Consider the following 54,314-nt stretch of genomic DNA (forward strand, 5'->3'; position numbering starts at 1 on the left):
CCCGATCGAATTATCGTGAAACGCGCGAAGTGGGTGGAGGGCACGAAGATGCTCGAACGGTATGACCACCCGACTGAGGACGAAGAACTCGAAGACATGGCCGTCGCCATGGGATTGATTGAACGCGGGAATCTCGACGGCACCGATATTGGTGAACCGGGTGATGACTCTCGGGAGTGTCCGGCGTGCTTCGCCGTCGTCCGCCGTGGGGCCCGGTACTGCCCGGGGTGCGGGAACCCGCTGACAGCCGACGCTGCGCACGATCTTCCGCCGGAAGATATTCAAGATCCCGAAGAAACCGCTGAAGATCTTGCCGACATAGAGGGTGTTATTGATGAGATGGGCACCGGCGTGGTCTTAGAACAAATCCTCCAGCAAAACCCGGATCTGCTGAACAAACTCGACTTCGATTGACATTACTCTGACTCCGTTTCTTGGGCAGCTTCCAATTCACGTTTTGCCAGTTCAACCTCGGCATCCCCAGCAGCAATGAGTGCGCTAATTGCCACAGTACGAGCCCACCTGTCGCCCTCTTGTAGAGCGTAGTAAATGTCTTCGCGGTGTTGTGCAACATACTCACGGAGTTCGTCATCAGTCATAGTCCCGGAATATCGTCTACTTGGTATGGGCCCTGGTATTTGTTGTTTTCATTTCAACACTGAATCAAAATCTGACTCCAGTTGACGGATCAGGTCTCTTTTCGGCCGTTGCGATCACATCATTGACGCCAAGTCATTTCATCAATTGGCGATTGGATCACTACCGGGAACTGAATATCTTGCTCTGTTGAATATCTTACTATCGAACGTACCTTGGTAGAAGTTCACGATTATATCGGCTGAGTTTTACTTGTTCCTCAGTGAACAGGTCCCCAAGTGTCAGTTCTAGAGTCTCCGGGTTGAATCGTCCAACCTTGAGTGGAGCAATCCGCTGGATATACTGTTCAACTCGATCAACATCATGACGTCCGCCGGTATGGAAAATCAGATACGTACGATATCCATTGGAGAACATTCTTCTAAGACGGCGATACAGGGCAAGCTTTGATGCCTTGTGATAAATTTCAGCAGCAATCTGTACAGGATTTGTAATCTTCACATCCGCGATTACGAAGTTTGGCTGAGTCCCAATCCACTTTTCGACGTTGATCTCTACTGGTTCACCAGTGAGTTCATTGATACGGTTGTGGAGGGCTTTTACAGTTATTTCAGCGACAATCTGATGTCCCCCGGATATTGATTCGGCCGCAAAGCAGTCGGGCGTTCCATCCTTATGAACAAAGAAATCGAGCAGATACTTTGTTGACAATCCATTATATTCGACCTCCCTATTACAAATAGGGCAACTGAAATTGTATTCTAAGGTTGGATAATGACTTTGACTAATTAGTGTCTGTATTTCTTTACCAGTATAGATGTGGTTGATATCGTTACGTTTTGCTATGAACATTGGCTATTGCATATGAATGATTGTTTGGTTATTTCTGGTCCTAGACTGGACCAGTATTACGCCGGTACCCTTCTGCAGCCGAGAATAATCTTTTCAGATTCTCATGTTACTGTGTACGTTGAAAGTCAGGTACTTACTCAATCGCCAGTTGATACCGAACGTAAAATACCACCTTCAATTATGTCTTTTAGCTTCAAATCTATAATCAATTGGAAATCTCAACAAGACCCCTAATTTGTATCCGTGTATTCCTGGCTCAGTAACGTCTGGAGCGCAATCTCATTGAGATTGCTCAAAAGAAGGGCAAGCGTATGATTAGATCCAGCAGTAACAACCTGTCTCTTGGAGTCATAGATGATGATATTGGCGTCTGAAAGGGTCGATAGATGCGTCTGAGAAAGTGCATTGTACACGTTCCGGTACGGCTCACCAGTCGCGCAATCCACCGAGACGTCTTGTTCTTGGGCGGTGATTTCCTTGGCGAGAGTTCGGACCGAGAGTTCATCATCGCTCTCAGCCACCAGCTTGATCACGTATCGACGACGTGATGCTCTAAGTGAGTGGTAGACCTGTGAGAGAAAGTCGTCAATGGAGCTGTTGTAATCCATAGCGAATCCGTAAAATCAGCCTATGAATCACCAACAACTGTGCTCCTAAGGCATATCCGCGAGCGATCATTCGCATGTTCTCGTGCAAATTCGGCACGGAATTAGTTCTTTTGAAAGAACTAATGACGGTTAGTTCTCTCAAGAGAATAAATGGCTAACTACCGTCTGACCAGCGCTTTTCATGATGGACGACGGACCTGGCCGGAAACCGACGATCACTGACGACGACATCCTCGACGTATTTCGCTCAGCCTCTGATCCCGTCCTGACTACGTCTGAGGTCGCATCTCACTTCGATATCACGCATCGAGGTGTTCGGGATCGGTTGGCGAAATTAGAACAAGAAGGTGTGCTTGAATGCAAGAAGGTCGGTGCGCGTGGGATGGTTTGGTGGTATCCCGGCCACACATCAACTTCTGAAACACCGTGAATTTTGCACTGCAGAGTGTGTCATAGAACAGTTCCCAACACCCATCTCAAACCAGTCTTGAGTGAATAATCCAAAATAAAAACCTGCGAACGTAACAATGGATTGATGCAGATTATAGATCCAACATGAATCAATGGAAGACATCCCGCAACCGTCACGTGATTCGTATTCGGCCGGTGATCGAGTTCAAATCTACATTGGTTCTGACGACCCCGATTCCCGGTATCACGGTGTAGTCTGCGAGGTTGTCGAAGTTCTCACGGATGATCTTGATTCGGAAACTGATCTCGGAGTTCTTCCTCCGCAGACGGTTTAAGATCGTGTCCGAACTGGAAATTACCTGTATCATCCTCAGAGCTCGATGAATCTTCGTTATCTGATGTCGGCATCTTATCTAGTTACCTTCTATTTTACAGTGGGGAGATATCGTCTCTTGTGATAACAGCTGTTGGCAATGTGATTGACTTTATTCAGTCTGACCGGCGCGGACACTGCGGAATCGTAGCCGGTCATTGATTGTTACTCAGTGCTCCTGCTTCGTTTCTTCTATCTTATTTTTATTACAAATCCTATCTGGAGTGACTAGCTTCACTCGAAGCTCTCCGAAACCGTACTTTGAGTGAGTGATGAATAAGGACGGGTTCAGAGAGACGGTTGCCAATCGTGTTGCCTACAGAGGACAACTGGGCAAAGTGAGTAAGATGATTCGAGAAACTTTTTCCTGAGTCAGATGGTTTGAGTGAATCGGTCACCAGAGCTGTTCAGACTTATAATAGTGGTAGAATGATTAGAGAAACTTCTCAATAGCCCGAATCTCCTGTGTTAACCATCGGCGTACGGTAGGGTTCGAAGAAGCCCTACGCAATTGCTTCAGTTCGTCTCGGCGACTGCGAAACAGATCGTTCCCAAACATCCCACCTCGTTCTATGGCACTCAATTCTTCAAAAACATCATCTGTGTCCCCGTGGCGAATCAGCAATTCCCGAGTTAGATTCCACCAACCAGAGTGGCTCATTGAGGGCAAGCAGCGTGCTAACTGCGGTGCACGTTCTTCGGGATCGTCATCCACCCAACTCCATAACGTGGATTCAGGAACGGACAAGATGGCAGATTCACCTGAATTTACTCTGGTTCCCGCTAACCAGGCCTCAAGCCTAGCCCGACTGGAATTATCATCGAATCCCTCAGCGACTAATTCCCATGCTTTCTGGGGTTCTTGTTCGAATAAGGGCCGGAGAACGACATCAAGATTATCCCGACTTCGGACAACACCACCTGTCTGGCCCAATGAATCAATGATTTGCTCAGCGATATCAAACCCATTTGATATATCCTGGGAAATAGTGATTTCAGCTAATTGTTCCCACTCATACCAATGGCCGCCAATGGCTACTTCTGATTCCCCCTCTACAAGATCAGGATGGGTGAGCGCCGGTACGATCATGTTGTTCTCGACTCGTGGAGCATCATCACGCCGGTAAAAGTCGCACGCTAGATTCACCAATATGCTAGATGCCTTTGCCGTATTTTCATCCAATAAATAGGACCCAATTTCCAAAAATGTGTCCTCAGATAGATCACCGCCACGTGCGATAGGTTCAATCTGGTTAATTTTCCGGATTGGAATATCGCCATTCCTTATAGAATCTAAAATCATCTCAGCCGCTTCATCTGAAGGGTCAGCTCGCCGAACTAGGAAGGGGAAGAAATGGATCAGGTGTCGATCGTCTTTTAAACGATCAAAAACATTCTTTGGAGCATCCTCACAGGTGTCAGTAATACTATTAAGATAACTGCCAAACATACAACAAGCTGCATTAGTTTCGACCTCTTGTAAACCAGTTAAGAAAACATCAATTAGTTCCCTATCATGGTCCCGCTTAGCGAGTTCTCGTCCGAAATCAACTGCGTTCTGTGAAGAAGCTTCATGCAGCCAATCCAACTCATCGGAAATTCTATCTGGATTTTCAACAACTTCCTCTGCCAGGGAAGCAATTCGCCTCTCTGTGACCTCTTCACGTTCTTCCGAACGATCAACCAAGTTATGACCAGCGATATATCGTTTCAGTTTTGTGTGGAAATCCCGGTTCGTTAGCTCATCTTCAAACTCTTGCCATGACTTTTGAAGTTCTTCTGGGAAACCATCTGCATCATAGTGGACAATCGCACTAGTTGCTGAAATTATTTTATTAGCATCTATATCCTGATGATCTAACAATTCTCGGAGAGTGCTTTGAATGGTCGGGGTCAGATCCTCACTTTCTGCCAATCTCCGGCTATTACTAGTCAGGATGTTTACTGCATTCTCAAAGTTCCCCTCACGGAATTTATCTAAATTCCTTTTGATAAGTTTCCAGACTTCCTCGAAGTATTCTATTCTTTCTTCGTTGGTATCGGGAGACCAAAGATCTGGTGCTGGCTTGGCACCTTGGCGATGTGGGATTCCGCCACCCCTACTTCCTCGGATTGATAGAACTTGTTCGGCCGCTTCTAACCCAACTCGATGTTTGTCAGGGTCATGGGAAGAAAGGAGATCCTCCAGAATCGGATATCGATCCATCGGAGCAACTTCAGTCGGGGCATATGGACCAGGATGCGGCGAAAATAAGTCCGCGAACAACCCTGTAGAATTGTTCACGTACTGATCATCATTCTCTGCCTCTGCTAACTTCTGTAGGAGCCTAGCTGCACCGAAAAAGTGCTCCTCCCAGACTGCGATCCGTCGCAAACTCTCAAGAATAGTCCTCCGACTCTCGATTTTCTCTAGTTCCTCTCGCTCTTTCGTTCCTATGAACATTTCAAGAGTATCTAAGGCTTCATCAGGAGAGACCTCAGCAAGCCCCCTGAAAATTGGTCCAATATCCGCTTGGAATCCATATCTTCCGAACCATTCTGTTGTGTAGAGTCTATCAACAGACCAATTTTGGACTATGTCTAGGGTATTAGCATACGGTATTCTCTCAGCAAATGTCCATTTCAATCTTGAAGGACAGCTTTCATGAAATATTGAATCTAGGATTGAGGAGTTCCTTTCAAGTGCAGATTTCATCAAATAGGTTGCCAATGGAATTGTTCCGAGTGACAACAATTCTTCACCCTTCAATACATCTCTATCTTTCTCGTATTGGACTATTTCTGAAATAGTGTTCTCTGAATAATCAGAGTCCAAGTCGAACGCCTTGATGACCCACTCTTTCTCATTTGAGTTGTTTTCCCAATTAATACGGTCGAAAAATGCAAAAGGTGTCAATATTCTCTTGACATCACGCAAGTCTGGTGCATCTTGTTCGTTGCCAACCAACAGGCGGTCAAAGATAGTGGAATCAGAGACTTCCACCACACTCTCTTCTGTGTCATCAGTAGTGTATCGCTCTGCCAATAACAATGCCATTTCGGGGTATCCGTCCGCAATTGTAGCGAATCGGTCTACCGTGTGGCCTGGCAACTCTGAATACGCAGCATTTAGAATATCCTTTAATTCATCCTTTGATAAACGATCAATTGTCAAAGGCAAATCTGCAGATACTCTACTTCGATCAGTTGAGATCGAGATCAACGCCAATCGATTGTAGGACCCGTACCTGTTAATGAAGGCTCGATGCTGCTCCCTGGAGCAGTTATCCAAGATGATGATTGCTTCTCGACTATCATCCATTTCTAGCGTTGTGGCTAATTCACTGCCCTCAAATTCATCTGCGGCCCCGTATATAACGCGCTTCGAAAATTGTTCGTGATTGACTGCCTCGTACACTAAGCGGGTTTTACCTAACCCGGAGGTTCCTCGAACTCTGCAAACCGGACAATCGTCGATATCCTCAAACTCTCCTGTTTTTGTAAGCAGGCTACGTATCTTCTCTACCATAGCACGTCGCTCATCCGTCTCGACATACGTCTCTGGGACTCGAATAGGCCTCCTTTCTGACCAGGTCTCAATATCGATCCCTCCACCTTCTATAGAAGTATACTTGAAAACTAGTCCCGGGAATTGGTTGGCAAATTTTACTAATTGGCTTGTAGCAAAAAGATATACATCACAGTCGTCATAACCTTCCTCACTCAGTTGGTTTTCAATCGCTGACATACGCTCTTCCCTTTCTTCAGAAGTGAGTTGAGAGAACGTTACATAGACGTAGTTCCCACCAGAAGACACGACATCTTTGACATATGATTTAATCTCATCGTCACTGTTCATCAATTCGTTTTCACAATCAGACTTCGAGGGCTTGCTACCTGTTTTGATTTGATATCCAGTCCTTCCCTTTGGAATTAGATCTGTTTCGTCTGCCTCGGTGACTTCCACTTCAAACTCATCCTCGACCTCGGCATCGATCCCACCATCTGGCGTATAAATATTCAGATTCACATGAGTGTCTGTTTGTATCCCCGCATTCGAGGCAGAAGCCCAGATTAGATCACGAAAGAATTTCACAGCTCGTTTGGGCTCAAATGATGAAATGTCCTCATCCACCAGTTCAATACCCTGTCTCATTGCTAAGTGGAAAGTGTACTTTGAGGTATAATAGTTCCGCTGCTCCCTCTTGCTCCAGAGTTATACCCCTATATCTATCAAATGTGATTTGTCCGTCTTGTGGGGGAGAGATGCGCCCTCGTCAGGCGGTTAGTGACGGCCGTGCACGCCACTTTTCTATCTCAACGAATGTCTGAACGCGGCTCAACTGCTAATTGATTAAATGGTCCCAGCCCATCGGTTATCAGAGAAGGTGCGACGACAGCGACCCGCGTCTAGCAGTTGGATGAACCCCGAACACGGCTCGGAGGTCGATCGCCATCGGAATCTCGAAAATAAGGTGTACAAGCGTTGTATCCTGCAATCCCGTTGGCTCAGAACCGTGCAGTTTCTGGATGGGCCCTGCCGGATTCGAACCAACGACCACTCGGTTATGAGCCGAGCGCTCTTACCAGACTGAGCTAAGGGCCCTCCACTCGGCACAAACCGTGCACGCTAATTAACGTTTGCTGTCCGGTTCGCTCGCTGTCTCTCGAGCCGTGAGCTGCTGGCTACTCCTGATACTCCGTCAGCGTCGGCTCGTCCGTCCCGGCGCGGTGGCGCGTCGCCAGTCCCGCGAGGTGGGGCGCTTCGGGGACGATCAACTCCTCACAGGCGGTTTCGCAGGCGCTTTTGCTGCCGGGCAGACAGAACACCGGCGTATCGACGGCGATCCCCGCCGTTGCACGGGAGGCCATCGCGCGGGTGCCGACTTCCTCCCACGACAGCGAGCGGAACAACTCGCCAAAGCCCGGTAGCTCGCGCTCGAACAGCGACGCGGTCGCCTCGGGGGAGACGTCGTCGACGGTGACGCCCGTGCCCCCGGTGGTACAGACCACGTCGATATCCTGGCGGGCGACCAGCCCCCGGACGGTGGTCCGGATCGCGGCGTAGTCGTCCCGAACCAGGCGTCGCTCGCGGACCTCGTGGCCCTCGGCTTCGAAACAGTCCTGAATGGTGTCGCCGCCCGGATCGTCGGGATCGGTGTCGGTCGCTCGTGAACTCGAGACGGTCACGATGCCTACGTAAAGCGGGTCGATGATGTCGTGGCCGTGGTGGTCTGTTCCCCGTCGGTCGTCGCTATCGCTGGGCATGTGTCCATGTCACTGCCAAACAACGTTAATCCTGCCCCAACCAAGTCTGTGGCCAGTCGCCGATCGCTGACAGAGACCGTCGACTAGTCAAGCGTGAAATCGAGAGAAGCGCCGAAGCCAGGACTCGAACCTGGGACAACCTCGTTAACAGCGAGGTGCTCTACCATCTGAGCTACTTCGGCTTACTCCCTTGTTGCCGGGTGCATTTAATAGGACTTTCGTTTTCCCGGCAGCGGGTTCGATACCCTTTCACGCACCGCTCGAGTGTATCCAGCCATGAGCGATGAGGACGCTGACTGCAACGCCGAGCGGGTCGTCGCCGCGGTACGCGACCGCGTCGATCCGGCTGCCGAGGAACGGGCACGGCTTCGCGAGGTCGCCGACCGGCTGATCGAACGCGCCGAGACGGCGGCCACGGAGCTGTGTGCCGACGCCGACGTTCTGCAGGTCGGCTCGACGGCAAGGAACACCTGGATCAGCGGCGACCGCGATATCGATATTTTCGTCCGCTTCCCGCCGGAGCTCGACCGCGACACCTTAGAAGAGTACGGCCTCGAGGTCGGCCACGCGACGGTGCCCGACGGCCACGAGGAGTACGCCGAACATCCCTACGTGAAAGGCGAAGTCGAGGGGTTCGATATCGACGTCGTCCCCTGTTTTCGTCTCGAGTCGGCGACGGAGATCCGATCGGCGGTCGACCGGACGCCCTTTCACACGCGGTATCTCGAGCAGCGACTCGACGACGATCTCGCCGGCGACGTCCGGGTCACGAAGCAGTTCCTCAAGGGGATCGGTGTCTACGGCAGCGATCTCCGAACCCAGGGCTTCAGCGGCTATCTCACCGAACTGCTCGTCTGCGAGTACGGTGGCTTTCGGTCGCTGCTCGAGGCGGCCGCCGACTGGCACCCGCCGGTCGAACTCGATCCCGAAGCCCACGGTCGCGCGAGCTTCGACGATCCGCTGGTCGTCATCGATCCCACCGATCCCGAGCGAAACGTCGCCGCCGTCTGTGCGGCCGAGAACGTCGCGCGATTCCAACACTATGCCCGCGCGTTCCTCGCGACCCCACGAACTGACTACTTCGACGCCGCCGACCCGGAACCACTGACTGAAGCAGCGCTCCGTGAGCACCTCGAGCAACGAGCCACCACGCCCGTCGCCATCCGGTTCGACGCCCCGGATCTCGTCGAAGATCAGCTCTACCCACAACTCTACAAGTCACTCGACGGGATCACGAACGGACTCGACGACCGTGGATTCGACGTGTTCCGGGCGACGACGTTCGCCGACGACACCGCCGTCGTCTTCGCCGAACTCGCCGTCAGCGAACGGCCAGCCGTCGAGTGCCACGAAGGGCCGCCGGTTCAGGTTCGTGACCACGCCGCCGGCTTCTACGACGCCTACGCGGATGACCCCGACGCCTACGGTCCCTTCATCGAGGACGGCCGGTACGTCACCGAGCGCCCGCGATCGTTTACCACGGCTTGTGCGTTCCTCGAAAGCGACCGGCTTTTCGATGTTGGCCTCGGGGCACACGTCGAGACGGCACTCGAGGACGACTACGAGGTCCTCGTCGACGATGAGATCGTGGCGTTGCTCGACGAGTTCGGACAAGAGTTGGCAGCGTATTTCGACCCGCAGCCCTGAGACAGCCCTGATAGCTTCTCAGAGGCTGTCGACATCCACGTCGAGGTCGTGTTCCGCGAGCACGTCGTCGAGGGTGTCGATCGCCTTGTCGCTGGGGTCGTCGTCGGGTTCGATCGGTTCGCGGCCGTCAAAGGTCTCGTGGACGAGTGCGACGCTGTCGGCGAGGACGTCCAGCCCGTAGCCGCCCTCGAGAATGAAGGCCAATGCAGCGTCTATGTCGTCGGCGAGTGACCGCATACGGTCGCTCATCAGTGCATAGGCTTCCGTCGAGAGCCGAATCCGCGAGATCGGGTCGTGTTGATGGGCGTCAAAGCCCGCACTGATGAGGACGAGATCCGGATCGAACGCGGTAAACGCGGCAGCGATCGGCCCGTCGATGGCGGCCAGATAGCCGTTCTCGTCGGTGCCAGCCGGCATCGGGATGTTCATCGTCGTCCCCGCACCGTCGCCCTCGCCGGTTTCGTCGATGTCGCCGGAGCCGGGATAGAGTCCCTGCTCGTGGATCGAGACAAAGAACACGTCGTCTCTGTCGTAGAAGATGTCGTGTGTCCCGTTGCCGTGGTGGACGTCCCAGTCGAGGATCGCCACGCGGTCGACATCGTAGTCGTCGTGATCGAGCGCACACTGGGCGGCAACGGCGGCGTTGTTGACGAAACAAAACCCCATCGCGTCGTCGTAGATCGCGTGGTGGCCCGGCGGCCGGCCGATCGAAAACGGCGTCTTGCGACCTGTCGCTCCCTCGAGCGCTGCTTCGGCAGCCCAACAGGCGAGCCCGGCACTCCGGCGAGCCGCATCCCAGGTGGCCTCGACGGCGGTGGTATCAGGATCCCAGTTGCCGCCGCCGTTCTCACAGAACTCCCGGACCTCTTCGAGATACTCCCGATCGTGGACGGCCGCCATCGTCTCGAGGTCGCAGGGCTCGGCCTCGACGTATTCGACGCCGTGTTTGCGCTTCAGTCGTTCCCGGATCGCTCGTAGCCGGTCCGGCGACTCCGGGTGTCGCGAACCGGGATCGTGTGCGAGACAGTCCTCGCTGTAGCCGAACTGCATTTGCTCACTCGAATAACGAAAAGTACGTCTCGATGTCGTCGTTGGTGATCGTCCGCCGGTCGGCGTGGCGCGCGAGGATCGCCGCCGCCCGGGCGACGTTGTCGGCGTAATCCTCGAGGATGTCGGCCAGCGCGACGCGGGCGTCCATCGAGACGCGATAGCGGTCGTCAATCTCCAACCGAGCGATGCGATCAACCGGTGCGACCGGTAACTCGAGGTCGTCCTTGTCGATGACCGCTTCGACCCCGAAATCCTGAGCCATCAGTGTCTTGCGGCCGTCCGCCGTCGCCTCCTCGGCGGCGTCGATCGCGAGCTCGCTCCCGTGTTCCTGAATCCGCGTTGCGAGTTCCTTGGACGCGTCGGCGCTCACCCGAAGCTCGCCCGCGTTCCGCCGGATGATCGTATCCACCGGGGCGAACGGGAGTTCGACGTTCATATCACTATAGGCGAAGCTAACGCCCTTAACGCTTTTCCTAGACTCGTGATGGGGTTGCTCGAGGCGTCAGAACACGTCGTTTGCCTCGAGACGACCATCGCGGACGACCCCTCGGGCGGTTACCTCCTCGCCGAGACCGACGTCGGCATCGGTTGCGACACTCATGGTCTCCTCCCCGTCGTCGAGGACGACCGGATCACCCGCCTGCACGACGACGCCGGTAAACTCGAGTTCCTCGCCGTCCGACGGCTCGGTCGTCGTCGACCCGGTGTCGGTACCGGTGCCATCTGTTGCCGTTTCCTCGTCGGTTCCGTCGCCGGCAAAGGCAGACAGGCCGGCGTTTTCGTCGCTCGAGTCGGCGGCATCCGGAGACTCACTGGAGCCGGCCGACTCGGATTCTAAGATCGTAACCGTCGACTGCCAGCCGGCGGAGGCCTCGAGGTCGTCCTGCCAGCCGTCCTGAATCTCGACATCGCCGAGTGCGACCTCGTCGCCCGGCCCCACGTCGAGGTCGGCCTTCTCGCCCCACAGCGCCACGCGGATGTCGCCGGTCGCATCCTGGACGCGGATGTTCCGGACCTGTCCTTCGGAGCCGTCGTCGCGGTCGAACGTCCGTTTGGGGTCGGCAGAGCGGACGACACCCGCGATGTCGACTGTCTGGCCGATCTCGAGGTCTTCGATCGGCGTGCTCTCGGGGACGTACTCGACGTCTTCGTCGATTTCCTCGACGGCACCGCGGTTGCCGACGTGGAGTTCTAGCTGTCCGTCGCGTTCCTTGACGTAGCCGTCGATCACCTCGACGGTTTCGCCGGCCTCGAGTTCCGTGACAAGATCGGCCTGTTCGTCCCAGAGCGTTACGCGCACGCGCCCGGTGGAATCCCCGAGAACGAGGTTGGAGACTTTCCCCTCGGAGCCATCGTCGCGGTCGAACGTGCGCACGCTGTCGGTGTCCAGAAGCAGGCCGACGAGGGTGACATTCGAGAGGCCAAGCGAGAGGTCCTCGATCGCATACGTATCGGAGAGCTGTACGTCGACCTCGGTGTCGTCATCGGGTTCGACATCGTCGACGCTGACCTCGACGCCGCTAAAGCCCTCTTTGGGGCGGCCCTTGATCCGGAGAACCTGTCCCTCCTCGAGTTCCTCGATGGCGGCTTCGGCGTGGTCATCCCAGAAGGCCGCGCGCACTGACCCGGTTTCGTCTGCAACCTCGACGTTGACGACTTGCCCGTCTTCGTCCTCGCCGTCACGCTCGAAGGTTCGTTTCTCGCCGATCGAAATCACTTTGGCGACGAACTTCGCCTCTTCCATGCCAGGCTCGATATCGGCGATACCACTGACCTCGCTCTCGCCGACTTCGTGAGCGACGAGCATCGCCGCCGTCTCTTCGTCCGCGAGCCCCCCCATCTGCTCGACTTTCGCCTCGACGGCCTCGCGAAACTCCTCGAGAGAAACGTCGGCCTCAAGATCCTCGTATACACCCTCGATGTCGCTCATTCTATGCTCGTGCATGGGTAGCCCGCGCATAAGCGTTATTCATTCGCTGCTTTCCTGTGAGGGAGTGTTCGACGAGTACAGTACGCATACTGGCTGGATCGACCCATTCCGTCGTCACAGCCCCAGCACGGAACCGCCACGACCTGTTGGGGCTCGAGCGGAGACACATACCCCACCTGGCCGCCTTTCAGTATATAAATCACTGGCTGGGTACTGTGACACTTCGTCCCTCGAGACGTGTCGGCAGACAGCAGGAATCGGCAGCCAGCGGCGGCTTCGTTTCGAAAGGGCTTTAATGGTAACCCGGTTATGTAGAGATGAGTCCTGATAGGGTAGTGGACTATCCTCTTGGCTTGCGGAGCCAGGGACCGGAGTTCAAATCTCCGTCAGGACGCTCACTTATCGCGGATGCTTCACGTTGTTCAGCAGCCGCTCTCGCGTTCGGTCCTGACGTGCCTGACGCAACACCGACGAGCGAAGCGAGTCGTTCGGATCGGTATGAAACTCGAGCCCTCGAGCGACGGCGTCGCAACTCGCGATCGAAAACTGGGTGAGAGGAGTAAGCCCCCTTCTGTTCATCCCGGCATTCGGCTAAGCGTCCGCACCGTCCGCGGCGAGGCCGCGGGGTGTTCGGGCTACCACGGGACGGACTTGCACCGGTGAGGGTTCGCCGTTCCATCGATCCTCGGCCGTCAGTGCGTGGTCGGTCACGTCGAGCGTGACCTGCGGAGTTCAACCGCGAGCAACATGCGACCACGCTTCCCTCTGCGGGTTAGCTCCCCTTCCTCTCGGTCGGGTTCGCGCGCATCATCGGTCGGGCCGAGACGTGTCGTTTCTGTTCCAGAGCCAGCGGTCTCCCGCTCCGGACTTGCGTCCGGTCACCTGCCCGAACAGGTGGGGGGACTTTCCTCGCGAGCGTGGGGCGACTCGGAGAGTCGGTCCACGTTATAGGCGTTGGGCAACCCGGTGGGTTGGCCAACGTTACGAGCGTGATGTCCCAAAGGGACGGATCACGAGAGGTAGTCGCGCCGTTGCCGGCACGACCATCGCGGCAGCCAGGCTCTCTCTCCCACTCATTGTAGGGGCGGTTGCCGAATAAGTCCCCCGATTGGGGCTCCAAAAAGCGCCCATCGACGAATGGAAGCGCTTTAGGACGACTACTGCCATGGTTATCTGTATGTCCCAGGGACAGGGCGTCGACCTTTCCTACGAGGACGGTGCACGTGCGGTCGAACTCGCGCGCGAAGCCGTCGACTCCTACGTACGACACGGGCAACGAGAACAACCGGGCAGCATGCGCGAAGCCTTCTACGAGCGAACCGGGGCGTTCGTCCGCCTCGAGTCGACTCGTGGCCGCGGCAGCCTGCGTGGCTGTGCAGGTGGCTATCGCTCTGGCGACCAACTCGGCCACGTCATCGTCGACGCGGCAATCGAAGCAGCCAGTGGGGACTCCTGTGGCTCCGAGGTCAGCCCCTCGGAACTGTCGAACCTAACGGTCTCGGTCTGTATCGTCAGAAACGTCGTGCTGACAGACGATCCGCTGGCCGACCTCGAGGTCGGTACCCACGGCGTCGCCGTCGACGGCGGCGAGGGTGGCTGGCTCTATCCGACGGTCCCAGTCGAAAACGGCTGGACCGCTCGCGAGTACCTCGAGCGTACCTGCCGAAAGGCAAAGCTCGCGCCGGATGCATGGCAAGACGGTAATGTTGGCGTCACGTTGTTCGAAGGCCAGGTGTTCCGCGAGCGCGAGGCTGACGGCAGTATCGAACAAGTCTGAACGGGCCGGCGGTTCTTCGAGATCCTTAGTACGCCGATAGCAATGCACAACGCCGTTCGTTCCCGCTCGTCGCTCGTGTCGTCGCTCGGTTCGGCTGCTCAATCGGGATTCAGGCGTTCGAGTTTCGCCTCGAGCAATGCGTTCAGCGCCGCGAACACGTAGTGGACGGTAAACCAGAGGACGAACAGGTTGACGACGAGGATCAGCGGGACCGAGAGCAGTGTCGGCCCCGGGAGGAGGAGCACCGTACAGACGCCACCGACCGCAAAGACGATAACGAGGCGGATCGCAAGCTGCGTCGCGATTCGAGAGTGTGGGGGGTCAGCGTCGGCGGCCATCGATGATCTGTTTTCCCGCCTCCGAGAAAAGGTCAACTATCCTATCTGATTTGGCATGCTCTCGCATTCGCGTCCAGGCCAGCCCACGCAGCTATCGGTCGGTAATGCCGTCTAGTGGTCGAATCCGACCGCTTCAGCGTCGGCCAGACACCGCTCGGTCGCGTCCGCGAGATCGAACTCGCGGACGATCTCGCCGTCGCGGACCAGTGGCTCGAGCAACGATTCACCCTCGGTTGGCCCATCGCGATCGGCCAGCGTGACGTGGTGGCCGCCATCGGGGGTCCGAGAGACGTCTTTGACGCCGGAGAGCTTCCCGCGCTTGGAGATGGGTTCGCCCTCTATTTCGACGATGTCGAGACTGAAGTCGATCGAATCGGCATCGGTGATATGGCTGCCGACGCCGAAGCCGTCGGCGACGTCGCGCAGTTCCCGGATCGTTTCGGGGGTGAGCCCGCCGCTACAGAAGATATCGACGTCCTCGTAACCCCGTGCGTCGAGGTCCCAGCGCACTTCACGGATGATGTGGCGGAAGTCGCCGCGTCGAGAGCCCGTCGTGTCGATGCGGACGCCATCTAGATCGTCGCCGAGGGTTTCGGCGGCCAGCAGACTCTCGCTTTTCTCGTCCCAGAAGGTGTCGACCAGCGCGATCCGCGGCACGTCCGCGCCGACAGCCTCGTCGAACGCCGTCCAGGCCTCGTCTTGGTGCCCCTCGCCGAAGCAGAACATGAGCGCGTGAGGCATCGTGCCGCCCGCCTCGCGGCCGAGGGTCTCCCCTGCTGCGACGTGTGAGAATCCATCGAGGCCAGCGAGCAACGCGGCGCGTTCGACGGTCGCCGCGATCGACGGGTGGACGTGGCGCGCGCCGAACGACAACACCAGCGACTCGGGCGCTGCCAGTCTGGCCTCGAGTGCGGCCGTCGCGAAGCCACTCGGCTGCGACAGGAAGCCGAGCAGCGAGGTCTCGAGTGCGGCGAACTCGAGGTATGGGCCTTCGATTCGGAGGACAGGTCCGCCGTCGAACAGCTGGCCGTCGGGAAGTGCATCGATATCGACGGCGCGGCCCTCGAACAGCGTTGCCACGTCTTTCACACCGGTAAAAACCTCGAACTCCCCGGTCGGGAACTGGTCTGCGGTCACTTCGGCGACGACGTGGGGGTTTTTCCCCGCGTGCTCGAGCGTGGCCCGCGTGCGCTCGAAGTAGGCGTCAGTCGCGTCCCCCTCGAGAATCGCCTCTGAGGGGATGGTTCCGAACGGATTTGACATATCGCCGATTTCCCGCGGGAGGCAAAAAAGCTACCCGTCTGCCGGCGTCCGAGGGTGACGTGAAGCCGCCGGGAGTAAGATTTCTGATCTGTTTTACCCCATGTGGCTCGTGCAACGGGCCGCTATCGCCTGCGGCCGACAGCGAGCCAGACACCCGTTCCGAACAACGCGACTGCGATCACGCCGACCGCGGCTGTCACCCCGAAGCCGGAGGTTGCTTCGGGCGCGGCACCGGCGTCGACGTTCGACAGCGCTGCCACTGACGGGGCGCGAACGATCGTCGCCGTCGTTCCGTTTCGCTCGAAATAGTACGCGCCCGAGTAGCCACCATCGTCGATCACGAACGTGTTCTGACGACCTGCGACGGGCTCGGCATCGTGGTTCGCGAGCAGTTCTCGATACCCCTCGAGGAACTCGCCGGTATCCTCAGTTGACTGCCACTCCGTTCGCCAGACGTAGCCGGCCTGGCCCGCCGCGTCGGCGGGATCGGTCGCGTTATCGATCTCCGCAGCGGTGTAGATAACCAGCTTGTCACCGGCCCAGCCATCGGTGACGGTGTGATCGTAATTGAACCCACGCCCGCCGCCCAGGACGTCGAGATCGGTCCCGTCGAGCACGGACGGCTGGTCCTGAGTCATCGCGTCGGCGGCGAACATCGCCACCATCCCTGCTTCACCGATGGTGTCGTTTGCCACCTCACCGTCGACGGTGAGCTGTCGCCAGCCGTCGCTCGAGCGGTCGGGTACCGAGACATTCGCCGGCTCGCGCCCGGTGCCGGGATGGATGACTGCCGACGTGGTTGCTGGCGGCTCGTCGTAGGCCGCGTTGACCGCCGACCAGCCCTCGCCTTGCTGGCGCAGGGAGTCGATGTAGTCTGGCCCGTCGCTGTAGGGCTGGTAGATCGCGAAGTAGATGCCCCAATTGACGTCGAATTGGCCAGATCCTCCGTCGCTACGGGGTGTAAGACAGTCCCACGTGACACCACAGCGACGCTCGTATTCGCGTTCGACCCAGCTCGCATCCCCTTCGATCAACCCCTTCGTCGCCAGGGTCGCGTCCTGTGTCGAGCCGTTGAGCTCCGTGAGGTTGAATCGCTGGTCTTGCAGGGCATGGACGAGCTCGTGGCCGAGCGTGAGTTCGTCCAACGCCGGTGTTTCGGGATTTTCGGAGACGATAACGATCTCGTCAGTCTCGGGGTCGTAGTAACCCTTGACGGCACCGCCGTACACTGTCTTGGTCGCGTTGACTGCCGTCGTGTCCCGACCGACCATAAACAACGCTTCGTAGCCGATGTTCTGTTCTACCCGCTCGGCTGTCGTATAGTTCTCGAAGCGCTCGTCGTTGGTCTGCCGATATGTTTCGCGGGAGACGACGTCGACGTCGACTCCCTCTTTGAACGTTTGGTTCCGCAGTACCTCGACGCGGGCCATCGCTCGGTAGACGACGGGCTCGAGGTCGTCGTCGTCGACGACCGCGTCCGTCTGGTTGTCGACGGGCAACTCGTCGTCGTACCAGTAGCCGTCGACGTAGCCAACGGTATCTTCGGTTGATGGGCTCGCGGGGCGGTCGTCCGGCGGGGCGACCGCTGCGTTCGTTGTCGTGGCCGAGTCCAGACGCGGAGCCAGCTCGACTCGATCGGCACTGGTGGCGGTCGTCCCGCCGGAAGCCGCGGTTGCGCTGGCTGCGAGGGCCGGGCCGGCGAGGCCGCTTGTCACCAGCGCTCCAGCGAGGACAAATACGAGGAGGACGACGGACGTGCGGGGGCGCGTCGATGGCATCTGACGTGACTAGTGATCCATTTGAATAGAAGTGTAAAAAGCACGACGGTCAGATCGCCACTCACTCGGCGTCGGTCGACGCGGCCCGCCGGCCAAACAGGACGCTCAGGATCGCAGCCACGAGGCCAGCCAGCAGGGCGAGCGCCCGCCGGTGCATCGACGCCTGCAGCTGGTAGCTTCGGTCGCGCGCCCGATCGTCGAACGGGCCGTGTGCACCGAAGTCGCTCGATACCGGGTCGTGAAGATTGTGCTCTCGGTCGGGATCGACCGGCTCGTCGATCTGCTGGGAGTCGTAGCCACCGCGTGCGAGATAGGTGTCGAGTCGCCGCGGCATGATACGGTTGCCGAGGATCGCTTTCACCGTCGATCGGCCGACCCAGAACTCGTCTTTGTCGTGATCGACAGCCCATCGGATCGCACGCGCGGCGACTTCCGGCTGGTAGATCGGCGGCACCGGCTGTGGTTTTCGAGACATCCGGCTTTTCGACCACTCGAACTGCGGGGTGTTCATTGCGGGCATCTGTACCATCGACAGCTGGACGTCACAGTCGTCGTGGATGAGTTCCGTTCGAACCGATTCAGTAAACCCCTGGATCGCGTGCTTCGCGCCGCAGTAGGCCGATTGCAGGGGAATGCCCCGATACGCCAGCGCCGAGCCAACTTGGACGATCGTTCCCTCGTTGCGGGGGCGCATCCGCTCGAGTGCAGCCTGCGTCCCGTAAACGTAGCCCAGATACGTAACCTCGGTGACGCGGCGGTAGTCTTCAGCGGTCATCTCCGCGGCCGGCGAGAACACCGAGACCATCGCGTTGTTCACCCAGACGTCGATCGGTCCGAACGCGTCCTCGACAGTTTCGGCCGCGTCTGCGACCGCGTCGGGATCGGCCACGTCCGTCGGGACGACGACCGCCTCACCGCCGGCTCGTTCGACCTCCTCGCGTGCGGCCTCGAGGCCGTCTTCGCCGCGTGCGAGCAGGCCAACGTTTGCGCCGCGGGCGGCGAACGTGCGAGCGGTAGCTCGTCCGACGCCGGCCGATGCACCCGTGACGACAACGACTTCAGAGTCTGTTGCTTCTGCCATGGTTAGCTACTGAGGGGGTTCAGTCGGTCGACCGTCTCGAGGGTGGCGTAGCGCTCCCAGCCGCCGTACCGGTCCTCGAACGAGCCGCGGGGGACGCTGAGCAACACCACGAGCGCGCCGGCGACGACGGCGTTGATCGCGGCGAGCGTCGGAACACCGGTCGCCAGCCACGGGGCAACGGCGATCCAGGCGGCCAGCGGAACGTTCAGGAACCGGATCGCGCGGGCGGGCTCTGCGGTCGCGATCACGGTAAAGGAGACGACAAGCGAGCCGACCAGATGGCTGCTGTCGGCCATGAAGCCGGTCGTCCCGAAAACAGTCGGCGAGAGCATGAGCCACGCGCCGAGTGCCATCGCAGCCAGCAGCGTCCACGGGATCGAGACGCCCCAGAACGGCTCGCCGATCGGTGAGTCGCCGATCGGTCGCTCCGCGGTCTCGTCGACGCCGGATTCGTCTTCGGGGATCGTCCCACCCATCCAGAAGGCGGTCCAGAGGCTGTCGCCCTGGCGCATTAGCCGGACGAGATACTGCCCCATCGCGACGACCTCATCGACCGTCAGCGAAATCATCCACAGCATGCCAAAGGCCGAGAGGAGACAGAGAGTACACCATGTCCCGACCATGATCGGCTGCATGATGACCAGCAGCACTTGAACGAAGCCCAGCGGGATCACGACGACGCCGAAGAAGGCGACCATCCACGGCATCGTGCGCCAGCGCCGCCGGTCGCCCATGAATCCCATCAGAGCCTCGACCGAGTAAGCCACCGCACCGAGGCCGGCGTCGGAGACGGGGAACGCCTCCGACACCTTCGACGTGAGGATTTGCTCGGAGCCCGAGCCGTAGATCGGGTCCCAGACGCTGCCGATATAGCCCAGTTGGAAGGCGGCCATGTACCACGAGGCGACGAAGCCGAAGATCCCGAGCGCGATCAGCGGCGCGCGCTGTGCGCCCGTCGAGGGGTTGTACGACCAGCCCGGCGGAACGGCCGGTCCATCCATCTCCGAGCGCATCACGATCAGGACCGAGAACGTGATCACCATGATGCCAACGAGGCCGCTGTTCGCGTAGGCCGCTGCCGTCGGTGCCAAAAAGACGATCGGCGCGAACACCAGCCACAGGCCGACGACACCGTTGGCGTAGTTCGCGTAGCCACTCTCGCGGAAGATCGTGAGGCCAGCCAGCGCGATCAGAACAAGTCCGCTTCCCACGCTGTTCCAGAACACCAGCGCGCTCTCGTAGCCGAGTGCCGGCGCGGTCGCAATGAGCCAGATCCCAAGCGAGACGACGGCATACTGGGGCCAGATCTCCGCTGTCGGATGCTTGAGCATCATCTCGCCTGGCCGCATCGAGTCGCCGTCCTGTCTGTCGGCCTCGTCTCGGTTTCTGTCGCCGCCGTCGGCCCGCAAGCGGCGCTTACGTGCGTCGGTCGTGTCAGCGGTCCGTTCGTCGATCGAGTCGTGGGTGCTATCGTCACTCATTGTCTCTCACTCCGTGTCGGTCGGCGGATGATCTCCTCGCTCGAGTCGAGGGCTGCGAGCGACTCGTCGCGGCCGAGCGGTGTCGGTGTGTCCGGCGATGGGGCACTCGAGCCAGCTGCATCGGCCAGCGAGAGTGCGCCGTTGATGAGCCCGATGTGGCTGTACGCCTGTGGGTAGTTACCGCGCTGTTCGCCGGTTTCGGGATCGACCGCCTCGGCCAGTAGCCCGAGCGGACTGGCGTACTCGAGGACTGACTCGAAGCGGTCGGCCGCCTCGTCGGTTCGCCCCGCGAGTGCGAGTGCGGTGACGAGCCACAGCGAGGTGACGACGAACGGGCTGTCGGTGCCCGGAAGGCCGTCGTCACCCTCGTAGCGCCGGACGAGGCCGTCGTCGGTCGCCAATCGGTCGAGCGTCGCGTCGATCGTCCCCTGGACACGGTAGTCGTCCGGCGACAGGAAGCCGACGATCGGAACGAGCAGGTTCGCCGAATCGAGCGTGTCGTCGTCGCCGAACGCGCGCACGAAACTGTTCGTGTGTTCGCTGAACCCGCGCTCGAGGATCGCCGTCCGGACGTCGTCACGACACGTCCGCCAGCGCTCGAGGGGTGGGTCGATACCGTCGGCGGCTTCGGCCAGCTTGATCCCGCGGTCCAGTGCGGTCCAGCACATAACCTTCGAGTAGACGAACTGCTGTGGATCGCTTCGGACCTCCCAGATGCCCGCATCGGGCTCGTCCCAGCCCGCACAGACGTGGTCGATGAGGTCGCACATCACTGCCCAGTCGTCGGTCGTCACCGCCTCGCCGTAGCGGATTGCCTCGTAGATCGCGAGGATCAGTTCGCCGTAGACATCGAGCTGGTGCTGCTTTCGGGCCGCGTTGCCAACGCGGACGGGGGCGGAGCCGCGATAGCCCTCGAGGTGGTCGAGGACGCGCTCCTCGAAGTCGCTCCCTCCGTGGAGGCCGTAAACGGGTGGCACCGCGGCGGGGTCGTGCTGGCGGCAGTGGTCGAGACACAGCTGGAAGTACGACCGGGCCTCTGCAAGGTGGCCCAGTTCGGCCAGCGCCCGGACGGTGAAGGCCGCGTCGCGGATCCAGTTATACCGGTAGTCCCAGTTACGGACGCCACCGAGATTCTCGGGAAGCGATGTCGTCGGAGCCGCACACACCGCGCCACTTTGGCGGTGGATGAGCAGTTTGAGGACGAGCGACGAGCGAACGGCGAGGTCGTGCCACCGGCCGCCGACGGAACAGTCCGTCCCGTTGCAGTCGTGGCTCCATTCCTGCCAGTAGTCGAGGGTTCGCTGAAGCGTCTCCCGGTGTGCGGCCGGCGCAAGCGGGACTCCCTCGCCGTAACCAAGCACCAGCCAGCGTCGCTCGTCGGCCTCGAGCGTCACCGTCGCGCTCGCCGCATGGCCGCTGGCCGACGGCTCGATCGGAAGGTCACTCGAGAGGACTGCCCGATCGCTGTCGCCGGTCGCAACCACGCCATCCCCTATCGACTCGACCTCGGGAATCTCTCGCGCGTAGTCGAACCGGGGTTCGAATCGTATCTCGAGTTCGAGTGGCCCGTCCACACACTCGAGTCGCCGGTAGACGGCAGGCGGCGGGTCGTCCGAACCAGTTGCGTCCGCGATGGGCATGAAGTCCGTCACCGTCGCTTCCCCGCCGGCGGTTCGGAACGTCGTCTCGAGGACGTTCGTCCGGTCGCGATACCGCTGGACGGAGTCGAACGAGCTCGTCGGCCGGACGGCAAAGCGGCCGCCGCGGTCGGCATCGAGCAACGCGGCGAAGACGCTTGGCGACTCGACGTGTGGGAGCGGACACCAGTCGATCGAGCCGTCGCGACCGACGAGGGCGACCGTGTTACCGTCGCCGATCACGCCGTACTCAGCGAGGCGGTTGTATTGCATGCTCACATCTCGTGGGTCAGTTCGCGCACGGACCGTGACGAGTCATGAATAACCGTTCCAGCGCGTTCCCTATTCGGCAGTCACATGAAAGGGCGGCTCGTGGTCGCGACGGATGCGGTGTGGCTCTCGCGGCTCACGCGAGAACGACCAAACCGCGGTCCTGCACCGACGCGGGCACGAACGTTTTCACGAACCCGGCCGTACGACCGCCTAGCTATGCACCTCGAGCCAGACCGCACGGCAGTGGTGGTCGTCGACATGCAAAACGGGTTCTGTCACCCAGAGGGATCGCTATACGCACCGGGCAGCGAGGCCGTCATCGAGCCGATCGCCGAATTGGTCGAGCGCGCCCGCGAGGCCGGCGTTCAGGTCATCTTCACCCGCGACGTCCACCCACCGGAACAGTTCGACGATGCCCACTACTACGACGAGTTCGAGCAGTGGGGCGAACACGTCCTCGAGGACTCGTGGGAAGCCGAAATCGTCGACAAACTCCCCGTCATGGAGGACGATCACATCATCGAGAAACACACCTACGACGCCTTCTACAAGACCGAACTCGAGGGGTGGTTGAACGCCCGCGGCATCCACGATTTGGTGATCTGTGGCACCCTCGCGAACGTCTGCGTGCTCCATACCGGCGGCAGCGCGGGAGTGCGGGACTTCCGCCCGATCCTGGTCGAAGATTGTATCGGCGCACTCGAAGACGAGCACCACGAGTACGCCTTAGAGCACGCCGACTGGCTGTTCGGCGAGGTCGAATCGAGCGCCGACCTCGAGTTCGCCTAATTGCGACAGCCGTCCCACCGGCTTTTTCGTCGCCGCCGATCCAACGTGCGGTATGAACGGCTTGCAGCCACGTCGTGCGACCTCGACGATCCAGGTGCGGACGGACGGTGACACTCGATGAACCAACAACAGCTGCGACCGCTGTATTTGATCGGCATTGCAGCCAGTGCATACGCGCTCTGGTACTTCGCCACGGCTGGCTCGAATCTGTACGCGATCGCGTTCGGACTCGTGACGGTCGTGCTCGTAGTTCGGCTTCGAAAACTGATTGCTGGCTCCTGAAATGGGGCTGTAAGCCCGCTCTTACTGCGATCGGAAGATCCGGTATGCGCCCTGTCCAATGGCGACGATTTTCGTCTCCCCGTCAGGCGTCGTACTTTCGACGGTGATCTCGCTGACGCCGACGCTGCTGCCGGCTCGGATCACGTCCGCGGTCGCGACGAGATCGCCCGTTGCCGGGCGCAGATAGTTGACGTTCAGGTTGATCGTCGAGATTTTCGTCTCGAAGGGATCGTCGATCGCCGTCCGAAGCGAGAGGCCGCCGACGGTGTCGATAAGTGTCGCTGCGACGCCACCGTGGAGGTCCGCCGGCTCGTCAGGGTCGGCGGTTGGCCGCGTGTTCGTCAGCTTCTCGTCGTAGGGAATCGACATCGTCATCGTCCCATCGCCGACGTTGTCGACGCTCGTATTGAGCCACGCGAGGAACTCGTGGTCCTCCTCGAGAGAATACTGGAGCAGACTCTCGAGGTCGTCGAACTCGTCGAACACGTCCGCCGGTGGCGTCTCCTCGGTCATAGCCTCCCGTCTGTGAGCGACAGTCTTGACGGCTACGTTTCTCGATGTTCCCTCTCAGTCCCGGTCGCTCGAGCGAATCCGCACCTGAACCCGGTCGCCGACCGCGAACGACCGCTCGGGACAGATCAGTTTTGCCCCGAAATCACCATCCTGCGCACAGAACAGCGACAATCCGGTGATCGGCTCGTCGTTTGCCAGCACGGTCACGTCGTCCCACGTGATCGTGCGGCCGTCGGCGATACCGACTCGATCGCCGTTCAGCGCGACCACGGGGTTGGGATCGTCGTCACGCTCGAGCACCCCGCCGCCCTCGTAGTGTGGCAACCCGCCATCCAAGACGCCGCCCCCGTCGGCGCGCACGCCGGCGAAACCAGCGCCGGGGGCGGGGTGTGTGGGTGCGTCGAGCACCGCATAGGTGTCGCCGGTCGCGACGACGCGGCCGGTGCCGTCCCACGCGAGCGGCCGAACCGAGACGCCGAGTTCGATCGGGAGCGAGCCCGACGCCCGATAGGGGTTCTGGTCGGGGCTACGAACCCCCACATGGAGATGATTGTCGACCCAGGGGGCGAAAAAACCTGCTCGGACGAGTCGGCCGAGCGACTCCCCCCGTTCGACGATGTCGCCGGCCGCGACCGATGGCTCGACGTGGAGGATTCTGACCGTCAGTCCCGCGAGCAGACTCGAGTCAGCGGGCTCGAGCAGGATCAGGTGGTCGTGCTCGGGGGCGTAAGGTTTCGGCGGCGCACGGACGGTGCGGGTCTCGCGGACGGTGCCGGCGACCGGGCTCGGCGCGGCGGTCGTCCGCCCGTCGACCAGCGTCCCGGGATAGAGGTCGATCGCACAGCCGCCGTCATGGGCGGGATACGGCGAGTTGTACAGCGAGAAGCGCTCGTACTGCGCCAGTACGGGTTCGGGGAGCGTGACGGCCATCGGATATGAACGCTGGGCGGCGGGAGCGTTTAGACCCACCGGGTCTAACCCGTGGTATGCGCGTCTTTCGTGGCCGGGCAGGGTCCATCGCGGCTGATCGCGACGTGAGTCGACGGCTGCTTTCGATCGCCGCTGACGGCGACCCCGCCGTCCGCGTCTGGACGCCCCATCGACAGATCGCCTTCGGCCGTCGAGACGCTCGCCGCGAGGGATACGACCGCGCCCGCGCGGCTGCCGACAAACGTGGGTTCCCGCCGATCGAGCGCGATGTCGGCGGCCGCGCGGTGGCCTACGACGGCGCCACGACGCTGGCCTTTGCCCGTGCCGAGCCGGTTACTGACGGCAGAACTGGGACGACCGAGCGGTACGAGCGCGCTACGGCCGCTCTCGAGCAGGCGTTGCGGACGCTCGGCCTCGAGCCGAGCCACGGCGAGCCCGACGACTCGTTTTGTCCCGGCACGCACTCGCTTTCTGTCAATACGCGCGCGGACGGACGAGAGCGCAAGATCGTCGGCATCGCCCAGCGCGTTCGCAGTGACGCCGCCCTCGTCGCCGGAATCGTGTTGGTGGCCAATCGTGGCGACCTCTCGGCCGTGCTCGAGGCGGTCTACGACGCGCTCGACGTGGCGCTCGAGCCGGCGTCAGTGGGGAGTATCGCGGCTGCGGGCGGGCCGTCCGATCCCGAGCCCGTTCGCGCGGCGATCGAAGACGCGCTGGTTGGCGACGCGACAGCCGTTTCGATCGAATCGCTATGAGAGAGTGAGATACTGTTTTTTCGCTTCGCGGTGTTCAACTCGCATATGACGAACCGATCACGACTGGAGGGAGCGCAATGACGACGGACGAGTCAGCCGATGACGGGCCGGACCTGGCCGAATCCCTGTGGAACGAGCTCCTCGACGATACACGGGCGGTTGCAGATGAGTACCGCGAGGACGGCTGGGACGTCGTCGTCCTCGAGCCGACCGACATCGCACCGGTCGACAGCGAGGAGCGAGTCGGCCTTGAGGTGACGGTCAGCGCCGACGAGTACGACGTCGTCGGGGGACTCATCGAGGGTGGGGACGTGACGATCACCGCGGCGGACGTGTACTATCGACCGCTCGCCGAGGCGGAGACCGACCAGCGAGTCGCTCTCGCAGTCGAGCGCGATGACGACAGCGAGACGGCGGTCTTCGTCCCGCTTGCGTACGACATCACGGCTGTTCGCCCCGTCTTCGAAACGGCGCTGCGCGAGGAACAACTGCTGGTGCACGTACTGGCCGATCCGGACGACGGCTGGGTCAGCTTCTCCCACGACGATCCGTCGCTGTTTCTCGAGGAGTCGGACGTTCGGGCCTGGAACGGGGAGTGATAGTCACTCCCCGGTTCGAAACGACAAGTCGAGCGACGGCGCGGAGTGCGTAAGCGACCCCATCGAGATCACGTCGACGCCGGTCGCGGCGTAGTCGGGCACGTCCGCGAGGGTGATGCCGCCGCTGGCTTCGGCCAGCACACCATCGTAGTCTGTGAGTTCGTCGACGGCCGCTTCCGTCTGTTCGGGCGTCATGTTGTCGAGCAAAACGATGTCTGCACCCGCCTCGGCTGCCCGCGGGGCGTCGGCGACGGTCTCGACCTCGACTTCGACTTTCGTCGCGAACGACGTTCGCTCCTGAAAGCGTTCGACGGCGTTCTCGAGTCCCAGCTCGGCGACGTGGTTGTCCTTGACCATCACCATGTGGGAGAGATCGAGCCGGTGGGTGTCGCCGCCGCCCGCGACGACCGCGCGCTTCTCGACGCCGCGTAGGCCGGGCGTGGTCTTTCTGGTCGCGGCAATCGCGACGTCGTCGGACTCGTCTCTGGCCGCATCGACCGCCTCGCGGGTCCGCGTCGCGATCCCCGAGGCATGGCCCGCGATATTGACGGCGACGCGCTCGCCACGCAGCACCTCACGGGCATCCCCGACGACCCGGAGCAGTTCGTCACCGGCTTCGACCGCGGTGCCGTCCTCGAGCCGATCGGTCACGGGCACGTCGAGGTACTCGAAGACGGCCGCTGCGGCCTCGAGGCCGGCGGCGACGCCCGACTCTTTCGCGACGAGTCGGCCGACCGTCTCGCCAGGAACCTGATTGGTCACGTCGTGGTGGCCGATGTCCTCGCGGAGCCACTGCTCGATCTGTGTGTCGGTGATCATCTCAATCGTCTGCCGGCGGTTCGGCCATCGATTCGCCGGCGTCCGCCGCGACGTAGTGGCAGCCGATGGACTCCGTATTTTCGCCGGCCGCACGCGCGATCAACAGCGCAGTGACGCTGGCGTTGCGCAGTTCGTAGAGTTCGCGCGCCGTGCGCGTGCGGATGTAGGCGTCGACCTCACCTTTCAGCCGTCGGAGGACAGCACTCGCGCGGGCGATCTCGTCGGGGTCGCGCTCGAGGCCCAGGTACTCGTCCATCGTCTGCTGGAGGCGCGTGAACTTCTCGGCGGCGAAGCGTGCGGGCAGGTCGGGGTCCCGATTCAGGAGTTCGGGAGCCTCGACGACGTCGGGGGCGAACCCAGTTGCATCTTCGCCCGCACGGAGGCCCCAAACGAGGCCCTCGAGCAGGCTGGTACTCGCCAGCCGGTTCGCGCCGTGGACGCCGGTGCGGGCACACTCGCCGACGGCGTAGAGCCGATCGAGCGAGGTGCGACCGCGGTCGTCGACGTCGATGCCGCCACAGAGGAAGTGCTCACTGGGGGCGACCGGAATCTCGTCGCCCTCGATCCCGCGGTCGCGACACTTCTCGGCGATGGCAGGGTAGTCGGTCTCGAACTCGAGCGGGCTGACATCCAGCACGACTTCGCCGGTTGCCTCGCGTTCGGCCTCAACCGCGCGGGCAACGACATCCCGCGGTGCGAGATCGCCCTGTGGGTGGTAGTCGTCCATGAACCGCTCGCCGCCGGGAGACTCCGTCTCCCGAGCCCCCGAGTCTCCTGACTCGGGGACGTCCCCGTTGCGGAGGATGGCCCCCTCACCGCGCAGCGCCTCGGAGAGAAGGAACGGGTCTTCGCCGTCGTAGGCGGTCGGATGGAACTGGATGTATTCCATATCCGTGACGTCCGCGCCTGCGAGCGCAGCCATGGCGATGCCATCGCCGGTGGCGTCGTCCGGATTTGTCGACCGGCCGTAGAGTGCGCCGACCCCGCCGGTCGCCAGCACCGTCGCGCCGGCGTAGATCGGGTGCCCCTCTGGTTCCTCGTCAGTTACCGCGCCGTGAACGCGCCCCTCGGCGGTGATCAGCTCGAGTGCGGCCGTATCTTGCCTCACCTCGATTCGATCGTGGTCGTCGAGGAAGTTCAGGAACGGCCGGAGGATATGCGTGCCCGTCGCGGCGTCGACGTGGAGGATACGGAACTCCGAATGGGCGGCTTCGCGCGTATAGTCGAGGTCGCCGTCGGCGGCTTCGTCGAAGTCGACCTCGAGCGTGTCGATGAGCACGTCCTCGACGGCCTCGTCGGCGTGGTTGACGAGGGTGTCGACGGCGTCTGGATCGGCAGTGCCGTCGCTGGCCGCGATGATGTCCTGTTTGAGGCTCTCGGGATCGCCGCGCGTCGTCGAGATGCCGCCCTGCGCCCAGTCGGTGCTGGCGTCCTCGGGTTTCGTCGCTTTCGTTAGCAGGAGGACCTCCGCGCCCTCCCGTGCGGCCGACAGAGCGGCCGCACAGCCCGCGATCCCGCTGCCGACGACGAGCACGTCGGTCGTTTCGCCGTCTGTCGTCGTCGCCGTACCGGTGGTGGTTTCAGTCATCTTAGATCTCGAGCATCCGATCGAGTGCGACGCCCGCGAGTTCTTTCTCCTCGGGGGCGACCTCGATCACGTTGTGTTCGCGGCCCTCGGCGAGCTCCTCGAGCACCCAGGTCAGATAGTTGGGGTCGATCTGGCGCATGGCGTTGCAGTCCATACAGGCGTCGCCACAGAGCGGGACGACGTCGACCTCGGGGTGCCAGCGCTGGAGGTGGTTCGTGAGGTGGACCTCGGTGCCGATCGCCCAGGTGTCGCCGGGGTCGGCGTTTTCGATCGTCCCACAGATGGTCGCCGTCGAGCCGGCTTTGTCCGCGGCCTCGACAACTTCGCGGCGACACTCGGGGTGGACGATGACCTTCGCATCGGGGTTGTCCTCGCGAACCTGCTCGATGTGTTCGACCCGGAATCGCTCGTGGACCTGGCAGTAGCCGTCCCAGAGGATAATGTCGCGTTCTGCGACCTCCGCCGCGTCCTTGCCCTCGGGATCCCAGGGGTCCCACTGGGCGATTTCGTCTGCCATGCCGAGTCGGTGAGCAGTGTTCTCTCCGAGGTGCTTGTCCGGCAGGAACAGCACCTTGTCGCCTTTGTCGAAGGCGTACTCGAACGCTTTGTGGGCGTTCGATGAGGTACAGACGAGCCCGCCCTGGCTCGCACAGAAGGCTTTGAGGTCCGCGTAGGAGTTCATGTACGTGATCGGGATGATGTCGGCGTCGGGCGCGGCGGCGGTGATCTCGGCCCACGCGCTGTCAACCTGGAGCGCCTCGGCCATGCCCGCCATCGGACACGACGCCTCCATGCTCGGGAGGATCACCGACTGGTCGTCGTCCGTGATGATGTCGGCGCTCTCTGCCATGAACGTCACGCCGCCGAAGATCACGTACTCCGCGTCGGCCTCGGCGGCCTGCTTCGAGAGCTGATAGGAGTCACCGATGAAGTCCGCGTGTTCGACGATCTCCCGTCGCTGGTAGTTGTGGCCCAAAATGACGACGTCGTCGCCGAGATCGGCGAGCGCCGCCTCGATGCGTTCTGTCCGCTCGTTTTCTTCGAGATCGCGGTATCGTGGCGGGAGTTGTTCGAGATTGTCGTATTTGAACAAACTGAGATCGGTTTCGAACTCCGCCGTTTCCATATTGGCCATTTCACGTCACCTATGGGTAGTCCCACATCACACGCGACTATTGAATAACTTTTTCCTTCGAAACCGAAATTCGGGTGAATACCATCCGTGAATATGACGACCGAAACCGGTGTAACGGAGAATGCGGCGCTGTGAACGTCTCTCTGGTATGAATGCCACTGTCTGAGCCGCTGTGGTCCTTATCGTGGCGCTCGTGAGTGGCATATGGCACTCGAGGTCGCCGTCCCGGATGTCCTCCGATGGACTCGCGGACGAACCGACCTCGGGCAGTACGCGACCGCGGCAGCCGAGTGGGCCCCTCGAGAGCGGCGACGGTCGCATGGAGTACACCGGCCCCGGGTCGACGAAGCCCGCGAGGAGTTCGACGACGTTGGCTACTGTGTGCTGTCAGGGCTGATCCCGAACCCACCGGCGAGGACGGACTGGCCGACCTGCGCGCGATCGATGCCGCCTACGAGTTGGCTGAGACGGGCCGGCGGGTCCCGTTCGACTGAGGCGGCGACCGACCGTCGGTCGTGAGCGAGACCAGTCGCCCTCACTCGCCCTGGATCAGGCGGGGGCGCGACCGGCGGCTATTCAAGGCCGGATCACCTACACGGCCGCATGGAGGACGTTACGGACGCCGGAATCTACGCGCGGGAATCGACGTATCTCGATCGATACGTGCAAGTGGGTGCTGCAAGCGGGCGAGTCCTCAGCGTTTCCTTCCCCGACGTACCTGACGCCGACGCCGAGACCGACCACCCCGTTCTCGATCAGATCTTCGAGTACTTAGACGGCCTCGAGCCGGTCAGCTTCGACGACGTGCAGGTCGCGATGACCATGCCGACCGACCAGCGGGCTGTCCTCGAGAGCGTCCGGGAGATCCCCTACGGCGATCAGGTCACCGTCGACACGCTCGCCCGGATGACCTCGGGGCTCGATCACGAAGACGACGATGATATCATCCTCGTCCGGACCGCACTCGACGAGAACCCGGCCCCGATTCTCATTCCGGACCATCGAGTTCGTGACGGCCCAAGCGCCGCGCCGCCGGGCGTCGAGCAGAAACTGCGGTCGCTCGAGGAACTCTAATTGAAGGCCTCCCTTTCGAAATCCGATCGCTGTTCTCCCGGTATTGATCCGCTCCGGCCCGATTTCACTTTCACTTTCGGGCTACCTTTTAACCATGGTCCCCGTGAACACGATGACATGAGCCAAGCGACGCTCGGCGACGACGAGGAACTGTTCGGAGAAGCGGCCACCGAAATGCGCGCGGACGTCGAGTCCTCGCTCGAAGACGCCTGGGGGGCACTCCCCGACGCCGACGACGTCTGGGAGACCGACGCCGACAACGTGTTGGGTGTGCTCAACGGCCTCAACTCGGCGCTCGAGGTCGGCGACGCCGAGGCTCACCTCCGCGATGCGAAAAAGTGGTTCACCATGGGCCAGCGTGCCGACGCCTTCGATGACGCTGACGACCTCAAGGCAGAAATCGCCGACCTCGAAGCGGCAATAGCGGACCTCTCACGGGCGAGCGAGCAGGTCGGCGACCTCACGTCGACGATTCCGGCGCTTCGCGGCACGCTCGAAGATGCCGGACTCACAGACGACGCAGCTGACGATGACGCGGGCGACGACGCGGACGAAGCCGAGGAGTAATGATACCGTTCGGCCGACCCGCCGTCCGATCCTTACCGGTGGTCGGGCCGCGAGACGTCACGCTCGGCGACCGTCTCGAGCAGCCGAGCCAGCGAGTCGGCCGCTAACTCGAGCAGCGTTTCCCCGCGTTGGGCGTCGCCATCGGCCGGATCGCCGACGACACCGTTTTCCGCAAACTCCGCCGAGTCGTAGGCCAGATTGACGTGACTCATCCAGTCGCCCCAGCCGTCGGCCGCGTCGGCACGGGCCGTCTCGATCCGATCCTCTCGGACCAGCTCCGGCTCACAGTGGCGAAGCAGTGCTGTCTCTAAGGGGCCGCCGTGGCCCATATCACCGCTGTGTTCGCCGACGGCTTCGAACCAGGTGAAGGGAACGACGTAGGCATCGCCGGCTCGCGTGAGCCGGCCCCCGATTTCTCGGAGGGCGTCGACGTTGCCGCCGTGACCGTTAACGATGACGACGCGATCGAAGCCGTGGTAAGCGAGGCTTTCGACGGCCTCGCCGACGTAGTCCCGGAAGGTGTCCTCGGAGACCCACATTGTCCCGGGGAACTGGCGGTGTTCCGCGGCGATGCCGACCGGAATCGCCGGCGCGCGCACGACCTCGCGATCGGCGCGTTCGATCCCCGCGTCGGCGACCGCCTCCGCGGTCAGCACGTCCGTCCCAAGCGGAGCATGTGGCCCGTGTTGTTCCGTGCTCCCCACGGGAACGACGGCGAGATCGGTCTCGAGGTCTCGAACGTCCGTCCACGTCGCCGCTGTGAGATCCATGCACGAGTATACTATCGGCTGTACGTCAGTATGGCGGTTCGCCGGCTCGCATGGCGAGCGCAGGCCCAATCCGTTTTCGGCCCCGTCGCGTTCCGTCATCTATGTCTGACAAGAGCCGCGAGCGCGGCGTCGAACTCGGCGATTTACGGGGGAAGCTCCAGGACGAGACGTATCCAATCAGCCGCGACGAGTTACTCGAGGACTACGGCGACGAGGGAATCCAACTGAGCGATACCACGATGACACTCGAGGAGGTCATCGGATCGCTTGGCGAAGATGAGTTCCAAGACTACGGTGAGGTCGAGGGAGCGATCATGAACATGGTTGGCGACGAGGCCATCGGTCGGAAAAACTACAGCGACCGCACACCGCCTGCAATGGGCGAGAAGCGGCAAGACGAGGGTGCACCGGACAATGATGGGTACAGCGAGCAGGAGTCATTCTAGGTGCCGCATCGCCCCAATCCCATCGCGTCGGACGATGGCTGTCGGCCGGCACTCTTAGTCGTCGTCGGCTTCGGTCTGTGCCTGTCGACGCTGTGCGCGTTCGATGAACTCCTGTGGGAGTTCGTCGATCTCGCCGGCTTGCACCCCCCAGAGGTGTGAGTAAAGCCCGTCGTTTGTGAGCAACTCCTCGTGTGTCCCGCGTTCGACGATCTCACCGCCTTCGAGGACGAGGATCCCGTCTGCGTCCTTGATCGTCGAGAGTCGGTGCGCGATGGCGAACGTGGTTCGATCTTCCGCGAGCTCGTCGATCGACCGCTGGATGAGCATCTCGGTCTCGGTGTCGACGTCGCTGGTCGCCTCGTCTAACACGAGGATCGCGGGATCTCTGAGGATCGCACGGGCGATCGAGAGGCGCTGGCGCTGCCCGCCGGAGAGCTTGACGCCGCGTTCGCCGACCTCCGTATCGTAGCCGTCGGGTAAGTTCTGGATGAACTCGTGGGCTTCGGCCATTTTTGCGGCCTCAATCACAGCCTCGCGATCGGCGTCAAAGGTACCGTATTTGATGTTCTCTGCGACGCTGCCATAGAAGAGGAAGGTGTCCTGGCTGACGTAGCCGATCGATTCGCGAAGACTCCGGAGGGTGACGTCTTGGATGTTCTGGCCGTCGATCCGGATCTCGCCCTCGTCGACATCGTACATCCGCAAGAGGAGCTTGAGGACGGTTGACTTGCCGGCACCGGTCGGCCCGACCAGCGCGAGCGTTTCCCCGCCCTCGACACTAAAGTCGATGTTCTCGAGGATCGGCTCTGTCGACTCCGACGTCTGGGTCTCGCGATCGTCATAACTAAACGACACCTCGTTGTACTCGACGCGGCCGTCGGTCACGGTGAGGTCGGGCGCGTCGGGCTCTTCATCGACCCGGTTCGGTTCGTCCATCAATCCGAAGATGCGCGCACTCGAAGCGCGAGCGCGCTGATACATATTGATTATTTGACCGAATTGCGCCATTGGCCAAATAAACCGCTGCGTATAGAGAATGAAGACGACGAACATCCCGGTACTGAGCTCACCCGAGAACGGACCCGGTGGGCCCGAGATGACCCAGAGGCCGCCGACGAGAAATGTGATGACGAAGCCGATCCCCGCGAGCACGCGCAGTCCGGGGAAAAACTTGATCCGCGTCCGAATCGCCCCCCAGTTGGCGTCGAAGTACTCCTGAGAAACGTCCTCGACACGGTCGGATTCGTAGGACTCGGTCGTACTGGATTTGATCACCTGAATCCCGCCGAGGTTGTTCTCGAGCCGGGAGTTGACCGTGCCGACGGTCGAGCGCACCTCGGCGTACTTCGGCTGGATGGTCTGGATGAACAGATACGTGAAGCCGGCGATCAGCGGTACCGGCAGCAAGGCGACCAGCGCGAGCTGCCAGTTAATCGCCAGTAGTAAGCCGCCGATACCCACCACCATCACGAGCAGCCGAAACAGGGAGTTCATCCCGTCGTTCAAGAATTTCTCGAGGCGGTTGACGTCGTTCGAGAGGATCGACATCATCTCGCCGGTCTGTTTGTCGGCAAAAAAGCCCATATCCAGGCGCTGCATCTCGTCGTAGGTGTCGGTCCGGATGTCGTGTTGGATGTTCTGGGCGAACGTGTTGAACCCCCAGTTTCGGGTCCAGTGGAAGATCGCCGAACAAAGGAAGGCACTCGCGATGATCCCGATTGTCAACCAGAACTGGTCGACTCGTCCGGTTGGGACATACGGTTCGATGAGCCCGCCACCTACCGGAAACGCCGCTGCATATGCAATCTCTTGACGGATCACGGCGTCGATTGCGATCCCGAGCATCAGCGGTGGCAACAGATCCAGGACTCGAGCGCCGACGCTCGCGATCACGCCGATGACCGCAGCCCCGACGTAGTTTACGCCGTACTCGAGGAACAGCCGTTTCATCGGGTTCTCGACCTCCGCCCGTTGGTCCTCGAATGGATCGTCCTCGTCTCCGTCGGGGCGATTCATTGCACGGGGCTCAGGGATCGCCAGCAATAAGAATTGCCGACCAATCGAACCAGATCCAGCGTCGGCGGCTGTGGTTCACGCTCGCTTTCGCTGTGGCTTACGCGCTGTCACCGACACCGAGGCTTGTGATGGTCGTCTGATTCGACTCGAGGTCGATGCCGACCTCGTCGCCGACCTCGATCCCGGTCTCGTTCGTGTAACCGCGTGGCACTTCAAGCACCCATTTCCCGCGGCCGGAGTACTCGAGGTCGTTGCCGTCTTCGTTCGGGCCGGGCGCGCGAGCGTGGTGAATCGTCGTGATCTCGCCGTCCGCGCTGATAAAGATGATATCGATGTCGAAATCCATCTCGCGCATCACGTAGGTCAGGTCTTGCTCGCTTCCGTAGATGAACAACATGCCATTACCCGGCTCGAGGGAGTCGTGATTACTTAGTCCGGTGTAGCGTTCCTGAGGATCGTCTGCGACCTCGACGTCGATGACGGCTTTCGGCTCGTCGCTGTCGGCATCGTCGGCGACCCGTACCTCGCCGCTGTCGGGCCCCCACGGCGTCGAGACGAGCCCGGCCTGTACGAGGACGACACCGGCGATCGAGAGGATCGCAATGGCGAGCAGTCCCTTCCCGACGCGCCCGATTGTCATACCCGATAGCTGCACGGCCAGAGAGTAAAGGTTATTCGGACGGACCTACTCGTCTCGGATGCGGGCTCGTGGTCTAGCTGGTCATGACGCGGCCTTTACAAGGCCGAGGTCGGTGGTTCGAACCCGCCCGAGCCCACTTCCTGCTGCGAGCAACGCCGCGAGCAGCAGGTGTGTGATGCGAGCGGCGGTTCGAATAAGAGAAGACGCAGCGCTCGAGCGAATGCGAGAGCGACCGTCTTCGCGTCGTTCGAACCCGCCCGAGCCCAGCTTTGGGGACCAACAGTGGATCACAGACCTGTCTCCGAGGAAACGTTCTCTAGCGCACGTCACGGACAGAAAGTCATACACCGCCGATCTCGCATGGGTCCCCTCGAGTACCCGATTCGGCCGACTGCTCGTCGTCAGTGTTTGAGCCGCGCAACGTTTTCTCGAATCTGGCCGAGGAGGCCGTCTCCCGATCTGGGTTGGAGGGCCGAATGCAGTGTCGAGTTTTCCGGTTCGTCCCCCACGACGACCCGGAGATACGGCTCGAGTTGCTCGAAATTATCCGCGAGGACCACGGTGTGATTGTCCTCGTTGTGCTCGACGACACCCGCGTCGTCCAGCTTCGGGACGTGACACTGGACCGATGAGACGTAGACGCTTTTGTACTCGTTTTTCGCCACCTCCTCCGGTGGCACGTCGTGTTCCCAGCCGGCGACTGTCTCTGCCAGCGTCGACAGCTCGATGGGGTCGTCCTGTCCCCGGAGCGCATAGAGGAGGTACCGTCGCCGCCGGTTCGCCAGTAACTCGAGGATCGTATCGGCATCGAGTTCGGTAGGTTCTTGACTCGAGGTAAGAGGTTCCATAACATGGTATTACCTCCCGGGGCGGAAAAGGGTGTCTTGAATATCCGATAATCCAACAGACGAACGGTAATCCCACATAGACCTCCGTGTATTGTCTCCGTTACTGGTTTTTCAGTACCATACTCAATATATTGGGCCTCGCTGCAGTCTCCTGTAAGCAGCGTGAAACGGCGATCGCGATTCGAAATCCTTTTTTATATCATGGACAGAGATTGAGGCAGGCCGCCTTAGCTCAGACTGGGAGAGCACTCGACTGAAGATCGAGCTGTCCCCGGTTCAAATCCGGGAGGCGGCATACTTTTGCGGCGAGCATGTTCGAGAGTCACAAATCTGCAGCCCGATTGTGATTTTTGAGCCCATTTTTCTGCGAACCAGCGAAAGAGCGGAGTGAGCATTTCTGGGCGGAGGTTATCCGGGAGTCGGTATCCCGAGTTTACGTAATTCTCGCTCGCAACGCGATTGCTCGGCAGACGCTATCAACGTGAAACGTACGCTCGCAGGGTGTCGCCAATCGTCGTCGCGGTCCCGTTTACAGGCGCTGGCCGCGATGCCGTGGGGACGTCACAGCGGTTCGAGACAGTTTCGGCAATACGTAAACGCGGGATCGTTTTCCACACCGCACTGCTGACACGGGAGTCGCTTGCGGTCTCCAGTGGCGTCGTCAGACGCCGTTGGCTCTGCGCCCGTCGTCTCCGTCTCGATATCGTTGTGTCGTCGCTCGGCCTGTCGCTCGAGGCCGTCCCGATAGATGCCTTTGAGCACTGGGATACTGATCCCGATCGCAGCGAGTAAGAGGCCGATGACCACTGCGGCGTAGATCTGTTCGGGAGTGGTCACAAAAGTACTACGGCCGCGGGCTGTTTAGTGCTGTCCACTGGTTGGAGCGCTGAACAGTGCCGGGGCTGGCAAACCGCTCGCGACCGCCAACGACTTTCCCGTTACGTCTCGGTACCCAACCTATGAGCCACAACTCGATCACAAACGAGAGCGAGACGTTCGAGATTGGCGAGACGACTGTTCACCGACTCGGCTTCGGTGCGATGCGACTCTGTGGCGAGAAGATCATCGGCGCGCCCGACGACGAGACGGCTGCACGCGAGGTGGTCCAGCACGCCGTCGACTGTGGTGTCGACTTTATCGACACGGCCGACTCCTACGGCCCGGCGGTCAGCGAGCGGCTGATCGGCGAGGCGATCGGCGATCCTGACGATGTGGTCGTCGCGACCAAAGCAGGCCTGCTGCGCAACGACGCGGGCGACTGGATCGCCCACGGTGATCCGGACTACATTCGCAACCAGGTACTCACCTCACTCGATCGGTTGCGGACTGACTCCATTGACCTCTATCAGTTTCACAAGCCTGACGACGACACGCCATTTGAAGATTCGATCGCGACGTTTGCGGAACTCAAAGACGATGGCTTCGTCGACGCTGTCGGCGTCAGCAACGTCTCGGCCGAACTCCTCGACCGCGCTCGCGAACAGGTCGAGATCGCGACCGTCCAGAACCGGTACAACCTGCACGACCGCGGGAGCCGCGAAGTCCTCGATATCTGTGCCGACGAGGGTATCGGCTTCATCCCGTGGGCACCGATCGACGGCGATGATCTGGCCGCACACGGCGACCTCCTCGACGAGATCGCTGCGGCCCACGACGCGACGCGCCGGCAGATCGCGCTGGCGTGGCTGCTCGAGCGTGCCGATGTCATGCTCCCGATTCCGGGCACGGCCAACCGCGGCCATCTCGAGTCGAACGTTGCTGCCTCACGCTTGTCGCTGTCCGACGCGGAGGTGCGGCGATTGACCGAGGCTGCAGCGTGAGTTGTTGTACCGTCGGCACGTCTCACTCGCCGACGTAGATCGTCTGCAGCCGCGAGCCACAGGACGGACAGCACAGTGTCTGCCATTTCGTTGGATCCAGTCCGCCCATCGTCTTCGTTCGGCGCGCCTCGTCGAACGGGACCGTCTCACCACAGGACTGGCAGTCGAAGGGATCGTCCGTCTTGGTCATCGGCTGAGATAGCGTGTGCACACGTATGGGTGATACTGTCTGGAGGCGGTGGGTTACTGGTGTCCGTGCGTTCCAGACCGGGACTCGGCCCGAACACACGCAAACGGGATGCACCCTCGAGAGCCCAGCGATACCTGACGAGTTCCGTGGCTCGAAGAGCAGTCCACAATAGAACGTCCGGGTGCGAGAATCGAACCACGTCGAGACGTGCTCACTTCGCTGCGCGCGACTCGTCTGGTTCGATCTCGCCTGCCGGCTTTTTCACTCCTCACTTCGGTCGTCGGAAAAGGTCCGGGTGCGAGAATCGAACCCGCGTCTCAGCCTCCACAAGGCTGAAGGATAACCACTACCCCAACCCGGACACGCTTACATCATACCCTACACGCGGTTGGCCTGAAATACGTTACGACTCGAGGATCGCGGTGTGCGACTCCGTACCGCGCGATTTCGATCGCACTCCTCGCGACCGAGACGTTTTTCGGCACACGGCCGGTACCACCGGTAACGCGTGGCCATCACCGACAAGATCTACATCAAGAACCACCGCCAGCTTAGCTCCCAGCTCGAGACGAATATCCCCAAGGGAGCGTTCAAGGGGGCAACGCTCGATATGCTCTTTCAGGGCGAGGGCCTCGAGAAACTCGACGACGCGACCCGTGATCGCGTCCTCGATTTCACGCAGGACTTTCTCGACTGTGATTGTGATAACAACCCCTACTGTGGCTGCCCGGAGCGGAAGTTCATCCAGTACCTGCTCGAGTTGCGTGCACAGGGGCTCGGGCCAGATGCGATCGTCGACGTGATGACCGACGACTACATGGTGTATGCCTATCCGGGCGACGTTCTTTCATTTCTCGACAACGCCGTCCGCACCCTTGAGGCTGCGGAGGGCCTTGCCCGCGTCGACGGCGCAGACGAGGCCCGCGACGAGATCCAGCAGGCAAAACGGGATCTCGCGCGCTGAGTCGCCGCGCGTTCGCACCGTCGGCCGCCGAAACTGCAACTGAGCGCAAAGTTGACCTGTTCGGCCGGTGACTCGTCGCTATGATCGATCGGGAAGGCCGCATTGTCTTCGGCTCGTTGCTGGCGTTCGTGATCGTCGTTGCGTGCTCGGTCGTCCTCGAGCGCCAGACTGGGATCGCGCTCCGCGAGAGACCACTGGTGTCTTTCCTGCTGATCGGCGGTGTTGCCATTGTCCTTCCGCAGCTGTATCTTGCGTGGACGGAGACGGGGGCACGCTCGCGGACGCGACTCCGATTTGCGGCTGTCACCACGGCGGCCTTCGCGGTCGCGTTCGCTGACGATGCAGCGGGCGCGCGCTATCTGCTGCTTTCGACGATCGGCACCGGCGCGCTGCTTGGGCTGCTCTGTTATGAGGCGCTTTCGGGATATCGTGCCGTCAGCGACGATGTCTCGTTTGATCTCCAGAATCGGTGACTCTCGAGTCAGGAGAATCAGCAACTGTTAGGGTAGCCGACCGTCTCGACCCATCCATGACAGATCCCGAGGACCTCGCCGCGCGGGTGCGCGACGGCGACGTTCGCATTCACGAACTCGAGGACCATGCCGACTACGACACCGCGGCCGAGGCACGCCGGCTGATCGTCGAACGCGAGACCGGTGCCGATCTCGAGGCCGTCGGCGACTACTCGTTCCCCGCCGAGCAAGCGGAGCCGAACATCGAGAACATGATCGGTGCGGCACAGGTTCCGATGGGCGTCGTCGGCCCCGTTCCCGTCCACGGGGGTGCAGCCGACGGTGACCACTACCTGCCGCTGGCGACGACCGAGGGCGCGTTGCTGGCATCTGTCAACCGCGGGCTGGGCGTGATCCGCGCGGCCGGCGGCGCAGATGCGCGCGTGACGAAAAACGGGATGACTCGCGCACCGGTCTTCCGAGTTGACGGTGTCGCCGAGGCCGCCGAGACCGTCGAATGGGTCGAGGACAACCTCGAGACGCTCCGTGAGGCCGCCGAGTCGACGACGAGCCACGGCGAACTGCTCGACGTCGAACCCTACGTCGTCGGCGACTCCGTCTACCTGCGCTTTGCCTACGACACCAAGGACGCGATGGGGATGAACATGGCGACGATCGCCACCGGCGAGGCCTGCGAGGTCGTCGAGGCCGAAACGCCTGCCTCGCTGGTCGCGCTGTCGGGCAACCTCTGTTCGGACAAGAAACCCGCCGCGATCAACGCCGTCGAGGGCCGCGGTCGCTCCGTGACTGCCGACGCCGTGATCCCCGGTGAACTCGTCGAAGAGCGGCTTCATACGACCGCCGACGCGATCGCCGAGGCCAACACCCGCAAGAACCTGATCGGCAGCGCTAAAGCGGGCAGTCTGGGGTTCAACGCCCACGCCGCTAACGTCGTCGGCGCGGCGTTCCTCGCGACCGGCCAAGACGAGGCCCAGGTCGTCGAGGGAGCCAACACCATCACCACGATGGACACCCGCGAGCGCGAAGACGGCACCACCGACCTCTATGCCAGCGTCTCGCTTGCCTCCCTCGAGGTTGGGACCGTCGGCGGCGGCACGAAACTGCCCACACAGGCCGAAGCCCTCGAGGTTCTCGGACTGCGCGGCGGTGGCGACCCACCGGGCTCGAACGCTGATGCACTCGCCGAGATCATCGCCGTCGGCGCACTCGCTGGCGAACTCTCCTTGCTCGGCGCGCTGTCGTCGCGACACCTCGCGAGCGCACACGAGGATTTGGGTCGGTAGGCACCCGCCCTGGGTACCCTCTCACTCCATCAGAGTAACCGATACCGCCCACGGCTCTCGCTGACGACCCCACGTCGCGTGAGTTTCTCGAGTGCCTTCTTCACGTACTCGGCTGATACCCCACGCTCGCCCGCGTACGCGACGATCTCGTCTTCGGTCGGCCCCTCAAGGGCCTCGAGTGCCCCCGTTACGATTTCCTGTTTGCTCCCACTACGGGTCGGCCCGCGCGGATCGCGGTCGCCTGCCGCCTCGATCTCGTCGGCATCGAGACCCGCTTCTTCGAGGTACTCCGTCTCGTCGACGACGCCGTCGGCGACATCGGCCTCGAGTTGGGCAAAGGAATCCAGTTTGGCAAAGGCCTCGCCCTCGCCCTGGCGGTTTGCGAGCATGGATGCGCGCACGTCGCGGGCATGGGCGGCGTCGTCGGTCTCGACGAACTTCTTGCGCTTTTCGTAGGCCTTTCGTGCGCCACAGCGGGGACACTGGCTCGTCTCCGATCGCCCCTCGAGGATCCAGAGGTTCGAACACTCGCTACAGCCGACGACGGCGTACATAGCTGCCAGTGGGATGTCCCGGCAGTTCAACCTTCGGCAACCGGAGCGAAAGTGAAACAGGGCTTGCTGTGGGATTTTAGACGGTTGCCCTCGTCTCGAGGCGTATGGAGCGCGTTTCCCTGACCGATAGCGAGCCCTCAGAGGCAGCCGACGGTGTCCACCTGGCGCTGCTTGCCGGCACCGAGTCGATGAACGTCCAGCACTTCGAGATCGAACCGGGCGCGGTCGTCGAGGAACACAGCCATCCCCACGAACAGACCGGCTTCATTTGTGAGGGTGAGGTGACCTTCCTCGTCGATGGCGAGGCGGTCGTTTGTGGCCCCGGCGACTCCTACGCGATCCCGGGTGAGCAGCCTCACGCGGCCGAAAACCGCGGCGACGAGACGGTTCGCGGTGTCGACATCTTCAGCCCGCCACGGGAGAACCCGAGCTGGCAGGAGTAGCCCTACCGACTGTCGTGTCTGTTGACTACCACCATTTGATACCACGAGGTTATATCACTGGGTTCGCAAGATACTCCCATGGCAACTGAACAGCGGTCGGTGGGACGCGGATGGATCGGAACGGCGCTCGAGCGACTCGGGCCAACGTGGCTCGCCGGCGCGATCGCGGCGGGGCCGGCGACGATGGGCAGTCTGCTGGTCGCCGGCGCGAGCTTCGGCTATGCCCTACTTTGGGTCGTCGTCTGTTCGGCGGTGTTGGGTGCTGTCGGGCAGTATCTCGCCATGCGATTGGGACTACTCACTGAGGCGGGAATCGTCTCGGTCGTCGAACGCCATCTGGGATCGACCTGGGCCTGGGTGCTCGTCGTCGACGTCGTGTTGGCCGCCGGCTTGGCGCAGGTAATCATCATGAAAACGTTAGCCGAGGTCAGCGCGACGATGGTTGCCAGTGCAGGCGTCGACGTCGCCGTCTTGGCCGATCCACGCCTCTGGGGTGTTACGTGGGCCGTGATCCTCGCGCTGGGACTCGCCGGCGGGGGCTACCGGGTTGCGGAACTCGGGGCTAAGGTGCTCGTCTCGATGGTCGTCGTCGCGTTCGTTGCAGCCGCGTTCATCGTCCCAATCGACCCCACTGCCGCGGTGGGCGGACTGGTGCCGGCGATTCCCGCAGGCGTCGATGGCGCACTCGTCGCCGCGGGCATTCTCGGCGGTGCGGTCCACATCACGCTGCTGACGATGCAAAGCTACACGATGCGCGCCCGCGGCTGGACCGTCCGTGACGCCGACACCGCGATCGTCGACATCGTGAGTTCGATGCTGGGCGCGTTCGGGGTTTTCAGCCTCGCAGTCTTTCTCGTCGCGGCGAGCGTCCTCCCGGCGGCCGGCGTCGATCCCGCGACGATCGACGGGATCAGCGCCGCCCAGACCCTCGGCCCGGTCGCCGGCGAGTATGCGACCTGGGTGTTCCTCGCGGGCCTCCTCGGTGCGGCAGTCTCGACACTCGGCGGGAACACGATCGTTCCACCGTATCTGCTCGCTGACAAACTCGGCTGGGAGCAGTCGACAGACGACAACCGATATCGCGCCGCCGTCGCCGGCGTCGCACTCATCTCCGCTGTCGGTGCGTTTCTCGGCGGCGCGTTCTTCCAGTTGCTCGTGCTCACGCTGGCCTTTGGCCTCGTCGGGACCCCCTTTGCCATCGCCGTTATCCTCATACTGCTGAACGATCCCGACGTCGTCCCGACGACGAACTCCCGTGTGGCGAACCTCGGTGGATTCGTACTCTTTGCCGTCGCCGCCATGCTCGCAGGTGAGTTCGTCCGCGGGGAACTCGAGACGATCTCTGACCCGCTCTCGGCGTTCGTCGTCGCCTTCGCGGTCGCGATGGCCCTGGCACTCCTCGGACTGGCGGGACGATACGTCCGCGATCGGGTCAGCGGGGTCTAACCCGGACGTCGTCACTGCCGGGGCGAAATCGAACCGTCACGGAAGCGCGGTTACCACACCGAAAAAGACGAGCAGCCCGAGTCCGGTAACGAGGGCCGCGATCCCGAGCGGAACGAGTATTCGGCCAGCTTGCCATATCGCGGCGATCATGGCTGCCATCGCCTTTGTTGGGGTCTGTATAGCTGACATGTGGTAGTGTCTACCATATCGGAGACCTTGAAAGTCAGTCAGACGAGTGACAGACGCCACGTCTCAGCGCCGCTCGAGTGTCGCACGGCTCACTCGAGCGACTTCCGCATCTCGACGTGGGGAATGCCGGCCTCCTCGAACTCTGCACCGCGGCGCTCGTAGCCGAGGGTGCGATAGAAGTCGGCCGCCTGCGTCTGTGAGTGGAGTGTCAGTGTGTCGAATCCGATTGCCTCGGCTTGCTTCTCGAGTCGCTCCATCAGTGCACGACCGATGCCAGCGTTGCGTCGTGATGTGCGGACGGCGACGCGTTCGACCTTGCCGATATCGTCCTCGTACTCGCGAAGCCGTGCCGCGCCGATTGGTTCGTCGCCGTCGTACGCAACGAAGTGGGTCGCCGTCTCGTCGTGTGTGTCGTACTCCAGTTCTTCGTCGACATCCTGCTCCTCGACGAACACCGTATGACGGACTGCAAAGGCGTCTTCCCGTTTTACTTCGGAATCGGCGACGTGCACCTCGACCATCGCAAACACGTACGACGTAGTTTGCCGAGAGCGTTTCGCCACGGTTCGATTCTGGTCAGTATCGCGTCTGAAAGTGGCGGACCGCGTCGAAGAACTCCCGTCGCTTGCGCTCGAGGAAAATAAAATGCGTGCCGCCCGTGATCTCTACGTACCGTTTCTGATGGTCGGTCGAACCTACAGCATCGTACAACTGCAGTGCACCTTCGCGGGAAATGATCCCATCGCTCGAGCCACGAATCACGAGCGTTGGATCGTCGATATGTGTCGGGTGATACGTCTGCTCTTGGCGTACGAGCGGGGCAATGATCGTCTCTGGGCTATCATCGATCGCCTGGTTCGTATCGAAAATCGCCTTCCAGACTGCAGCCTGCACTGCCGTGGCAGTGAACTCGTCGCCACCGATCCAGTCATCGGTGTCAGCGCCATCGGGGACCTCCGCGTTCCATCTTGTAATGAACTCATCACGGACTTGTGATAAATACGCCGGGCCTTTGGGATCCGCACCGACCTCAAGTGTGTCGAACGAGCCGCCGGCGAGGGTGACTGTCGCGTAGTTGGGTTCACCGAGCGTGTACACCGCACGGCCGCGCCACGTCCCTCCCGAGAGGCCCACGTAGTGTATGCGATCGAAGCCGCGTTCCTCGCGCAGCCACCGCGTCACCGCGAGGAGATCGAGCGCTTCGCGTTCAAACGACAGTGGTGGCGTATTCACCTTTGGTGGCTGTCTGTACTCGCGCGGGAGTTCGGTGTCACCGTAGCCACGCATGTCCGGTGCGAACGTCGCCTGCCCCTGTGCCGCAGCGTACCGCAGCCAGCCGAACTCCTCGGTGAGGGGTGGGTCGAACATCGACACGCCGCCGTAAGTCATTCCGTGAACGAAGAGCACGGCTTCGTCCGGATCGTCGACGGTCGTCCGCTCCCAGACCCGAAGTTGATGGCCATCGTTCATGGTCAGATCGTGGGCGGCCGGCTTCCATGCTGTTGATTTCGGCGGTTCGTTCCGCTGTTCGTCCACCGTCGCAGCTACGGTGGTCGTTCCGATAACTGTCGTCCCGACTGATCCTGCGAGAAACGACCGTCTCGACGCCGATGGCTGGTATTTGTCCACCATATATCAGCGTACTAACTTCAATAGCACAACAAATAACCATAGCTAATTGGTTCGAGAACAATATACTTGACTTCTGGAACAGTCTTGCGCAAGAGAAAACGCGGTCGAGGCCGTGTCGACAGTGTTATCCCCAGCACGTCTCACGAGTCCCATTCCGACTGTAACGTCGTCCTCGATGTCGTGTGCAGTCACACAGACAACTCGGTTTCACGCTTGTGTTTCAGTTTCGAACGTGATACGTTCACGACACACAGCCATTTCGTCTCGAGGACCCGCGACGGTCGTCTCGATTGATACGGACTCCTGTCAGTCAGTGCCGGTGAGTCCGCGACCCGCAGCGGTCCCACCGGTACATCGGTACAGCAGACCGTATGAGGCAATGAGGGCAGGCTGTCGGAAGAGTGGATCACTCACTGTCAGTGATGCCGATAACAAAAGAATGCGAGAGTGAAAACCGTCTATGACAGTCTCGGTATCTGCTCAGCGTGAGCAGATCGTCCGAGATGTCCGCGCCAGCTTGCGTCTCGATATTCTCACGGCAAAGCCATGAGAGGACGAAACGCTCGCGTTATGCGAGCTTTTCGATATTGTCGACGACTTCGTCTGCGAACTCGCTGGTGGCGAGCTTCTCGGCGTCCTCGAGCTGGCGCTCGAGGTCGTAGGTGACCTTGCCCGAGGAGATGGTCTCCTCGACGGCGTCGCGGACGAGGTCGGCGGCGTCGTCCCAGCCCATGTACTCGAGCATCATGCGGCCCGAGAGGATCATGGCGGTCGGGTTGACCTTGTCCTGACCCTCGTACTTGGGTGCGGAGCCGTGGACGGGTTCGGCGAGCATCAGGCCGTCGCCGAAGTTCGCGCCGGGCGCGATGCCGAGACCACCGATCTGGGCACCACAGGCGTCGGACATGTAGTCACCGTTCAAGTTCATCGTCGCGACGACGTCGTACTCGTCGGTGCGGGTGAGGATCTGCTGGAGCATGTTGTCGGCGATGCGGTCGTTGACGACAACAGCGTCGTCCGGCGCTTCGCCGTCTTTCTCCTCCCAGAGAGTGTCCTCGGTGATGACCTCGTCACCGTATTCCTCTTCTGCGACCTCGTAGCCCCAGTCGCGGAACTGCCCCTCGGTGAACTTCATGATGTTACCCTTGTGGACGAGGGTCACGGAGTCGCGGTCGTTCTCGAGGGCGTAGTCGATAGCCTCACGGACGAGTCGCTTCGTTCCGAACTCCGTGATCGGCTTGACACCGATGCCGACGGGACCGTCGTGGATGACGCCCGTTGCGCCCATCTCGTCTTCGACGAACTCCTTGACCTGCTCGACTTCGTCGGTTCCGGCTTCCCACTCGATGCCGGCGTAGACGTCTTCCGTGTTCTCTCGGAAGGTGATCATGTCCATCTGACCCGGCTCCTTGACGGGCGACGGGACGCCGTCGAGGTGGTAGGTCGGGCGGACGTTCGCGTAGAGGTCGAGTTTCTTGCGCAGGCCGACGTTCAGCGAACGGAAGCCGGCACCGACGGGCGTCGTCAGCGGGCCCTTGATGGCGATGCGGTGTTCCTTGATCGCCTCGACGGTCTCCTCGGGGAGGTTCTCGTCGTATTTCTCGCGGGCGGACTCGCCAGCGTACAGGCGCATCCAGTTGATTTCGCGACCGGTCGCGTCCGCGGCAGCCTCGAGCACTTTCTGTGCGGCAGGGCCGACGTCGCTTCCGACACCGTCACCGTAGATGATCGGGATGATCGGGTTGTCCGGCACTTCGAGCTCGTCTTCGGTTCCTTCCTTCAGCGTGATCTTCTCCCCGTCCTCGGGGACGTCGATCTTGTCGTAGCTCATCTCGTCTGTACGGTTCGCCGACGGGGGTAAAAGGTCTACCATTTCTGTCTCCGACTGGCAAAACCTGCCCGATCTTTACACGAGATGTATTTCTTGAAAATGCCGAAAACGAGGGTCTGAGGGGTCGAGCCCTCAGAAATAGGATGGTAAATAATGTAGAATGCCGTTAAATGAAGGGGCTACGTAACTGCCGTTTTATATTACTCATACGGATACGTTGTTCGGTGACACCTGAAACTGGTTACACACTGATCGCACTGTCTCGTGCGATCAGGTGCACTGATTGTCAATGGCTCCTCCAACTGCCGCTTCGAGACCGCTCGAGCGACCCGCCGGGAGCGTTCGTGCCTGAGTGCGGTCCCGTGGCGACAGTTGGTGGCTCGACCCGGCGTCTGTGACGACGTGCTCGGTTCGTGGCGTCTCTCACGCCATCATACTCGAGGCGTGCATCCGGTATAACCCGTGGCGACCGTTTCATCGAGCGGCAGGATACTATACTGCATTACTCCTGTAACAGTGGAGCGCGACACCGTTCGCTCCCCGCTCGCGTCCGGTCGCGGTGGCCACACGGGCGACAACGCGGTGGCAGGCCGTCCGACGAGGAGACGGAACCTCTTTTTGTCGACCGAACCAACCCCGGTGCATGGCCGAATCCGAGGTCGACCTCGAGTCAGAGCAGTACGAGAAACACCGCGAGGCGGGCGAAATCCTCGCACAGGTACGCGAGGAGGCAGCCGACCGTGTCGAGGTCGGTGCAAGCCAACTCGAGGTCGCCGAGTGGGCCGAAGACCGCATTCGGGAACTCGGCGGCCAGCCCGCGTTCCCCGTCAACATCTCCGTCGACGAGGAGGCGGCCCACGCAACCCCGTCGATCGGCGACGAGACGACCTTCGGCGAGGAGATGGTTAATCTGGACATCGGCGTGCACGTCGACGGCTGGCTGGCTGACACCGCCGTCACCGTCGACCTGTCGGGCACTCCCGAGCTCGCGGAGGCCTCCGAGCAGGCACTCGAGGCTGCCCTCGAGATCGTCGAACCAGGTGTCGAGACCGGCGAAATCGGCGCGGAGATCGAGGGCGTGATCGACGGCTACGGCTACAATCCCGTCGTCAACCTCACGGGCCACGGACTGGGTCACTGGGAACAACACACCAGTCCGAACATTCCCAACCGAGCCGTCTCGCAGGGGACGACACTCGAGGTCGGCGACGTCGTCGCGATCGAGCCGTTCGCGACCGACGGCGGCGGCAAGGTCACGGAAGGCGCAAGCGAGGAGATCTTCTCGCTCCAGCGCGAGGGAACGGTCCGCAACCGCCAGGCCCGCGACGCGCTCGAACAGATCACAGAGGAGTTCCGGACGCTGCCGTTTGCGACGCGCTGGCTCGAGACGGATCGCCCGGAGATGGCACTGCGTCGACTCAAGCGAAACGACATCGTCCACGGCTACCCTGTTCTCAAGGAAGACGACGGCTCCCTCGTCAGTCAGAAAGAACATACGATTATCGTCACTGAGGATGGCTGCGAAGTGACGACGAAGTAAGGACGAATCGATCGGTTATCGGCATCGGTAATCGTCGCAGTGAGACGGGAGACACCACGGAGGAAGCGACGAACCCGGGAGACCAAGCAACGGCCGCTGGTGGTCGAACCGTGAGAGGCAGTTAGGCGTTGTTCATCCGCTGACTCGTGCGGTTTCCACACCGCTGACACTCGGCTACGCGGTAGGGCTCGCGAGAGAACTGCGCGTTCTCTTTCTTGAGACTCTCGGTTCGGAGCTGAACGGACACTTCATGGAGAGTTTCGAGATCGCATTCATCGCAGTACTCAGTCATCCCATTAACGGAATCGTCAGTCGTTGCCATTGTCATATTACCTGCCGTAGCATTATCTTAAAACCCTGCTTTATTTTGTCGTGCGAAACACAAAAATCGCAAGACGGCGGCACCATCGCCGAAAATCCTCGTCGAACGCTCGAACCGTTTACGAGAACCGCGCGTTCGTTCAAGACCTAGTTGTAGTCATCTATCCCACCGATCCAGGGTGTATCGAACTGCTTGAGCAGGCAGCCAGGCTGAAACCCTTTAAGACCTCATCGAGAGACCAGTAGTATGGAGCAGGTGTTTGCACCATGGCGTATCGAGTGGATCAGACGTGAGGACAAAAACGCGGAGATCGAGGACTGTGTCTTCTGTGAACTGCCCGAGCAGGACACCGACCGGGAGAACCTGATCGTCGCGCGAAGCGACCACGCCTTCGTCATGCTGAACAACTACCCGTACAATCCGGGTCACACCATGGTGATCCCTCACGTACACACCGGCGAGTATGCAGCGCTTGAAGACGAGATGCTCCTCGATCATGCCCGCTTGAAACAGCGAACCTTCGATGCACTCGAGGCTGCACTCGAGCCAGACGGCTTCAATGCCGGCTTGAACCTCGGAAACGGGGCTGGTGGCTCGATCGATGACCATCTGCACACTCATGTCGTCCCACGCTGGCAGGGGGACACCAACTTCATGCCTGTGCTAAGCGATACCACAGTAATCGTCGAAGCGCTCGAGGCGACGTACGAGCACGTCCACGAGGCGTTTGCCACACAGGAGGGAACGACTGTTCCCGACGCGGACAGCGCAGTCGTCATCGAGTAGCGGCGTTCGTCGACGGGTCGTCGCAGACAAACATCTGGCACGCAGTGCCGGCGCGACTGCGGGGTGCCTTGCGATCGCGCCGGGGCTCGAAACCGCCATCACCAACTGGAATCGTCCGAACGAACGTGACCGTCAGGGTTCGCAGTACAGCGTCTTGCCATTCCGGATACACTCGATCCGGAGCGGCTCGTCGTAGGTCACAGACACGTGGTCGGCCGACCGGACGTAGACAGCGGGTGTCTCGCCGGACTGACGGTTGAGATTGGTGAGCAGGCCGGATTCGTGGAGTCGGTCGACTTTTCGATAGGCCGTCGAGAGCGGGAGATCGTGTTCCGCCGCCAGCTCGCGGACCGTCGTCGGCTCGTCAGCGGACAGGAACATGGCCCGCGCGTCATCGTCACTCAGCAAGTCGATGATCTGGCCGGGATTGCACCCGAGTTCATCGTCCCGCTGGGCGCGCGTACACGGTGAGAGCTGCCTGGCTGTCTCGCTCATGCACGATCGGTCGCCGCGGGGCTGTTTATCTGCGGTTTCAATTCCCGCGAACTGAAGATTAGGTCATGTATTGACTCTCTCGAGTCAAATCGAACCCATCGTCCGGCGTCAGACGGATTCCTCTCAGTCCATTCCCGCACGATTCAGGTAGGCCGGCATCTCGCGACAGCAACCGTCTCAGACCGGATTGCCGAACGCGTACATCGTCTCGTGGGCCGTTACCTCGAGGTCGACGAAGTCGCCGGGCTCGAGACCGTGCTCGCTCGCGTTCTGGACGATGATCTGTCGGTAGGCCGAATCGCGACACTTGACGGAGTCGGCGGTCCCTTCCTCGACGACGAGACAGTCCTCACGACGCTCGCCGACCATGTCTCCGTAGGCGTCGGCGACGAGGTCGCGTTTGAGCTCGCTCATCTCTTTCGAGCGTTCCTTTTTGACGGTTCCGCCAAGCCCTTTCATCTCGGCGGCGTCGGTGCCCGGGCGCTTCGAGAAGCGCGTGACGTTGATTTTCTCCGGGCGTGTCTCCCGCAGCAACGCCATCGACTGTTCGTGGTCGTGGTCGGTCTCGGTGGGGAAGCCGACGATGAAGTCAGTCGACAGCGTCCAGTAGTCAAGCGCCGCATCGAAGGTGTCGACGACCTCGAGATACTCTTCGACCTGATGCTGGCGGCGCATATCGCCGAGGACATCGTCGCTTCCGGACTGGACCGGCGCGTGTAAGAAGTCGTAGAGTTCGTCGTTCGCAGCGAAGACCTCGGCGAGTTCCTCACGGATGCCGTGGACGCCCTTCGGGTTAGCCATCCCCACGCGGACTCGGAAGTCGCCATCGATGGCACAGATTTCCTCAAGCAAGCGGTGCAGCTTGCGTTCGCCCTCATCCCAGCCGTAGACGCCGGTGTCCTGGCCCGTGATGCGGATCTCCTTTGCGCCGGCGTGGATCAGCGCGCGGGCCTTTTCGACGTTTTCCTCGATCGGCGGGGAGTCGATCTTGCCGGTGGCCTTCTTGGTGATACAGTACGAGCAGTCGGACATACAGCCGCGCGCGATCGGGAGGATGCCGACGACGCCATCGAGGATCGGTTCGGCGTCGGGAGTCGTCGTCGGACACTCGCCGTTGGTGACGGCTTCGGGGACCTCGTCCCAGTGGAGGACCTGGCCGTCGATGTCGGCCTGGGCGAACTCCTCGCCCTGTGCGAGAGCCATACAGCCGGTGATAAAGAGATCGGCCGTCTCGTCAGCCAGCTCCTCAGCCCGTCGGAGCATGTTGCGCTCGGTCTTTTCGACGACGGTGCAGGTGTTGAGGATCGCGACGTCAGCCTCGTCCGGTCCGTCGACCCGGTAGTGACCCGCATCACGGAGCCGTCGCTCGATCTCGCGACTCTCCCCGCGATTCGACGTACACCCATACGTTTCGATGTGATACCGGGCCATCCGTTTCGTCCAACTGTCGGGGACCGGACGGCAAAAGCCCGACGGATCGGAGCAGCTACAAGCGACCCCGATCCGCCGATTAGTCGTCGAAGCCTCGAGACACGCGTCGGCTCGAGGAGCCGCTCCGATAGACCACATAAAGGAGCAACACCGCGATGAGGAAGTCGAACCCGTGTTCCATGAGGTGATGGACAGTCATCGGGGTGAGTCCGAGGACGGTCCCCAGTCCGATCACCGAACGGACGACGAGGATTCCCAGCACGGCTGTGATCAGGACGTAGCGGGCCGACCGACGCTGCGAGTACGCAACAAGGCCGATGACGAACAGTGCCGTCGTTCCGATGACGGCAAGGATGATGACGGCGACGAGGATCGGCGCGAGTTGCGGATCAAGCCACTCGTCGGTAAACGACAGCGCGAGCACCATGTGATCGACATGTGAACTGGGCGGGGCAGTAACCTATTCCCTTTGGTCCGTCCGTGAAAAGCTCGTGACCGACCGCAATGACGGTTAGCGGCCCGAAAAACGGCGTTCACGGCTGTTTCCGGGCTGTTTCGGGTTCGTACATCGGACGCGGGCGGTTCTCGGCGAGTGGGAACGCGGGAAACCCGTTATATGCCCCCCACCGCTAGGCACGGATACGACCCATCAGGGGGGAAACAGTGATATGACCGATACGCGAGATGAGATCCACGCTCACGTCCGAGCCAACGCCGGCGTTCATTTCAACGAACTCGTCAGAGAGTCGGCGTTCGCGCCGGGACAGGTCCAGTACCACATCCGTCGGCTGCTCGAGGACGATCGCCTCGTCCGGGAGGAGTGGTACGGCCGGACCCACTACTACCCGCCGGAGTACGACGCGTGGGAACGAAGCGCGCTGGCGCTGTTCCGTCGCGAAACCGCCCGCGAGATCGTCACGCATCTGATCGAGAACGAACCCGCCGCGCCTGGCGACATCGCCGACGACCTCGGAATCGCCCGGAGCACGCTCGAGTACCACCTCGACCGATTGGTCGAACACGACATCGTCGACAAGCGCTACGACGAGCAAAACCGCGTCGTCCTCGAGCTCGCAAACCCCGATGAGACCGGTCGGCTGTTGACGACGGTGACGCCGACGGTCCCCGATCGGTTCGTCGATCGGTTCACGCGACTCGTCGACGAGTTGCTCGCAGGCACGTCTGACGCACAGTAACTCCTCTCACGACTGCAGTCGTGGGCGTTCTCCTCGAATCAGTATAACAGTCGGCTGGTCGTCGGACCGCTGTTTTCCTATTGCAGTCCGGGAGTTTTCTCGAGTCGGTTGTAGTGATCGTTCAGCACGTTCAGCGTCGCGATCAGCGCGCCGAGGACGACAGGGCCGTAGAACAGCCCCATGACGCCGAACGCGTAGACGCCGCCGAGGACACCGAGGATGATCACAGCGGGGTTGAGATCGGCGTAGCGATCGACGAGAATCGGTCGGAGGTAGTCGTCGGAAAGTCCGACGATGATCGTACTGTAGACGAGGAGTGCCACCGCAAGCACCGGCTCGTTCGTCAGCAACAGGAAGGCCACAGCCGGTCCCCAGACGAGAAACGAGCCGACCAGCGGGATCAACGAGAGGACGATCATGATCACCGTCCAGAACGCAGCGTTCGGAATTCCGGTCGCGAGCAGCCCCAGTCCGGCGAGCGTTCCCTGAATGATCGCGATCAGGACGTGCCCGACGAGGACGGCCCCCATCACTGCGTCCAGTTCCCGATAGAAATCGTCCTGGACATCGTCGGGTAGCGGCGTCAGCCTCCTGATCCAGTCCAACAGCGCAGCCCCGTCTTTGAGCAGGTAATACAGCAGGAAGATCGCGACCCCCAGTCCGACGGCAGTGTGTGTCAGCGCGCTAAACCACGCAGTCGACTGCTCGAGGACCGTGCCGCCGACTCCCTGTGCGGAGTCGGTGAGTGTGGCCGTCAGATCGACGGTCATGCCGGTCTGTTCCTCGATATATCGCTCGAGTTCAGTCGCGCCAAGCGATGCCGTATCAGTGTTTTCGACGAGCTGTCGAGCGTCGCTGGCGACCAGTGCAACGATTACGAGCAGCGGAACGACGACACCTGCGACTGTCACGGCGACGAGTCCGAGGGCGGCGACCGGCGACGGAACCTGCTGCTCGAGCCGTCCTTGAATCGGGAAGAGGACGTAGGCGACGAGGATTGCACCGAGAACGTACTGGAAAAACGGGAGCACAAGCAGCAACGAGAGATATGCGAAGATACCGATGAGGACCAGCAGAAATCCCTTGCTGAGATTCACGGCTGTTATTTCCAGTGTTAGTGAGATAAAACTACGGCCTGAACGTATTGCCAGTCAGGACTGTCGTCGCGAAGCGTCACACGGCTTCAAGGGCCTGGTTCGTGAAGTGAGACTCGAATGTCGACGCAGCTCGATCCACTCTCGCTCTCGGCGGATCTTCTCTATACTGTCAAGACCGAGGGCGACGCGGACCCGTTGCGGGAACGCCTCGCGACGCTCGAGCGGTCACTCCTGGATCGGGCACTGACCGGTCGCAAGGGAAAGCTTGCGTTCTGGCTCAACTGTTATAACGCGTACGCCCAGCTCCTCCTCGAGGAGGAGGCCGACGACGACCTGTTCGATGGCGGGTTGCTCGACGAATGGAAGTTCTTCGCGCGCGATCAGATCCCGATTAGCGGGGTCTGGCTGAGTCTCAACGACATCGAACACGGGATGCTTCGGAGTTCGAAACTGCCGTGGGGGATGGGCTATCTGCCACGACTGTTCCCGTCGTCGTTTGAACGGCAGT

55 protein-coding genes, 6 tRNA genes, 1 other RNA gene and 1 pseudogene (2 of these 63 cut by a window edge) are annotated in these 54,314 nt (G+C 61.2%); 25 read left to right on the forward strand and 38 right to left on the reverse strand.

All coding sequences use genetic code 11. The features are described from left to right. Nucleotides 1-414, forward strand: the end of a protein-coding gene (locus tag BSG09_RS09625) for a tyrosine-type recombinase/integrase (RefSeq protein WP_092932529.1). Its footprint begins 849 nt before the window's first position; 414 of the gene's 1,263 nt are visible here — the last part of the coding sequence; its start codon lies off the left edge, out of view; it ends in the stop codon at nucleotides 412-414. Nucleotides 415-416: 2 nt separating this feature from the next. On the opposite strand, the gene BSG09_RS09630 is transcribed toward BSG09_RS09625, so the two are convergent. The 3 genes from BSG09_RS09630 to BSG09_RS09635 all read right to left on the reverse strand — a co-directional run bounded on the left by BSG09_RS09630 (nucleotide 417) and on the right by BSG09_RS09635 (nucleotide 2,057). Beyond that, nucleotides 417-638 carry a DUF6887 family protein gene (locus BSG09_RS09630; RefSeq protein WP_394328114.1) on the reverse strand — a complete coding sequence of 74 codons (222 nt, stop codon included), beginning with the start codon at nucleotides 636-638 and terminating at the stop codon, nucleotides 417-419. Nucleotides 639-798: 160 nt separating this feature from the next. Then, the gene (locus tag BSG09_RS20170) at nucleotides 799-1,449 is read right to left on the reverse strand and encodes a hypothetical protein (protein WP_139246206.1); all 651 of its coding nucleotides are present in this window, start codon (nucleotides 1,447-1,449) and stop codon (nucleotides 799-801) included. A gap of 230 nt (nucleotides 1,450-1,679) precedes the next feature. After that, complete coding sequence (locus tag BSG09_RS09635; RefSeq protein ID WP_254799177.1) at nucleotides 1,680-2,057, reverse strand: DUF7344 domain-containing protein; 378 nt, start codon at nucleotides 2,055-2,057, stop codon at nucleotides 1,680-1,682. A 184-nt stretch (nucleotides 2,058-2,241) separates the two neighbouring features. On the opposite strand from BSG09_RS09635, the gene BSG09_RS09640 reads away from it, so the two are divergent. Then, complete coding sequence (locus tag BSG09_RS09640) at nucleotides 2,242-2,487, forward strand: FaeA/PapI family transcriptional regulator (RefSeq protein ID WP_092932664.1); 246 nt, start codon at nucleotides 2,242-2,244, stop codon at nucleotides 2,485-2,487. A gap of 787 nt (nucleotides 2,488-3,274) precedes the next feature. Here BSG09_RS09640 and BSG09_RS09650 read toward each other — a convergent pair. The 4 genes from BSG09_RS09650 to BSG09_RS09665 form a co-directional block, all read right to left on the reverse strand. Then, nucleotides 3,275-6,976: a hypothetical protein gene (locus BSG09_RS09650; RefSeq protein WP_092932535.1), complete on the reverse strand. Its 3,702-nt coding sequence runs from the start codon at nucleotides 6,974-6,976 to the stop codon at nucleotides 3,275-3,277. Nucleotides 6,977-7,351: 375 nt separating this feature from the next. Continuing rightward, nucleotides 7,352-7,426: transfer RNA gene (locus tag BSG09_RS09655), tRNA-Ile, on the reverse strand. 80 nt (nucleotides 7,427-7,506) lie between these two features. Beyond that, on the reverse strand, nucleotides 7,507-8,088 hold the full coding sequence (locus BSG09_RS09660; protein WP_092932537.1) for a MogA/MoaB family molybdenum cofactor biosynthesis protein: 582 nt from the start codon (nucleotides 8,086-8,088) through the stop codon (nucleotides 7,507-7,509). 109 nt (nucleotides 8,089-8,197) lie between these two features. Further along, nucleotides 8,198-8,270 (reverse strand) — tRNA-Asn (locus BSG09_RS09665). A 94-nt stretch (nucleotides 8,271-8,364) separates the two neighbouring features. Here BSG09_RS09665 and cca point away from each other — a divergent pair. Next, the gene (cca, locus tag BSG09_RS09670; RefSeq protein ID WP_092932539.1) at nucleotides 8,365-9,735 is read left to right on the forward strand and encodes a CCA tRNA nucleotidyltransferase; all 1,371 of its coding nucleotides are present in this window, start codon (nucleotides 8,365-8,367) and stop codon (nucleotides 9,733-9,735) included. Between the two features lie 18 nt (nucleotides 9,736-9,753). On the opposite strand, the gene BSG09_RS09675 is transcribed toward cca, so the two are convergent. The 3 genes from BSG09_RS09675 to BSG09_RS09685 all read right to left on the reverse strand — a co-directional run bounded on the left by BSG09_RS09675 (nucleotide 9,754) and on the right by BSG09_RS09685 (nucleotide 12,715). Then, nucleotides 9,754-10,785: a histone deacetylase family protein gene (locus BSG09_RS09675; protein WP_092932541.1), complete on the reverse strand. Its 1,032-nt coding sequence runs from the start codon at nucleotides 10,783-10,785 to the stop codon at nucleotides 9,754-9,756. Nucleotides 10,786-10,789: 4 nt separating this feature from the next. Next, a complete protein-coding gene (locus BSG09_RS09680) occupies nucleotides 10,790-11,221 on the reverse strand; it encodes a histone (protein ID WP_092932543.1) in 432 nt (143 codons plus the stop codon). Between the two features lie 66 nt (nucleotides 11,222-11,287). Continuing rightward, nucleotides 11,288-12,715, reverse strand: coding sequence for a single-stranded DNA binding protein (locus BSG09_RS09685; RefSeq protein WP_092932545.1), 1,428 nt, complete (start codon nucleotides 12,713-12,715; stop codon nucleotides 11,288-11,290). Nucleotides 12,716-13,036: 321 nt separating this feature from the next. Between BSG09_RS09685 and BSG09_RS09690 the strand changes: the two genes are divergently transcribed. Next, nucleotides 13,037-13,109: transfer RNA gene (locus tag BSG09_RS09690), tRNA-Arg, on the forward strand. 160 nt (nucleotides 13,110-13,269) lie between these two features. On the opposite strand, the gene rnpB is transcribed toward BSG09_RS09690, so the two are convergent. Further along, nucleotides 13,270-13,644: RNase P RNA component (gene rnpB, locus BSG09_RS09695), an RNA gene on the reverse strand. A gap of 248 nt (nucleotides 13,645-13,892) precedes the next feature. Between rnpB and BSG09_RS09700 the strand changes: the two genes are divergently transcribed. Then, complete coding sequence (locus BSG09_RS09700; RefSeq protein ID WP_092932666.1) at nucleotides 13,893-14,492, forward strand: TIGR00296 family protein; 600 nt, start codon at nucleotides 13,893-13,895, stop codon at nucleotides 14,490-14,492. A 98-nt stretch (nucleotides 14,493-14,590) separates the two neighbouring features. On the opposite strand, the gene BSG09_RS09705 is transcribed toward BSG09_RS09700, so the two are convergent. The 6 genes from BSG09_RS09705 to BSG09_RS09730 form a co-directional block, all read right to left on the reverse strand. Then, the gene (locus BSG09_RS09705; protein WP_092932547.1) at nucleotides 14,591-14,830 is read right to left on the reverse strand and encodes a hypothetical protein; all 240 of its coding nucleotides are present in this window, start codon (nucleotides 14,828-14,830) and stop codon (nucleotides 14,591-14,593) included. 111 nt (nucleotides 14,831-14,941) lie between these two features. After that, nucleotides 14,942-16,093 carry a nicotinate phosphoribosyltransferase gene (locus BSG09_RS09710; protein ID WP_092932549.1) on the reverse strand — a complete coding sequence of 384 codons (1,152 nt, stop codon included), beginning with the start codon at nucleotides 16,091-16,093 and terminating at the stop codon, nucleotides 14,942-14,944. 122 nt (nucleotides 16,094-16,215) lie between these two features. After that, nucleotides 16,216-17,871, reverse strand: coding sequence for an Hvo_1808 family surface protein (locus tag BSG09_RS09715; RefSeq protein WP_092932551.1), 1,656 nt, complete (start codon nucleotides 17,869-17,871; stop codon nucleotides 16,216-16,218). A gap of 61 nt (nucleotides 17,872-17,932) precedes the next feature. Further along, nucleotides 17,933-18,952 (reverse strand): SDR family oxidoreductase, encoded by a 1,020-nt coding sequence (locus tag BSG09_RS09720; protein WP_092932553.1) that lies wholly within the window; start codon nucleotides 18,950-18,952, stop codon nucleotides 17,933-17,935. A 2-nt stretch (nucleotides 18,953-18,954) separates the two neighbouring features. Continuing rightward, nucleotides 18,955-20,433: a vitamin K epoxide reductase family protein gene (locus BSG09_RS09725; protein ID WP_092932555.1), complete on the reverse strand. Its 1,479-nt coding sequence runs from the start codon at nucleotides 20,431-20,433 to the stop codon at nucleotides 18,955-18,957. After that, complete coding sequence (locus tag BSG09_RS09730) at nucleotides 20,430-22,343, reverse strand: glycoside hydrolase family 15 protein (protein ID WP_092932557.1); 1,914 nt, start codon at nucleotides 22,341-22,343, stop codon at nucleotides 20,430-20,432. Before BSG09_RS09730 ends, BSG09_RS09725 begins: the two co-directional genes overlap by 4 nt. 216 nt (nucleotides 22,344-22,559) lie before the next feature. On the opposite strand from BSG09_RS09730, the gene BSG09_RS09735 reads away from it, so the two are divergent. Continuing rightward, on the forward strand, nucleotides 22,560-23,132 hold the full coding sequence (locus tag BSG09_RS09735) for a cysteine hydrolase family protein (protein ID WP_092932668.1): 573 nt from the start codon (nucleotides 22,560-22,562) through the stop codon (nucleotides 23,130-23,132). 117 nt (nucleotides 23,133-23,249) lie between these two features. Further along, a complete protein-coding gene (locus tag BSG09_RS20795) occupies nucleotides 23,250-23,414 on the forward strand; it encodes a hypothetical protein (RefSeq protein WP_175542184.1) in 165 nt (54 codons plus the stop codon). A gap of 21 nt (nucleotides 23,415-23,435) precedes the next feature. Here BSG09_RS20795 and BSG09_RS09740 read toward each other — a convergent pair whose 3' ends face one another. Both BSG09_RS09740 and BSG09_RS09745 read right to left on the reverse strand, forming a co-directional pair. Then, on the reverse strand, nucleotides 23,436-23,927 hold the full coding sequence (locus tag BSG09_RS09740) for a PaaI family thioesterase (RefSeq protein WP_092932559.1): 492 nt from the start codon (nucleotides 23,925-23,927) through the stop codon (nucleotides 23,436-23,438). A 54-nt stretch (nucleotides 23,928-23,981) separates the two neighbouring features. Then, entirely contained in the window at nucleotides 23,982-24,857 is an 876-nt protein-coding gene (locus BSG09_RS09745) for a hypothetical protein (protein WP_092932561.1), read from the reverse strand. Between the two features lie 56 nt (nucleotides 24,858-24,913). Here BSG09_RS09745 and BSG09_RS09750 point away from each other — a divergent pair, with 56 nt between their 5' ends. Continuing rightward, on the forward strand, nucleotides 24,914-25,612 hold the full coding sequence (locus BSG09_RS09750; RefSeq protein ID WP_092932564.1) for a lipoyl protein ligase domain-containing protein: 699 nt from the start codon (nucleotides 24,914-24,916) through the stop codon (nucleotides 25,610-25,612). Between the two features lie 77 nt (nucleotides 25,613-25,689). After that, nucleotides 25,690-26,211: a DUF7529 family protein gene (locus BSG09_RS09755; RefSeq protein ID WP_092932566.1), complete on the forward strand. Its 522-nt coding sequence runs from the start codon at nucleotides 25,690-25,692 to the stop codon at nucleotides 26,209-26,211. A gap of 3 nt (nucleotides 26,212-26,214) precedes the next feature. On the opposite strand, the gene nadC is transcribed toward BSG09_RS09755, so the two are convergent. Genes nadC through nadA form a run of 3 tightly spaced genes read right to left on the reverse strand, consistent with a single transcriptional unit; the run spans nucleotide 26,215 to nucleotide 29,753 of the window. After that, the gene (gene nadC / locus BSG09_RS09760; RefSeq protein WP_092932568.1) at nucleotides 26,215-27,030 is read right to left on the reverse strand and encodes a carboxylating nicotinate-nucleotide diphosphorylase; all 816 of its coding nucleotides are present in this window, start codon (nucleotides 27,028-27,030) and stop codon (nucleotides 26,215-26,217) included. Between the two features lies 1 nt (nucleotide 27,031). Next, on the reverse strand, nucleotides 27,032-28,618 hold the full coding sequence (locus BSG09_RS09765) for an L-aspartate oxidase (RefSeq protein ID WP_092932570.1): 1,587 nt from the start codon (nucleotides 28,616-28,618) through the stop codon (nucleotides 27,032-27,034). Nucleotide 28,619: 1 nt separating this feature from the next. Next, nucleotides 28,620-29,753 (reverse strand): quinolinate synthase NadA, encoded by a 1,134-nt coding sequence (gene nadA / locus BSG09_RS09770; protein WP_092932572.1) that lies wholly within the window; start codon nucleotides 29,751-29,753, stop codon nucleotides 28,620-28,622. A gap of 298 nt (nucleotides 29,754-30,051) precedes the next feature. Between nadA and BSG09_RS09775 the strand changes: the two are divergent. The 3 genes and pseudogenes from BSG09_RS09775 to BSG09_RS09785 all read left to right on the forward strand — a co-directional run. Next, nucleotides 30,052-30,247 (forward strand): annotated as a pseudogene (locus BSG09_RS09775) (Gfo/Idh/MocA family oxidoreductase); the annotation flags it as partial. A 109-nt stretch (nucleotides 30,248-30,356) separates the two neighbouring features. Beyond that, nucleotides 30,357-30,827 carry an MGMT family protein gene (locus tag BSG09_RS09780; protein ID WP_092932574.1) on the forward strand — a complete coding sequence of 157 codons (471 nt, stop codon included), beginning with the start codon at nucleotides 30,357-30,359 and terminating at the stop codon, nucleotides 30,825-30,827. Between the two features lie 117 nt (nucleotides 30,828-30,944). Next, entirely contained in the window at nucleotides 30,945-31,394 is a 450-nt protein-coding gene (locus BSG09_RS09785; protein WP_092932576.1) for a DUF5790 family protein, read from the forward strand. Between the two features lie 32 nt (nucleotides 31,395-31,426). Here the strand turns inward: BSG09_RS09785 and BSG09_RS09790 are convergent, their stop codons facing one another. Then, nucleotides 31,427-32,164 carry a creatininase family protein gene (locus BSG09_RS09790; protein ID WP_092932578.1) on the reverse strand — a complete coding sequence of 246 codons (738 nt, stop codon included), beginning with the start codon at nucleotides 32,162-32,164 and terminating at the stop codon, nucleotides 31,427-31,429. Nucleotides 32,165-32,265: 101 nt separating this feature from the next. Here BSG09_RS09790 and BSG09_RS09795 point away from each other — a divergent pair, with 101 nt between their 5' ends. After that, entirely contained in the window at nucleotides 32,266-32,610 is a 345-nt protein-coding gene (locus BSG09_RS09795) for a DUF5789 family protein (RefSeq protein ID WP_092932580.1), read from the forward strand. Nucleotides 32,611-32,664: 54 nt separating this feature from the next. Here BSG09_RS09795 and BSG09_RS09800 read toward each other — a convergent pair whose 3' ends face one another. Both BSG09_RS09800 and BSG09_RS09805 read right to left on the reverse strand, forming a co-directional pair. Then, nucleotides 32,665-34,626, reverse strand: coding sequence for an ABC transporter ATP-binding protein (locus BSG09_RS09800; RefSeq protein ID WP_092932582.1), 1,962 nt, complete (start codon nucleotides 34,624-34,626; stop codon nucleotides 32,665-32,667). A 97-nt stretch (nucleotides 34,627-34,723) separates the two neighbouring features. After that, nucleotides 34,724-35,266, reverse strand: coding sequence for a DUF192 domain-containing protein (locus BSG09_RS09805; protein WP_092932584.1), 543 nt, complete (start codon nucleotides 35,264-35,266; stop codon nucleotides 34,724-34,726). A 62-nt stretch (nucleotides 35,267-35,328) separates the two neighbouring features. Here BSG09_RS09805 and BSG09_RS09810 point away from each other — a divergent pair. Next, nucleotides 35,329-35,402, forward strand: a tRNA-Val gene (locus tag BSG09_RS09810). A 265-nt stretch (nucleotides 35,403-35,667) separates the two neighbouring features. Here the strand turns inward: BSG09_RS09810 and BSG09_RS09815 are convergent. After that, nucleotides 35,668-36,114 carry a DUF7344 domain-containing protein gene (locus BSG09_RS09815; protein WP_092932586.1) on the reverse strand — a complete coding sequence of 149 codons (447 nt, stop codon included), beginning with the start codon at nucleotides 36,112-36,114 and terminating at the stop codon, nucleotides 35,668-35,670. 221 nt (nucleotides 36,115-36,335) lie between these two features. On the opposite strand from BSG09_RS09815, the gene BSG09_RS09820 reads away from it, so the two are divergent. After that, nucleotides 36,336-36,409: transfer RNA gene (locus BSG09_RS09820), tRNA-Phe, on the forward strand. 266 nt (nucleotides 36,410-36,675) lie between these two features. Here BSG09_RS09820 and BSG09_RS09825 read toward each other — a convergent pair. Beyond that, entirely contained in the window at nucleotides 36,676-36,951 is a 276-nt protein-coding gene (locus tag BSG09_RS09825; RefSeq protein WP_092932588.1) for a DUF7577 domain-containing protein, read from the reverse strand. A gap of 122 nt (nucleotides 36,952-37,073) precedes the next feature. On the opposite strand from BSG09_RS09825, the gene BSG09_RS09830 reads away from it, so the two are divergent. Next, entirely contained in the window at nucleotides 37,074-37,934 is an 861-nt protein-coding gene (locus BSG09_RS09830) for an aldo/keto reductase (protein ID WP_092932590.1), read from the forward strand. A gap of 22 nt (nucleotides 37,935-37,956) precedes the next feature. Here BSG09_RS09830 and BSG09_RS20800 read toward each other — a convergent pair whose 3' ends face one another. Together BSG09_RS20800 and BSG09_RS09835 are read right to left on the reverse strand one after the other, a co-directional pair. Continuing rightward, a complete protein-coding gene (locus BSG09_RS20800) occupies nucleotides 37,957-38,124 on the reverse strand; it encodes a hypothetical protein (protein ID WP_175542185.1) in 168 nt (55 codons plus the stop codon). Between the two features lie 289 nt (nucleotides 38,125-38,413). Beyond that, nucleotides 38,414-38,485, reverse strand: a tRNA-His gene (locus BSG09_RS09835). Nucleotides 38,486-38,632: 147 nt separating this feature from the next. Between BSG09_RS09835 and BSG09_RS09840 the strand changes: the two genes are divergently transcribed. The 3 genes from BSG09_RS09840 (at nucleotide 38,633) to hmgA (ending at nucleotide 40,844) form a co-directional block, all read left to right on the forward strand. Further along, on the forward strand, nucleotides 38,633-39,088 hold the full coding sequence (locus BSG09_RS09840; protein ID WP_092932592.1) for a DUF5814 domain-containing protein: 456 nt from the start codon (nucleotides 38,633-38,635) through the stop codon (nucleotides 39,086-39,088). An 80-nt stretch (nucleotides 39,089-39,168) separates the two neighbouring features. After that, a complete protein-coding gene (locus tag BSG09_RS09845; RefSeq protein WP_092932594.1) occupies nucleotides 39,169-39,561 on the forward strand; it encodes a hypothetical protein in 393 nt (130 codons plus the stop codon). A 56-nt stretch (nucleotides 39,562-39,617) separates the two neighbouring features. Then, on the forward strand, nucleotides 39,618-40,844 hold the full coding sequence (gene hmgA, locus BSG09_RS09850) for a hydroxymethylglutaryl-CoA reductase (NADPH) (RefSeq protein WP_092932596.1): 1,227 nt from the start codon (nucleotides 39,618-39,620) through the stop codon (nucleotides 40,842-40,844). A 29-nt stretch (nucleotides 40,845-40,873) separates the two neighbouring features. On the opposite strand, the gene BSG09_RS09855 is transcribed toward hmgA, so the two are convergent. Next, nucleotides 40,874-41,398: a DUF5817 domain-containing protein gene (locus BSG09_RS09855; protein ID WP_092932598.1), complete on the reverse strand. Its 525-nt coding sequence runs from the start codon at nucleotides 41,396-41,398 to the stop codon at nucleotides 40,874-40,876. Between the two features lie 104 nt (nucleotides 41,399-41,502). On the opposite strand from BSG09_RS09855, the gene BSG09_RS09860 reads away from it, so the two are divergent. Both BSG09_RS09860 and BSG09_RS09865 read left to right on the forward strand, forming a co-directional pair. Continuing rightward, a complete protein-coding gene (locus BSG09_RS09860; protein ID WP_092932600.1) occupies nucleotides 41,503-41,841 on the forward strand; it encodes a cupin domain-containing protein in 339 nt (112 codons plus the stop codon). Between the two features lie 78 nt (nucleotides 41,842-41,919). Next, complete coding sequence (locus BSG09_RS09865) at nucleotides 41,920-43,287, forward strand: NRAMP family divalent metal transporter (protein ID WP_092932602.1); 1,368 nt, start codon at nucleotides 41,920-41,922, stop codon at nucleotides 43,285-43,287. Between the two features lie 278 nt (nucleotides 43,288-43,565). Here BSG09_RS09865 and BSG09_RS09870 read toward each other — a convergent pair whose 3' ends face one another. The 3 genes from BSG09_RS09870 to icd all read right to left on the reverse strand — a co-directional run bounded on the left by BSG09_RS09870 (nucleotide 43,566) and on the right by icd (nucleotide 46,939). Then, nucleotides 43,566-43,997 (reverse strand): GNAT family N-acetyltransferase, encoded by a 432-nt coding sequence (locus BSG09_RS09870; protein WP_092932604.1) that lies wholly within the window; start codon nucleotides 43,995-43,997, stop codon nucleotides 43,566-43,568. 55 nt (nucleotides 43,998-44,052) lie between these two features. Further along, nucleotides 44,053-45,012, reverse strand: coding sequence for an alpha/beta hydrolase (locus BSG09_RS09875; RefSeq protein WP_223174713.1), 960 nt, complete (start codon nucleotides 45,010-45,012; stop codon nucleotides 44,053-44,055). A 664-nt stretch (nucleotides 45,013-45,676) separates the two neighbouring features. Further along, nucleotides 45,677-46,939 (reverse strand): isocitrate dehydrogenase (NADP(+)), encoded by a 1,263-nt coding sequence (gene icd, locus BSG09_RS09880; protein WP_092932608.1) that lies wholly within the window; start codon nucleotides 46,937-46,939, stop codon nucleotides 45,677-45,679. A gap of 643 nt (nucleotides 46,940-47,582) precedes the next feature. On the opposite strand from icd, the gene map reads away from it, so the two are divergent. After that, nucleotides 47,583-48,479 carry a type II methionyl aminopeptidase gene (gene map / locus BSG09_RS09885; protein WP_092932610.1) on the forward strand — a complete coding sequence of 299 codons (897 nt, stop codon included), beginning with the start codon at nucleotides 47,583-47,585 and terminating at the stop codon, nucleotides 48,477-48,479. 121 nt (nucleotides 48,480-48,600) lie between these two features. Here map and BSG09_RS09890 read toward each other — a convergent pair whose 3' ends face one another. Beyond that, the gene (locus BSG09_RS09890) at nucleotides 48,601-48,801 is read right to left on the reverse strand and encodes a DUF7835 family putative zinc beta-ribbon protein (protein ID WP_008008912.1); all 201 of its coding nucleotides are present in this window, start codon (nucleotides 48,799-48,801) and stop codon (nucleotides 48,601-48,603) included. A gap of 246 nt (nucleotides 48,802-49,047) precedes the next feature. On the opposite strand from BSG09_RS09890, the gene BSG09_RS09895 reads away from it, so the two are divergent. Continuing rightward, the gene (locus tag BSG09_RS09895) at nucleotides 49,048-49,587 is read left to right on the forward strand and encodes an HIT family protein (RefSeq protein WP_092932612.1); all 540 of its coding nucleotides are present in this window, start codon (nucleotides 49,048-49,050) and stop codon (nucleotides 49,585-49,587) included. Nucleotides 49,588-49,719: 132 nt separating this feature from the next. On the opposite strand, the gene BSG09_RS09900 is transcribed toward BSG09_RS09895, so the two are convergent. From BSG09_RS09900 to BSG09_RS09910, 3 genes are all read right to left on the reverse strand, one after another. After that, nucleotides 49,720-50,082 carry a winged helix-turn-helix domain-containing protein gene (locus BSG09_RS09900; RefSeq protein ID WP_092932614.1) on the reverse strand — a complete coding sequence of 121 codons (363 nt, stop codon included), beginning with the start codon at nucleotides 50,080-50,082 and terminating at the stop codon, nucleotides 49,720-49,722. Nucleotides 50,083-50,259: 177 nt separating this feature from the next. Next, nucleotides 50,260-51,513, reverse strand: coding sequence for a tRNA (N(6)-L-threonylcarbamoyladenosine(37)-C(2))-methylthiotransferase (locus BSG09_RS09905; protein ID WP_092932616.1), 1,254 nt, complete (start codon nucleotides 51,511-51,513; stop codon nucleotides 50,260-50,262). 79 nt (nucleotides 51,514-51,592) lie between these two features. Beyond that, on the reverse strand, nucleotides 51,593-51,940 hold the full coding sequence (locus BSG09_RS09910) for a DUF7471 family protein (protein WP_092932618.1): 348 nt from the start codon (nucleotides 51,938-51,940) through the stop codon (nucleotides 51,593-51,595). Nucleotides 51,941-52,181: 241 nt separating this feature from the next. On the opposite strand from BSG09_RS09910, the gene BSG09_RS09915 reads away from it, so the two are divergent. After that, the gene (locus BSG09_RS09915) at nucleotides 52,182-52,709 is read left to right on the forward strand and encodes a winged helix-turn-helix transcriptional regulator (RefSeq protein ID WP_092932620.1); all 528 of its coding nucleotides are present in this window, start codon (nucleotides 52,182-52,184) and stop codon (nucleotides 52,707-52,709) included. A 77-nt stretch (nucleotides 52,710-52,786) separates the two neighbouring features. Here the strand turns inward: BSG09_RS09915 and BSG09_RS09920 are convergent, their stop codons facing one another. Beyond that, a complete protein-coding gene (locus BSG09_RS09920) occupies nucleotides 52,787-53,806 on the reverse strand; it encodes an AI-2E family transporter (RefSeq protein ID WP_092932622.1) in 1,020 nt (339 codons plus the stop codon). Between the two features lie 117 nt (nucleotides 53,807-53,923). Between BSG09_RS09920 and BSG09_RS09925 the strand changes: the two genes are divergently transcribed. Next, on the forward strand, nucleotides 53,924-54,314 hold the 5' portion of the coding sequence (locus BSG09_RS09925; RefSeq protein ID WP_092932624.1) for a DUF547 domain-containing protein. 350 nt of this gene lie beyond the right edge of the window; the window shows 391 of its 741 coding nt (coding positions 1-391); the start codon lies at nucleotides 53,924-53,926; its stop codon lies beyond the right edge, outside the window.

The sequence above is a fragment of the Natrinema hispanicum genome (genome assembly GCF_900111485.1).
Taxonomy (GTDB): Archaea; Halobacteriota; Halobacteria; order Halobacteriales; family Natrialbaceae; genus Natrinema; species Natrinema hispanicum_A.

What these genes read in the sequence shown, in the direction of transcription:
- BSG09_RS20170 (WP_139246206.1), bottom strand. Translation starts at nt 1,449, where the DNA reads ATGTTCATAGCAAAACGTAACGATATCAACCACATCTATACTGGTAAA.
- BSG09_RS09635 (WP_254799177.1), bottom strand. Translation starts at nt 2,057, where the DNA reads ATGGATTACAACAGCTCCATTGACGACTTTCTCTCACAGGTCTACCAC.
- BSG09_RS09640 (WP_092932664.1), top strand. Translation starts at nt 2,242, where the DNA reads ATGGACGACGGACCTGGCCGGAAACCGACGATCACTGACGACGACATC.
- BSG09_RS09650 (WP_092932535.1), bottom strand. Translation starts at nt 6,976, where the DNA reads ATGAGACAGGGTATTGAACTGGTGGATGAGGACATTTCATCATTTGAG.
- BSG09_RS09660 (WP_092932537.1), bottom strand. Translation starts at nt 8,088, where the DNA reads ATGCCCAGCGATAGCGACGACCGACGGGGAACAGACCACCACGGCCAC.
- cca (WP_092932539.1), top strand. Translation starts at nt 8,365, where the DNA reads ATGAGCGATGAGGACGCTGACTGCAACGCCGAGCGGGTCGTCGCCGCG.
- BSG09_RS09675 (WP_092932541.1), bottom strand. Translation starts at nt 10,785, where the DNA reads ATGCAGTTCGGCTACAGCGAGGACTGTCTCGCACACGATCCCGGTTCG.
- BSG09_RS09680 (WP_092932543.1), bottom strand. Translation starts at nt 11,221, where the DNA reads ATGAACGTCGAACTCCCGTTCGCCCCGGTGGATACGATCATCCGGCGG.
- BSG09_RS09685 (WP_092932545.1), bottom strand. Translation starts at nt 12,715, where the DNA reads ATGAGCGACATCGAGGGTGTATACGAGGATCTTGAGGCCGACGTTTCT.
- BSG09_RS09700 (WP_092932666.1), top strand. Translation starts at nt 13,893, where the DNA reads ATGTCCCAGGGACAGGGCGTCGACCTTTCCTACGAGGACGGTGCACGT.
- BSG09_RS09705 (WP_092932547.1), bottom strand. Translation starts at nt 14,830, where the DNA reads ATGGCCGCCGACGCTGACCCCCCACACTCTCGAATCGCGACGCAGCTT.
- BSG09_RS09710 (WP_092932549.1), bottom strand. Translation starts at nt 16,093, where the DNA reads ATGTCAAATCCGTTCGGAACCATCCCCTCAGAGGCGATTCTCGAGGGG.
- BSG09_RS09715 (WP_092932551.1), bottom strand. Translation starts at nt 17,871, where the DNA reads ATGCCATCGACGCGCCCCCGCACGTCCGTCGTCCTCCTCGTATTTGTC.
- BSG09_RS09720 (WP_092932553.1), bottom strand. Translation starts at nt 18,952, where the DNA reads ATGGCAGAAGCAACAGACTCTGAAGTCGTTGTCGTCACGGGTGCATCG.
- BSG09_RS09725 (WP_092932555.1), bottom strand. Translation starts at nt 20,433, where the DNA reads ATGAGTGACGATAGCACCCACGACTCGATCGACGAACGGACCGCTGAC.
- BSG09_RS09730 (WP_092932557.1), bottom strand. Translation starts at nt 22,343, where the DNA reads ATGCAATACAACCGCCTCGCTGAGTACGGCGTGATCGGCGACGGTAAC.
- BSG09_RS09735 (WP_092932668.1), top strand. Translation starts at nt 22,560, where the DNA reads ATGCACCTCGAGCCAGACCGCACGGCAGTGGTGGTCGTCGACATGCAA.
- BSG09_RS20795 (WP_175542184.1), top strand. Translation starts at nt 23,250, where the DNA reads ATGAACCAACAACAGCTGCGACCGCTGTATTTGATCGGCATTGCAGCC.
- BSG09_RS09740 (WP_092932559.1), bottom strand. Translation starts at nt 23,927, where the DNA reads ATGACCGAGGAGACGCCACCGGCGGACGTGTTCGACGAGTTCGACGAC.
- BSG09_RS09745 (WP_092932561.1), bottom strand. Translation starts at nt 24,857, where the DNA reads ATGGCCGTCACGCTCCCCGAACCCGTACTGGCGCAGTACGAGCGCTTC.
- BSG09_RS09750 (WP_092932564.1), top strand. Translation starts at nt 24,914, where the DNA reads ATGCGCGTCTTTCGTGGCCGGGCAGGGTCCATCGCGGCTGATCGCGAC.
- BSG09_RS09755 (WP_092932566.1), top strand. Translation starts at nt 25,690, where the DNA reads ATGACGACGGACGAGTCAGCCGATGACGGGCCGGACCTGGCCGAATCC.
- nadC (WP_092932568.1), bottom strand. Translation starts at nt 27,030, where the DNA reads ATGATCACCGACACACAGATCGAGCAGTGGCTCCGCGAGGACATCGGC.
- BSG09_RS09765 (WP_092932570.1), bottom strand. Translation starts at nt 28,618, where the DNA reads ATGACTGAAACCACCACCGGTACGGCGACGACGACAGACGGCGAAACG.
- nadA (WP_092932572.1), bottom strand. Translation starts at nt 29,753, where the DNA reads ATGGCCAATATGGAAACGGCGGAGTTCGAAACCGATCTCAGTTTGTTC.
- BSG09_RS09780 (WP_092932574.1), top strand. Translation starts at nt 30,357, where the DNA reads ATGGAGGACGTTACGGACGCCGGAATCTACGCGCGGGAATCGACGTAT.
- BSG09_RS09785 (WP_092932576.1), top strand. Translation starts at nt 30,945, where the DNA reads ATGAGCCAAGCGACGCTCGGCGACGACGAGGAACTGTTCGGAGAAGCG.
- BSG09_RS09790 (WP_092932578.1), bottom strand. Translation starts at nt 32,164, where the DNA reads ATGGATCTCACAGCGGCGACGTGGACGGACGTTCGAGACCTCGAGACC.
- BSG09_RS09795 (WP_092932580.1), top strand. Translation starts at nt 32,266, where the DNA reads ATGTCTGACAAGAGCCGCGAGCGCGGCGTCGAACTCGGCGATTTACGG.
- BSG09_RS09800 (WP_092932582.1), bottom strand. Translation starts at nt 34,626, where the DNA reads ATGAATCGCCCCGACGGAGACGAGGACGATCCATTCGAGGACCAACGG.
- BSG09_RS09805 (WP_092932584.1), bottom strand. Translation starts at nt 35,266, where the DNA reads ATGACAATCGGGCGCGTCGGGAAGGGACTGCTCGCCATTGCGATCCTC.
- BSG09_RS09815 (WP_092932586.1), bottom strand. Translation starts at nt 36,114, where the DNA reads ATGGAACCTCTTACCTCGAGTCAAGAACCTACCGAACTCGATGCCGAT.
- BSG09_RS09830 (WP_092932590.1), top strand. Translation starts at nt 37,074, where the DNA reads ATGAGCCACAACTCGATCACAAACGAGAGCGAGACGTTCGAGATTGGC.
- BSG09_RS20800 (WP_175542185.1), bottom strand. Translation starts at nt 38,124, where the DNA reads ATGACCAAGACGGACGATCCCTTCGACTGCCAGTCCTGTGGTGAGACG.
- BSG09_RS09845 (WP_092932594.1), top strand. Translation starts at nt 39,169, where the DNA reads ATGATCGATCGGGAAGGCCGCATTGTCTTCGGCTCGTTGCTGGCGTTC.
- hmgA (WP_092932596.1), top strand. Translation starts at nt 39,618, where the DNA reads ATGACAGATCCCGAGGACCTCGCCGCGCGGGTGCGCGACGGCGACGTT.
- BSG09_RS09855 (WP_092932598.1), bottom strand. Translation starts at nt 41,398, where the DNA reads ATGTACGCCGTCGTCGGCTGTAGCGAGTGTTCGAACCTCTGGATCCTC.
- BSG09_RS09860 (WP_092932600.1), top strand. Translation starts at nt 41,503, where the DNA reads ATGGAGCGCGTTTCCCTGACCGATAGCGAGCCCTCAGAGGCAGCCGAC.
- BSG09_RS09865 (WP_092932602.1), top strand. Translation starts at nt 41,920, where the DNA reads ATGGCAACTGAACAGCGGTCGGTGGGACGCGGATGGATCGGAACGGCG.
- BSG09_RS09870 (WP_092932604.1), bottom strand. Translation starts at nt 43,997, where the DNA reads ATGGTCGAGGTGCACGTCGCCGATTCCGAAGTAAAACGGGAAGACGCC.
- icd (WP_092932608.1), bottom strand. Translation starts at nt 46,939, where the DNA reads ATGAGCTACGACAAGATCGACGTCCCCGAGGACGGGGAGAAGATCACG.
- map (WP_092932610.1), top strand. Translation starts at nt 47,583, where the DNA reads ATGGCCGAATCCGAGGTCGACCTCGAGTCAGAGCAGTACGAGAAACAC.
- BSG09_RS09890 (WP_008008912.1), bottom strand. Translation starts at nt 48,801, where the DNA reads ATGGCAACGACTGACGATTCCGTTAATGGGATGACTGAGTACTGCGAT.
- BSG09_RS09895 (WP_092932612.1), top strand. Translation starts at nt 49,048, where the DNA reads ATGGAGCAGGTGTTTGCACCATGGCGTATCGAGTGGATCAGACGTGAG.
- BSG09_RS09900 (WP_092932614.1), bottom strand. Translation starts at nt 50,082, where the DNA reads ATGAGCGAGACAGCCAGGCAGCTCTCACCGTGTACGCGCGCCCAGCGG.
- BSG09_RS09905 (WP_092932616.1), bottom strand. Translation starts at nt 51,513, where the DNA reads ATGGCCCGGTATCACATCGAAACGTATGGGTGTACGTCGAATCGCGGG.
- BSG09_RS09910 (WP_092932618.1), bottom strand. Translation starts at nt 51,940, where the DNA reads ATGGTGCTCGCGCTGTCGTTTACCGACGAGTGGCTTGATCCGCAACTC.
- BSG09_RS09915 (WP_092932620.1), top strand. Translation starts at nt 52,182, where the DNA reads ATGACCGATACGCGAGATGAGATCCACGCTCACGTCCGAGCCAACGCC.